Here is a 57,671-nt window from a genome sequence, read left to right on the forward strand (position 1 = left end):
AGCCGCGCTCTGCGTAATAAAAAAGGCTCTCTGTCACCAGAGAGCCTTTTTTGCAATCAGCAGCGATTATTCGCTTTTGGCTTCAGCGTTTTTGATTTCGCCCATCACTTTCAGCTTTTTGGAGATGTCACGACGCTCTTTAGACAGCTCAGCGTTTTTGATGATGTAGTCATCAACGCGGTCTTCGTAGTCGCTCTTCATGCTGGCGATGATGCCCTGAATAGCTTCAACGCTCATACCTGGCTTAATGTAGTCGCTCAGGTTATCCAGCAGCAGAACACGTTTCTGGTTGTCACGGATCTTCTTCTCAACGTCCTGGATTTCACGCTGCAGTTTGTTTTTGCGGCGGAACAGGCGGACGAATTCCAGAACATCCTGGAACGAAGGCTTGGTAGTTTCCATTTTTACACCCCTGATAATGTGAGATTCGGATTCGTTAAAGCAACCGTTGTAACAATAACCTTACTGACAGCGGCTGCGAATGACAATGAGTATATCGTTTAAAACTATCATAACCCCAATTGATGCTGAATCGAAGCAGCAGCCGTCACATATGGCGATAGCTGCTCTTTATTTGCGCAGTGCGCGGCAAATGAGATGCGACAGCAACTCAAGCTGACGCGCCAGTTCCATGCTCAGCCAGACGTAACCATGGATTGGGGTTTCCGCTACGTTATCGCCCTGTCGCTCGTTGATCAGCTGTTTCAGTTCGGCAACGATCTCATTCAGACGCTCGCTGTTTGCGAGGATGGGCTGCGGGTTACCTTCATAAAGGGCATGAGCGATGGTCAGAAGGGTTTGCTGCGTCATCTGCTGCGTCTCCTTCAGCGTCTGCGCGTTCAGCATTAACAGATGGCTGGGGCGCGAGGCCCAGTGCGCGTTGATTTGCAATTCAAGCATGCAGACCAGATTACGGCTCACGGTCTGGATAGCTTCGAAAATCGATTTCTGAATATGGGTCTCTTTACTGGCAGGAGTAATCAGACCGCGCATTTTGACCACGTCATTAAGGATCTGCTGGAGGTGCTTCTCCAGCCGGGGACGTTCGACAAGATTAGGTGAAAAACCGGCCTGGTAGACGCGGTTAAAAGCGGTGACGTAATTTGCCATCTGAATGCGCCAGTGCAGGAAAGCGCGCTGCGGCCAGATACCGGTGAAAAGCATCGCCAGCAGTGAACCAAGGATAACATCCCCGCTTCGCCACAGTGCCGTGGTCATATCACCCGCTGGCGCGCCGACCACCACCGCGAGGGTGATACCAATCAGCAGTGCCTGATAGGGCTTTTTACCCAGCGCCAGCCAGCCGCAGAGGAACATGGCGACACCGCACCAGGCCAGCATCACCGGAAATGAAATAAGCTCCAGCTTCAGGGCAATCAGCCCAAGAGCAGAGCCTAAAACCGTACCGCCAATGCGCTCGAAGGCACGCGGGACAACATTCCCCCAGAACGAGATAGGCCCCATGACAACCACCAGCGTGATCAGCGGCCACGTTCCTTCAGGAACATCCAGCAAACGGACCAGCACAAACGTCAGAACGAATGCCAGCGCGATACGGCACCCATGAACCACGCGGTAGTGTTTATACAGCCGAATTTCAAAAGACGTTAATGATTTGTCGGGACGCACACCCGCTCTCCAGCTACACGGCAAATCACAATTGTACTGCGTTTTCAGCCGGGCGGATCACACCCGGCTGAAAAACCCTGCATTTAACAGGACTACCCCGCTTTATGCTCTACGGCGATAAACATTTCGATGTCCCAGTACCCGTCGGCGTTGCCATCATTGAGATAGCGCTCGAAGCACGGTTTCAGAGCCATCTGGAATTTGTTGTCCTGCAAAAGGGAGTTAAAGAACTGGTACCACGGCGTGGCGAAGTCATAGTTTTCAACACGTGCTTTCGCGACGGCGTAATCTCCGGCCGCAATTTCCGTCATCATCACCCCTTCGCTGTTTTCCGGGATAACGAAATCATCCGGTACCGTAACGGCCGTATCGCAGCGCAATTTTTCTGCCGGCACTTCGTCCGGGTTATCGTAATAAACCGCAACCCACTCCAGCGGCTGAATGTGTCGGCCATCGACCCACATGACCAGCTGTTCAAAGCCCTGTTTTACCGTGTGTTCCCATGGCCCGACCAGGTGAAAACCGGCAATCTTACGTTTCTTTTCCTGCCTGATGCTGTAGTCCATACTGCCTCCGTTTATCACTGTATATTTATACACTATAAAGCAGAATTTCTATAATCGGCAATCAAGGAGTGTTTATTATGTGAGCAGACTCGCAACCCTGCCAGTCTGCTCAGAAAAGTTAGATTTTGTGGTGCAGATAATCACTCAGACGGGAGAAAAGGCCACCTTTATCAACACGCTCCAGCGTCACCAGCGGCCAGTGAGCGACCACTTTATCGCGGTCGTATAACTGGATCTCGCCTACCCGCTGATGGGCGGCTATCGGCGCTTCCAGCTCTTTTGTATCCAGCACGTATTTTGCCTTGATGTTCGGTACTTCTGCTTTCGGTAATGCCAGCCAGAAATCCTGGTCGGTGCCCAGGTTCACCTGTTCCTTATCGCCGTACCAGATCCGCTCGGTGCCCACTTTTTTACCGTTGTGCAGGATCTGCACGGTATCAAAATTCTGTTGTCCCCAGTGCAACAGTTTACGGGCCTGATCCTCACGCCCTTTCGGACTGTCTGCACCCATCACTACAGCGATCAAGCGACGCTGGCCGTCAACGGCGGAAGCAATCAGGTTAAATCCGGCCCCTGACGTGTGCCCCGTTTTCAGACCATCCACGTTCATGGTCTTATCCCAGAGAAGACCGTTACGGTTTTGCTGCGTGATCCCATTCCAGGTCAGGCTCTTTTCACTGTACATATGGTAAAACTCAGGCTCGCCGTGGATGATGGCTCTGGACAGCACGGCCAGGTCATACGCGGAGCTGTGCTGGCCTGGGGCATCCAGACCATGAACGGTTTCGAAGTGCGTATCGCGCAGATTCAGCTTTTGCACATAGTCGTTCATCATCTTCACGAACTGCGGCTGGCCACCGGCCACGTGATCCGCCAGCGCCACACAGGCGTCGTTACCAGAATCAACAATCAGACCGCGGCTGAGGTCGCGCACAGAAACGCGGTCCCCCTCTTTCAGGAACATCAGTGACGAACCGTCAAAGACAGGGTTACCTTTTGCCCACGCGTCGCGCCCGACGGTGACAATGTCATCCGGGGAAATGCGGTGGCTATCAATAGCGCGGTCAACAACGTAGCCGGTCATCAGCTTGGTGAGACTCGCCGGGTTGCGTTGTTGATGTTCGTTGCCCGCCGTTAAGATTTGACCCGTAGTGTAATCCATCAGTACCCAGGAGCCGGCCTGAATGGCCGGAGGCTGCGGCGAAAAATCCAGCGGATCGGCCGCAAAAGCAGATGAGACACTCGAAGCGAGTAGAGAAACAGCTATAAACAGACGGCGTTTCAACGGTATATCCTCAGGTCATTAAAAATCGATGACCTTTTTACGGGAGTTCTGGTGTCGTTACCTGGCTTAATTGCAAAAAAATGTGACAGAAAGCATGTTTTTCCCGGAACCACGCTCGCAAATTTGCAGCATGGCGGCGCTTTTTATTCGGTCTGTCCCTCACGATCGTTTACCATAGTGACGTCACTTTTTAACAGGATGGTATTACTGGTGTCTGACTCTGCCGCACGCCCGACTTTTTTATTCCACGACTACGAAACCTTTGGCACCCACCCGGCGCTGGACCGACCGGCGCAGTTTGCCGCCATCCGTACTGACGACGAATTCAATATTATTGGTGAGCCAGAGGTCTTTTACTGCAAACCTGCCGATGACTACCTGCCGCAGCCCGGCGCGGTCATGGTCACGGGGATAACGCCCCAGGAAGCGCGGGAAAAAGGCGTTAACGAGGCAGAGTTCGCCCGCCGTATCCACGATCTGTTCACCGTTCCCCATACCTGCGTGGTCGGGTATAACAATATCCGTTTCGATGATGAAGTGACGCGCAACATCTTCTACCGCAACTTCTACGATCCCTACGCCTGGAGCTGGCAGAACCGCAATTCGCGCTGGGATTTGCTGGATATCATGCGCGCCTGTTATGCGCTGCGCCCGGAGGGGATTAACTGGCCGGAAAACGAAGACGGATTGCCAAGCTTCCGGCTGGAGCACCTGACACGCGCCAACGGCATTGAGCACAGTAATGCCCACGACGCGATGGCCGACGTCTATGCCACCATTGCCATGGCGAAGCTGGTCAAAACCGCACAACCACGCCTGTTTGAGTATCTGTTGAGTCATCGCAGCAAGCAGAAACTGATGACGCTGATTGATGTGCCGCAGATGAAACCGCTGGTGCATATCTCCGGCATGTTTGGTGCCTGGCGCGGCAACACCAGCTGGGTGGCACCGCTGGCCTGGCATCCGGATAACCGTAACGCGGTCATCATGGTGGATTTAGCCGGGGATATCTCCCCGCTGCTGGGGCTCGACAGCAATACCTTGCGTGAGCGCCTCTATACCCCGAAAGATGCGCTGGGAGACCTGCCCGCGGTGCCGGTCAAACTGGTGCATATCAATAAATGTCCGGTACTGGCGCAGGCCAATACGCTGCGCCCGGAAGATGCCGACAGGCTCGGGATCAACCGCCAGCACTGCCTGGATAACCTTAAAATACTGCGCGAAAATCCGCAGGTGCGCGAGAAAGTCGTCGCCATATTTGCCGAAGCCGAGCCATTCGTGCCGTCCGAAAACGTGGATGCGCAGCTGTATAACGGCTTCTTCAGCGATGCCGACCGTGCTGCGATGAACATCGTCCTGCAAACTGAACCGCGTAACCTGCCCGCGCTGGACATCACCTTTGCGGATAAACGCATTGAGAAGCTGATGTTTAACTACCGCGCGCGTAACTATCCCGGCACGCTGGATGAAGCTGAGCAGGAACGCTGGCTGCAGCATCGCCGTAATGTGTTTACGCCTGAATATCTGCACAGCTATGCGCAGGAGCTGGAGATGCTTTACGGCCAATACGAAGGGAATGAAGAGAAGCAGGCGCTGCTGAAAGCACTGTTCAAGTACGTACAAGAGATAGTCTGAAATTCAGTGATAAAAAAACCGGAGGCGATGGTCTCCGGTTTTTTTTGCCCGATGGCGCAGCACTTACGCGGACCTACGGGTTTTGTCGGTCGGGTAAGCGTAGCCGCCACCCGACACGGTATTACGCAACGTCTTCGTACTGAGGAACCGGGTTACGGAAGCTCTTCGTCACGCAGGCCAGGTAAACCAGACCAATACCACCCCAGATCAGCCCCAGAATCATAGAGCTCTCTTCCAGGTTAATCCACAATGCACCGACCGTCAGCGCACCGCACATTGGCAGAACCAGGTAATTGAAGTGGTCTTTCAGCGTTTTGTTGCGCTTCTCACGGATCCAGAACTGCGAGATCACGGAGAGGTTAACAAAGGTAAAGGCCACCAGCGCACCAAAGTTAATCAGTGCCGTTGCCGTCACCAGGTCAAATTTAATGGCCATCAGGGCGATTGCGCCCACCAACAGCACGTTCCACGCCGGAGTACGCCATTTCGGATGAACGTAGCCAAAGAAACGGGTTGGGAACACACCGTCACGACCCATTACATACATCAGGCGAGAAACCCCTGCATGCGCAGCCATACCAGAAGCCAGAACGGTAACGCTGGAGAAGATCAGTACGCCCCACTGGAAGGTTTTCCCTGCTACGTACAGCATGATTTCAGGCTGTGAAGCATCCGGCTCTTTGAAACGAGAGATATCCGGGAAGTAGAGCTGCAGGAAGTAGGAGGCACCAATGAAGATCATGCCACCAATCAACGCAGTCAGGAAAATGGCTCGTGGGATCACGCGTTCTGCATCTTTGGTCTCTTCAGACAGAGAAGAGATACCGTCGAAGCCCAGGAACGAGAAGCACAGAATAGTCGCACCGGTGATCATCGGCACCACATGTGCCCCTTCAGACCAGAACGGACGAGAGCTGACCAGCGTGCCCGCGCCTTCACCGTGAGAAACACCGTAAATGATCAAACCCACAATAACCGCAACAATACCCATTTGCAGAATAACAATCAGGGTGTTGAAGTTCGCCACGGTCTTAATGCTGCGCAGGTTAGAGATGGTCATAAAGGCCACTAACGCAACAACAAAGAGCCACGACGGTACGGAAGGTACCAGCGCTTCGAAGTAAATTTTTGCCAGCAGAATGTTGATCATCGGCATGAACAGGTAGTCCAGCAGCGATGACCAGCCCACCATAAAGCCAACCGCCGGGCTAATGGATTTCTGGGCATAGGTGTAGGCAGAGCCTGCAGACGGGAAACGGCGAACCAGTTTACCGTAGCTCAGCGCTGTAAAGAGAATAGCGACCAGTGCAAAGGCATACGCCGTTGCCACATGACCGTCAGTAAGGCCTGATACGATACCGAATGTATCGAACAGCGTCATTGGTTGCATATAGGCAAGGCCCATCATAACAACCGGAATCAACGTAAGTGTTTTACGTAATTCCACGCGAGAGGTGTTTGGAGTTGCGTTATGCGACATAGTTATTCTCCTTTACGGTGATAACCGCCACGTAAGCGAAAAATTGCCCCATTTCTTTCTTCCTCAGCGACAACAACTGTCGGATTTTAGTAAATATCTATCCGGTACGAAGCCCGGCCTCTTGGTTTTTAGTTTCGTTTCATACATGCAAAAAAAAATAACCGACGCCTTTTATATCGTCGATTATTCCTTTGGTTGCTGCGGCGCATTTTGCCCCACATCAGATACAAAACGCAATACTTTACAAAGGCATTGTAAATATTCCTGCGCTAACTGGCTGATTTGTGGACGCTGCTCTGCGTATAGACAGCGGCGATAGCACTATTTGCTAAAATTTCGTCCCGCCACCAGGCGCTGGCTAACCCCGCCGTTTGTTCATTCCAGCCAACCCAGACCGATTCATTACTGCTTTGAGCCAGGACCTGTTTTTCAATCAGCGCGCCGCTATCAAGAAATCGCTGCGCCAGATAGCGAGGTAAATAGCCGCAACCCAGCCCACTGATTTGCAATTCCAGCTTGGTTTTAAAATCAAAAACGGTAATGGCCTCCTGCTCATCAAGCAGCTGCGACGATACGGCACATTCCGGCCGTGAACTGTCGCCCACCACAATGGCACGGTAACCTTTAATAACGCGCCGGTTAATGGGCTCAGGCTCCCGGGCCAGCGGATGATGCGGAGCAACCGCGAAAACTTGCTCAAGTATCCCGAGGCGGGCAAACCCAAAATCGCTCAGTTGAGGAGGTTCATGTAATGCGCCGACGATGATATCCGCCCTCCCCTGAACCAAGGCCTCCCAGGAGCCGCCCAGTACACCATTAATAAAAATCAGCCGGGTCACGCTGTGGCGCTGATAAAACGCTTCAATTAGCGGCGTCAGCAGGGAAAATGGAAAAGTATCGTCAACGCCAATCACCAGTTCATTTTCCCAGCCCTGATGAAGTTTGATGGCCTGTTTTTCCAGTTCGCGGACGGTGTGCAGCACTTCACGCCCTTTTTCCAGCAGCATTTGTCCGGTGCGGGTAAAGCGGGCCCGGTGGCCAGAGCGATCGAGGATCTGGATATTCAGATCGCTTTCCAGTTTATGAACCGTGTAGCTCAGCGCTGAAGGGGTTTTGTAGAGCTTCGCTGAGGCAGCCGCAAAGCTGCCTTCTTTTTCCAGTGCATCCAGAATAATGAGAACATCCAGCAGCGGTTTCATGTTCGCCCCCTTCCGGTGTGCGATAGATTCCGCCGGAGGACTTATGCCATGGGCATCACCAGCGGATCGGGATACTGATACTCAAAACCCAGTTCATGACAAATGCGGTTGCCATCGACAATTTTGCCTTTGCTTTCGTCCTTTGTCTCACCAAAAACGGGTGGCGCCAGACCCAACTGACGCGCCATCAGCGGGTAAAATGTGCTTCGCGCAGGATGAGAGGGTGCACATATATTATAGATGTGCCCGCCCTTTGGAGCCTGTAAGAGGAGCTCAATTGCCCCGACAACATCGTCTAAATGCACAAGATTCACCACGTGTTGCCCATCGGGGGCAGACTTGCCGGCAAAAAAGCGTCCCGGGTGTCGTCCTGGGCCAACCAGCCCCGCCAGACGCAGGATATCTACCTGCGTTCCCGGCAGGTTGTGCAGCCAGTCTTCCAGCTCTTTCAACACTTTTCCGCTCGCGGTAACAGGACGGCGCTCGGTAGTCTCCTTCACCACACCTTCAACATCACCGTAGACCGAGGTTGAGCTGGTAAAAATAATACGCGGCACATCGTGTGCCAGCGCACTGTCGACAATCTCCTGCATCGCCTGCAGATAGAATGATTCGCCCGGGCCGCTGCGACGCGCGGGAAGCGTAATGACCAGCGCATCCACATTCATCAGCGTGTCCAGATCGTCAGTATCACATACCAGCTCTGGTTCAAGACGCAGCTCGACGCCATCAATACCGCACATGCGCGCCGCCTCCACGCCATCCGCCGTGGTTTTGCTCCCGGTCACATGCCAGCCTTTCGCGGCTAATGACATCGCCAGCGGCATTCCCAGCCATCCTAAACCGACAATCGCGACCTTTTTCATGTGAATTCTCCTGACTCTCACTCGTCTCTCATAAGGCTACGCCAGCACAGCAGAACACACAATTCATAGCATCAATATGAAATGAATTAATGATCAAAAAAAGCCCTTGCAATGTGTCATACAACTGGTTTAGGTTAAAAGACATCAAATGAATAAGCATTCATCGAGAATTTATATGACACGCGTTCAATTTAAACACCACCATCATCACCATCATCCTGACTAGTCTTTCAGGCGATGTGTGCTGGAAGACGTTTGGATCTTCCAGTGGTGCATGAACGCATGAAAAAGCCCCCGGAAGATCTTCTTCCGGGGGCTTTTTTTTGGACCAAATTCAGACAGATTAAAACAGGTTAACGAGGAATACAGAATGTTAGATAACTCACGTTTACGCATAGCTATTCAAAAATCAGGCCGTTTAAGTGATGATTCACGCGAACTGCTGGCCCGCTGCGGGATTAAAATCAACCTGCACACCCAGCGCCTGATTGCCCTGGCTGAAAACATGCCCATCGACATTCTGCGCGTGCGTGATGACGATATCCCGGGCCTGGTGATGGACGGTGTCGTTGACCTTGGCATCATCGGTGAAAACGTACTGGAAGAAGAGCTTCTGACGCGTCGCGCTCAGGGTGAAGATCCGCGTTACTTCACCCTGCGTCGCCTGGACTTCGGCGGCTGCCGCCTGTCGCTGGCAACACCGGTTGATGAAGCCTGGGATGGCCCGGCCGCGCTGAACGGCAAACGCATCGCTACCTCCTACCCTCACCTGTTAAAACGCTATCTGGATCAGAAAGGCGTGCAGTTTAAATCCTGTCTGCTGAATGGTTCTGTTGAAGTCGCGCCGCGTGCGGGCCTGGCGGATGCCATTTGCGACCTCGTCTCCACCGGTGCCACCCTGGAAGCGAACGGCCTGCGCGAAGTGGAAGTGATCTACCGCTCCAAAGCGTGCCTGATCCAGCGTGACGGCGAAATGGCCGATGCCAAGCAGCAGCTGATCGACAAACTGCTGACCCGTATTCAGGGCGTGATTCAGGCGCGTGAATCCAAATACATCATGATGCATGCACCAACCGAACGTCTGGACGAAGTGATCGCCCTGCTGCCAGGTGCTGAGCGCCCTACCATTCTGCCACTGGCGGGCGATCAGCAGCGTGTGGCGATGCACATGGTCAGTAGCGAAACGCTGTTCTGGGAAACCATGGAAAAACTGAAGGCACTGGGCGCAAGCTCCATTCTGGTGCTGCCAATTGAGAAGATGATGGAGTAATTGCCATGAGCTTTAACACTATCATTACCTGGAATGAGTGTACTGACGAACAGCAGCGCGAGCTGTTAATGCGCCCGGCCATCAGCGCCTCCGAAAGCATCACCCGTACCGTGACGGAGATCCTCAATAACGTCAAAACCCGTGGCGATGACGCGCTGCGGGAATACAGCGCAAAGTTTGATAAAACGGAAGTTGATGCATTAAAGGTTACCGAACAGGAAATCATTGATGCCAGTAATCGTCTGGGTGATGACATCAAACAGGCAATGGCCGTCGCGGTGAAAAACATCGAGACCTTCCACGTCGCGCAGAAACTGCAGACCGTTGATGTGGAAACGCTGCCGGGCGTGCGTTGCCAGCAGGTGACCCGTCCGGTCGCCTCGGTGGGTCTTTACATCCCTGGCGGCTCCGCCCCGCTGTTCTCAACCGTATTAATGTTGGCCACCCCGGCGCGTATTGCTGGTTGCCAGAAAGTGGTGCTCTGCTCCCCACCACCGATTGCCGATGAAATTCTCTATGCTGCAAAACTCTGCGGCGTGCAGGAAGTGTTTAAAGTCGGCGGCGCGCAGGCGATTTCTGCCCTCGCGTTTGGCACAGAATCTATCCCGAAGGTCGACAAAATTTTCGGCCCGGGTAACGCCTTTGTCACCGAAGCCAAGCGCCAGGTCAGCCAGCGTCTTGATGGCGCGGCCATTGATATGCCTGCGGGTCCGTCGGAAGTGCTGGTGATTGCCGACAGCGGCGCCACGCCGGATTTTGTGGCGTCTGACCTGTTATCCCAGGCGGAACACGGCCCGGACTCTCAGGTGATTTTACTGACGCCAGATGCCGATATGGCCAAACGCGTGGGTGAAGCCGTAGAGCGTCAGCTTGCCGACTTACCCCGCGCCGATACGGCACGCCAGGCGTTATCCGCCAGCCGCCTGATTGTGGCGCGCGATCTTGACCAGTGCATCGCTATCTCCAACCAGTACGGCCCGGAGCACCTGATTATTCAGACCCGCAACGCGCGCGACCTGGTCGACAGCATCACCAGTGCAGGTTCGGTTTTCCTCGGCGACTGGTCCCCGGAGTCTGCGGGCGATTACGCCTCCGGCACCAACCACGTTCTGCCGACGTATGGTTACACCTCGACCTGTTCCAGCCTGGGTCTGGCCGATTTCCAGAAACGCATGACCGTGCAGGAACTCTCCCGTGAAGGGTTTGCCTCGCTGGCGTCCACCATTGAGACGCTGGCTGCCGCCGAGCGCCTGACCGCCCACAAAAACGCCGTTACGCTGCGCGTTGCAGCCCTGAAGGAGCAAGCATGAACATTGAAGAATTAGCGCGGGAAAATGTCCGTCGACTGACGCCTTATCAGTCTGCTCGTCGCCTGGGCGGCAACGGTGATGTCTGGCTGAACGCCAACGAATTCCCGACAGCGGTACAGTTTGAGCTGTCACAGCAGACGCTGAACCGTTATCCGGAGTGTCAGCCAAAAGCAGTGATTGAAAACTATGCGCAATATGCGGGCGTGAAGCCGGAGCAGGTGCTGGTCAGCCGCGGTGCGGATGAAGGCATTGAGCTGTTGATCCGCGCGTTCTGCGAGCCGGGTAAAGATGCGGTGATGTATTGCCAGCCTACCTACGGCATGTACAGCGTCAGCGCGGAAACCTTTGGCGTGGCGTGCCGTAACGTGCTCTCCCTGGAGAACTGGCAGCTGGACCTGCAGGGAATTGCCGACAATCTGGACGGCGTGAAGGTGGTCTTTGTCTGTAGCCCCAACAACCCGACCGGGCAAATTATCAACCCTCAGGATATCCGTACCCTGCTGGAGATGACCCGCGGCAAAGCACTGGTGGTCGCCGACGAAGCCTATATTGAGTTCTGCCCTCAGGCGACGCTGGCCGGCTGGCTGGAAGAGTACCCACACCTGGTGGTGCTGCGTACGCTGTCGAAAGCCTTTGCGCTCGCAGGTCTGCGCTGCGGGTTTACGCTGGCCAATAAAACGGTGATCGACCTGCTGCTGAAAGTGATCGCCCCCTATCCGCTTTCTACTCCCGTGGCTGACATTGCCGCTCAGGCCCTGACCCCGCAAGGGATTAATGCGATGCGTGAACGTGTGGCGCAAATCCTGGAAGAGCGACAGTACCTGGTGACCGCCCTGAAAGCGATCCCTTGCGTAGAGCAGGTGTTCGACTCTGAAACCAACTACCTCCTGGTTCGCTTTACCGCCTCCAGTGCCGTATTTAAATCTTTATGGGATCAGGGCATTATCTTACGTGATCAAAATAAACAACCTTCTCTGAGCGGCTGCCTGCGTATTACCGTAGGTACCCGTGCAGAGAGCCAGCGCGTGATTGACGCACTGAAAGCGGAGAAAGTATGAGCCAGAAGATCCTCTTTATCGACCGAGACGGCACCCTGATTTCGGAGCCACCAACCGATTTTCAGGTCGATCGTTTCGACAAACTGGCTTTTGAACCAGACGTGATCCCGGTGCTGCTGAAACTGCAGAAAGCCGGATATAAGCTGGTGATGATCACCAACCAGGACGGTCTGGGTACCGACAGCTTCCCGCAGGCCGACTTTGACGGCCCGCATAACCTGATGATGCAGGTACTCACCTCTCAGGGGGTGGTATTTGATGAGGTGCTGATTTGCCCACACCTGCCTGCCGATGCGTGCGACTGCCGCAAGCCGAAGGTGAAACTGGTAGAACGCTATCTGCTGGAAGATGTCCTGGATAAAGCCAACAGCTATGTCATTGGCGATCGCGCCACCGACATTACGCTTGCCGAAAATATGGGCATCGCCGGGCTGCGCTACAACCGCGACGATCTCAACTGGGCGAAGATTGGTGAGCAGCTCACCAAACGTGACCGCTACTCGCACGTAGAACGCAACACCAAAGAGACACAGATTGACGTGAAGGTGTGGCTGGATCGCGAAGGCGGCAGCAAGATCCACACCGGGGTGGGTTTCTTCGACCACATGCTGGATCAGATTGCCACCCACGGCGGCTTCCGCATGGAGATTACGGTTAAAGGCGATCTCTACATTGACGATCACCACACCGTTGAAGACACCGGTCTGGCGCTGGGCGAAGCGCTGAAGCTGGCCCTGGGCGACAAACGTGGCATCAACCGTTTTGGGTTTGTTCTGCCAATGGATGAGTGCCTGGCGCGCTGTGCGATGGATATCTCCGGTCGTCCTCACCTGGAATATAAAGCCGATTTCACCTACCAGCGCGTGGGCGATCTCAGCACCGAAATGGTGGAGCACTTCTTCCGTTCATTGTCCTACACCATGGGCCTGACGCTACACCTGAAGACCAAAGGCAAGAACGACCACCACCGAGTGGAGAGCCTGTTCAAGGCCTTTGGCCGTACCCTGCGCCAGGCAATTCGTGTGGAAGGTGACGCCCTGCCCTCATCAAAAGGAGTGCTGTAATGAATGTGGTGATTCTGGATACCGGATGCGCCAACCTGAACTCCGTGAAATCGGCCATTGCGCGCCACGGCTACGAGCCGGTGGTGAGCCGCGACCCGGACGTCGTGCTGCGCGCAGACAAACTCTTCCTGCCTGGTGTAGGCACCGCGCAGGCGGCGATGGATCAGATCCACGAGCGTGAACTGGTCGATCTCATCAAAGCCTGTACCCAGCCAGTGCTCGGGATTTGCCTGGGTATGCAACTGCTCGGCCGTCGTAGTGAAGAGAGCAACGGCGTCGAACTGCTGGGTATTATTGAAGAAGACGTGCCAAAAATGGCCGATCACGGTTTACCACTGCCACATATGGGCTGGAACCGCGTTTATGCGAAAGCGGGTGACAGACTGTTTCGCGGCATTGAGGATGGCGCTTACTTCTACTTCGTGCACAGCTACGCCATGCCGGTGAATCCTTACACCATCGCCCAGTGCAATTATGGCGAGGCGTTTACCGCGGCAGTGCAGAAAGATAACTTCTTCGGCGTGCAGTTTCACCCGGAACGTTCGGGTGCCGCAGGCGCTCAGCTGCTGAAAAACTTCCTGGAGATGTGATGATTATTCCCGCTTTAGACTTAATTGACGGCACGGTTGTTCGTCTTCATCAGGGTGATTACGGCCAGCAGCGCGACTACGGTAACGATCCGCTGCCCCGCCTGCAGGATTATGCCGCTCAGGGTGCGCAGGTGTTGCACCTGGTGGATTTAACGGGCGCGAAAGAGCCGGCAAAACGCCAGATCCCACTGTTAAAAAAACTGGTGGCGGGCGTGGATGTCCCCGTACAGGTTGGTGGCGGTGTGCGCACGGAAGATGACGTTGCGGCACTGCTGGACGCCGGCGTGGCGCGCGTGGTGGTCGGCTCGACGGCGGTCAAAGACCCCGACACGGTGAAAGGCTGGTTCCGCCGCTTTGGTGCCGACGCGCTGGTGCTGGCCCTGGATGTCCGTATCGATGAACAGGGCAATAAGCAGGTAGCGGTCAGCGGCTGGCAGGAGAACTCTGGCGTCTCCCTGGAGGAGCTGGTGGATATTTATTTGCCCGTTGGCCTGAAGCACGTGCTGTGCACCGATATCTCCCGCGACGGCACGCTGGCAGGCTCTAACGTTTCTTTATATCAAGAAGTTTGCGCCCGCTATCCGCAGGTGGCGTTTCAGTCCTCTGGCGGCATAGGTGATATTAATGACATCGCCGCACTGCGCGGGACCGGCGTCAAGGGTGTGATTGTGGGCCGGGCCCTGCTGGAAGGAAAATTTACTGTGACGGAGGCGATTCAATGCTGGCAAAACGGATAATCCCTTGCCTGGACGTACGTGACGGCCAGGTCGTAAAAGGCGTGCAGTTCCGCAACCACGAGATCATCGGCGACATCGTCCCACTGGCAAAACGCTATGCCGATGAAGGTGCAGACGAGCTGGTATTTTATGATATCACCGCCTCCAGCGATGGCCGCGTGGTGGATAAAAGCTGGGTCGCGCGCGTCGCAGAAGTCATTGATATTCCGTTCTGCGTGGCGGGCGGGATTAAGTCTGCAGAAGATGCGGCGAAAATCCTCTCCTTTGGTGCCGACAAAATTTCAATCAACTCCCCTGCGCTGGCCGATCCGGAGCTGATTACCCGTCTGGCCGATCGCTTTGGCGTGCAGTGTATTGTTGTCGGGATCGACACCTGGTATGACGCGGCCACCGGCAAGTATCACGTCAACCAGTATACCGGCGACGAAAGCCGTACCCGCGTGACCCAATGGGAGACGCTGGACTGGGTCCAGGAAGTGCAGAAACGTGGCGCGGGCGAAATCGTGCTGAACATGATGAACCAGGACGGCGTGCGTAACGGGTATGACCTCGAGCAGCTGAAAAAAGTGCGTGAGGTTTGTCATGTCCCGCTGATCGCCTCCGGCGGTGCGGGCACTATGGAGCATTTTCTGGAAGCCTTCCGCGATGCAAACGTTGACGGCGCGCTGGCGGCTTCCGTGTTCCACAAACAGATTATCAATATTGGTGAGTTAAAAACGTACCTGGCCGACCAGGGCGTGGAGATCAGGGTATGTTAACAGAGCAACAACAGGCGCAGCTGGACTGGGAAAAAACGGACGGATTATTGCCCGTGGTTGTCCAGCATGCCGTTTCCGGTGAAGTGCTGATGCTGGGATACATGAACCAGGAGGCGCTGGCGAAAACGGTCGACAGCGGCAAAGTGACCTTCTTCTCGCGCACGAAACAGCGCCTGTGGACCAAAGGGGAAACCTCTGGCCACTTCCTGAATGTGGTTAGCATTACGCCGGATTGTGACAACGATACTCTGCTGGTTCTGGCTAACCCCATCGGTCCGACCTGCCATAAAGGTACCAGCAGCTGCTTCGGAGAGGCAAGCCACCAGTGGTTGTTCCTGTATCAACTGGAGCAGTTACTGGCTGAGCGTAAAACGGCAGATCCTTCCAGCTCGTATACGGCGAAGCTGTATGCAAGCGGCACCAAGCGTATTGCGCAGAAAGTGGGTGAAGAAGGCGTTGAGACCGCGCTGGCCGCGACGGTGCATGACCGCGAAGAGCTGACCAACGAAGCGTCTGATTTGATGTATCACCTGCTGGTGCTGCTGCAGGATCAAGAGCTGGATTTGACGGCGGTGATTGAGAATCTTCGTAAGCGGCATAAATAAAAAAACCGGGGAATTTCCCCGGTTTTTTTTATCTGCAAGTCAGGCTTTTGGTTTGTAGTTACGCAACGCGTTGCGGCCGAGAACTACACCAGAACCGATAATCCCACCGAGCAAGACTGCCAGAATTAACGCGATGGCCTTTTTCGGGCTGTCACGTCGGATAGGAAGATCCGGCTTCATGACGTAACGATAAACATGAATGGTGTCCGGCTTCACGTTCAGCTTTTCAATATCCAGTAAGTTTTGTTTGGTCTGATAATACGCACCAGAGAAGACCAGCGGACGAGACGCTTCGTTATCAATCATCGATTTCAGCGCTTCGCTTCCCAGCAGGAACATGGTTTCCTGAGTCACGTCCTGAGTTTGCTGGATCTGCGGGGTGGTAATTTTCGCCGCTTCCGCATTCTTAAGCGCCTCAGTGATCTGTTGGATACGCAGATCTTTTTGCTCCTGAGCAACTTTCTCCTGGTTTTCAAGAGAGTCATTTAGCGTGGTAATCTGCTGCTTAATGTTATCTTTAAGATCGAGCGCAAGTTCCTTCGCCGTTTGCTCGTCTACTTGCTGAATGTATTGCGCCAGCTGCTTCTGCGCAGCTTCAGCAGATTCACCTTGATACGTGACGCTCAACGGCAACGCTTGCCCTTTAACGGTAGAATCGATGGTTAGTTTTTCTGGCATTTCCTGATTTTCAAGCGCCTGAGCTAAAGCAGAAAATGAGGAATTGAAACGACCAATGGCACGGTTTTGGATATCCTGCATTGAAGGAGCAGCATTACCATAAAGGATATTCAGTGCATTCGCGTATGTGGCAATCTGCGCCGCATCCGGCTGGGAAATGATGGCGGACGAGGTCCATTTTTCTTTTGCAACGGTGATGTAAATACCCGCAATGATGATAAAAACAGCAACAAAAGCGCCAATTACCCACTTTCCACGCCACAGCTGTAGCACTAAATCAAGTAAATCAATTTGCTCCGGACCATTACTGCTATTAACCGGAGTATTGTTGTTCTGCGTCATACAATCCCTAACAGATGAAAAAGGGCAAAAAAAGTGATGTCTACATAGTGTATCTGTTGCCAGCGATTTTTCTATCAGAATCCGATGAGTTATATCGGAAAGATGGGTTATATAACTCGCGGCCAACGCGCTATCATATAGCAATTCTGATGTCTCAGGCATCGACAAGAACGAAGAGTTAACGAGGAAGATATGAAATTTTTGGTTACGGGCGCGGCAGGTTTTATCGGATCGCATGTCAGCAAACGCTTGCTGGATGCCGGACACCAGGTCGTCGGTATTGATAATCTGAACGACTACTACGACGTCAATCTCAAGCTGGCACGTCTGGATTTACTGAAATCCGGGAATTTCACCTTCCACAAGATGGAGTTAGCCGATCGTGAAGCCATGGCAGCGCTGTTTGCCTCTGAGAAGTTTGATCGCGTGATACATCTGGCCGCACAAGCAGGTGTGCGTTACTCGCTGGAAAATCCGCACGCGTATGCGGATGCTAACCTGGTCGGTCACCTTAACGTGCTGGAAGGCTGTCGCCATAACAACGTTCAGCATCTGCTGTATGCGTCATCAAGTTCAGTTTATGGCCTCAACCGTAAGATGCCCTTCTCTACTGACGACTCGGTAGACCACCCGGTGTCACTGTACGCGGCGACCAAAAAAGCCAATGAGCTGATGTCGCATACTTATTCCCATCTGTATAACCTGCCGACCACTGGTCTGCGTTTCTTTACCGTGTATGGCCCGTGGGGACGTCCGGACATGGCGCTGTTTAAGTTTACAAAGGCGATGATCGAAGGCAAAAGCATCGATGTCTACAACTACGGCAAGATGAAGCGCGACTTTACCTATATTGATGACATCGCCGAAGCTATTCTGCGCCTACAGGATGTCATCCCTCAGGCTGATGAAAACTGGACTGTCGAAACCGGTTCGCCGGCGACCAGTTCCGCGCCTTATCGCGTTTATAACATTGGTAACAGCTCTCCGGTTGAGCTTATGGATTACATTACGGCGCTGGAAGAAGCACTCGGCAAAGAAGCAGAGAAAAACATGATGCCGATTCAACCAGGTGACGTGCTGGAAACCAGCGCGGATACGAAAGCGTTGTATGACGTTATTGGCTTTAAACCGCAGACCTCAGTCAAAGACGGGGTGAAAAACTTCGTGGACTGGTATCGCGCTTTCTACAACGTCTAAAACAAAAAACCCGGCACACTGGCCGGGTTTTTTACGTGCTTAACGCAAATATCAGTCGCTACCAAACAGATCTCGGGTATACACTTTATCCGCCACGTCTGCCAGTTCTGCTGCCATGCGGTTAGAGATGATCACGTCCGCTTCCTGCTTGAATGCATCCAGATCGCGAATCACGCGTGAATGGAAGAACTCATCTTCCTGCATTGCAGGTTCATAAATAATGACCTGAACACCCTTCGCTTTAATACGCTTCATGATCCCCTGAATGGACGAGGCGCGGAAGTTATCGGAACCGCTCTTCATGATCAGACGATACACACCCACCACTTTCGGCTGACGCGCCAGGATGGAATCAGAAATGAAATCCTTACGCGTGCGGTTGGCATCCACAATCGCTGAAATCAGGTTGTTTGGCACAGCCTGATAGTTGGCCAGCAGCTGCTTGGTATCTTTTGGCAGGCAGTAACCACCGTAGCCAAATGACGGGTTGTTATAGTGGTTACCAATGCGCGGATCGAGACAAACACCTTCGATAATCTGGCGGGTATTTAACCCCAGGCTCTCTGCGTAGCTGTCCAGTTCGTTGAAGTAAGCGACACGCATTGCCAGGTAGGTATTGGCGAAAAGCTTAATCGCCTCCGCTTCAGTGGAGTCGGTAAACAGTACCGGAATATCTTTCTTGATGGCGCCTTCCTGCAGTAGGGCAGCAAAGCGCTCAGCACGTTCAGAACGCTCACCAATCACGATACGGGAAGGATGCAGGTTATCGTATAACGCCCTGCCCTCGCGCAGGAACTCTGGCGAGAAGAAGACGTTATCGATGCCCAACTCTTCTTTGATGGATTTAGTGAAACCTACCGGAATGGTTGACTTAATCACCATTACCGCGTTCGGGTTGATTGCGATAACGTCTTTAATGACCGCTTCTACAGTGGATGTGTTGAAGTAATTCGTTTTCGGATCGTAGTCGGTAGGAGTGGCAATGATGACGTAATCCGCATCGCGGTAGGCATCTTCTTTATCCGTAGTGGCGCGGAAATTCAGTTCTTTATGAGTAAGATAATCCTGGATTTCTTTGTCAACAATTGGCGATTTCTTCTGGTTGAGCATATCCACTTTGGACTGCACGATATCCAGCGCAACCACTTCATGGTTCTGGGCAATCAGAATACCGTTCGAGAGTCCAACATAGCCTGTTCCGGAGATTGTTATTTTCATTCGCTAATGACTTCTGTGAGTTAACTGTAGTGATGGCCGCCAGACCATCGCGATAAACATGACTGTTGGGCTTTGTACCTCCAGGCCAACGGAACTGTCAAGGCAAACCAGGAGTAATCCCTGTACTCAGGATGACATTCAGACTACTTCGAATATCAGGAGCCAGATTTCGCGTAAAAAAAAACCGGAGACAAGCTCCGGGTTGTGATTACAAAGCGTTACTTCATTCCATCCATTCGGTATGGAACACACCTTCTTTATCTGTACGTTTATACGTATGCGCACCGAAGTAGTCACGCTGCGCCTGGATCAGGTTGGCAGGCAGTACGGCAGCGCGATAGCTGTCGTAGTACGCCACTGCAGCGGAGAAGGTCGGCACAGGAATACCATTCTGTACAGCGTATGCAACCACATCACGCAACGCCTGCTGGTATTCGTCAGCAATCTTCTTAAAGTAAGGTGCCAGAAGCAAGTTCGCGATACCTGCATTTTCAGCATAGGCATCGGTGATTTTCTGCAGGAACTGGGCGCGGATGATGCAACCTGCACGGAAGATCTTCGCGATTTCACCGTAGTTCAGATCCCAGTTGTTTTCGTCAGAAGCCGCGCGCAACTGAGAGAAACCTTGCGCGTAAGAGACGATTTTGCCCAAGTACAGAGCACGACGCACCTTCTCAACGAATTCCGCTTTGTCACCAGCTGGTTTAGCCTGCGGACCAGACAGCACTTTGGAAGCAGCAACGCGCTGATCTTTCAAAGAAGAGATGTAGCGAGCGAATACGGATTCGGTGATCAGAGACAGCGGTTCGCCCAGGTCCAGAGAGCTCTGGCTGGTCCATTTGCCGGTACCTTTGTTCGCCGCTTCGTCAAGAATCACATCGACCAGGTATTTACCCTCTTCATCTTTCTTCGTGAAGATATCTTTGGTGATGTCGATCAGATAGCTGTTCAGCTCGCCTTTGTTCCACTCGGTGAAGGTCTCTGCGAGTTCTTCGTTGGAGAGGTTCAGGCCACCCTTCAGCAGAGAGTAGGCTTCAGCAATCAGCTGCATATCGCCGTATTCGATGCCGTTGTGAACCATCTTAACATAGTGGCCTGCACCGTCCGGACCGATATAGGTCACACACGGCTCACCATCTTCCGCAACCGCAGCGATTTTGGTCAGGATTGGCGCAACCAGTTCATACGCTTCTTTCTGGCCGCCAGGCATGATAGATGGGCCTTTCAGCGCGCCCTCTTCACCACCGGATACACCGGTACCGATGAAGTTGAAACCTTCAGCAGAGAGTTCACGGTTACGACGAATAGTGTCCAGGAAGAAGGTGTTGCCGCCATCAATAATGATGTCGCCTTTTTCCAGATAAGGTTTCAGGGAATCGATGGCTGCATCGGTACCTGCGCCCGCTTTCACCATTAACAGGATACGACGAGGCGTTTCCAGAGATTCAACAAACTCTTTAACCGTATAGAAAGGAACCAGTTTCTTACCCGGATTCTCAGCGATGACTTCTTCGGTCTTATCACGGGAGCGGTTGAAAACGGAGACGGTATAACCACGGCTTTCGATGTTGAGCGCCAGGTTGCGCCCCATCACTGCCATACCGACTACGCCGATCTGTTGCTTGGACATTACTTACTCCTGTCAGGTGTGGTTGCTTATTAATCTGTTACATACAATCTTTAAATTGTAGCTCAAGAATAAAGCAAAGAAAATCCGTGCTTAAACATAAGGCATGCAAGGATAAAATAGTTAACTTTTGGAAACAAGATCCAATAAATACTGACCATATTGGGTTTTACCCATTGAATGTGCAGATTTGAGTACTTCTTCAGCGGTTAACCAATTTTTTCTATAAGCAATTTCTTCCAAACAAGCAATTTTAAATCCTTGTCTTTTTTCAATGGTGTTAACAAATTGCGATGCCTCAATCAGACTATCATGTGTACCGGTATCTAACCAGGCAAATCCACGTCCAAGAATTTCTACTGATAGTTTATTTTCATTAAGATAGATTTCGTTTAATGATGTGATTTCTAACTCGCCCCTCGCTGAAGGTCTTACTGTTTTAGCATAATCGACAACATTTTCATCATAGAAGTACAAGCCAGTTATTGCCCAATCGGATTTGGGTTTTTTAGGTTTTTCTTCAATACTAATAGCTTTAAAATCAGCATCGAACTCAACCACACCGAACCGCTGAGGATCCAGTACTTGATACGCAAATACGGTAGCACCATCATTATTTTCAGCGACATTTTCGAGTTTACGACCAAAACTTTGCCCAAAGAAAATATTATCCCCGAGAACTAATGCGCATTTTTCATTTAAAATATGCTGTTCAGACAATATAAAAGATTGAGCTAAACCATCTGGTGATTTTTGTATTACGTAAGTAAAGCTAACACCAAATTGAGATCCATCGCCTAGCAGGCGGTGAAATAAATCACAATCTTCAGGAGTAGTAATAATAATAATTTCACGTATACCTGCCAGCATCAAAACTGATATCGGATAATAAACCATGGGTTTATCATAAATTGGTAATAATTGTTTTGATACCGCTTTGGTAAGAGGATATAACCTAGTGCCGGAACCTCCGGCTAGTACAATTCCTTTCATCTAATTCTACCTTTTATAATATATGTTAAATTATAATACGCGGATGATTTTAGCAGGAACGCCCGCAAGAACTACATTATCGGGATGATTACCTCTAACAACAGCATTAGCGGCAACGATGGTATTATCTCCAAGTTTAGTACCAGCCAGAATCACCACATTTTTACCTAAGAAGACATTGTTACCAATGTGTACATCCTTAGTCACACAAGGTTGATTAATAAAAGGCACACTACTTAATTGAAATGAATGGTCGGTATCAGAAATAAACACATTGGATGAACATAAAAAATCGTTGCCGATTAGAATTTTTGACTGGCATATTAAATGAAAGTTATCACCAATTGCCGTGTTATCACCGAACTCACAACTTGCGGCATTAGATAGCTCAACTCTGGCGTGCGGATAAATTCTAAATCTCTTTCCAAATATTATATTCTTAATGTTATAGAAAAAGGTTGGCTTACCTAAATATAATACATTCCTCATATTCCAAAAAAAGAGCTTATATATTGCAGCTCTGACGACCCACGTTAACTTTCCCACTTTTAACCTCGCCATTGATGATGTCATCCATAATTTCAGCTGTAAAACTCAGATCCTCATCTCTGAAATGTCCAGCATAGAGAAAATCAGTAAATAGTATAGATAATTCTTTTAAAGAAATTTCATGCTCACTTTCAGATAAAACGTAATCGCCTTCTTTAAGCTTATAAACATCATCTGGATTGTTAACGCTCCAGACTCCACAAAATGTATCATAATACGCTGCTCCAGTGACGAAAACTCTTTTACCAAGAGCGAGCGACTCAATTCCAACAGTTGAGTTATTAACGGCAACAAGTGAAGCACTGTTGATAATACTATGTAAAGGCGTAGTGTTATCAAGAATTATGCGTTCTTGTTCATAAATATAATTATAAAACTCTTTTTCATAACGCCCCTTATATAAGGGGTGTCTCGTACAACAATTTGATATATATCTGGTACGTTTTCATTAAGAAATTTTATAATATTATAATGATTAACAAAGACAGGGCTATGAATGATCATATTGACATCATGCGATCCGTGCTGCAAACAAAACTAATGGCTTATCTTCAGGTTTCTTCGCCATGTATTTTTTTGTACCGATTGGTTTGGTTTGGGAAATCTCTCTGTGATTTCACTACGGGAGAAGAAATAAATAAGAAATATATTAATTATTTTGTCAATACCACGAAAAAACCGTAAACGTTTAAATTTCTTGTTTTTATTTTTATTTATTGTCAAAGTTAGCACATCTTTATGATCAACATATTTATCAACCGGGGAAATATGCAATTTGGCGCACAATTGAATTAGCATTAACACCTACAGTATCAACAAATGTTGTATCAAATGCTCCTTGCTCGAAGTAATAAATTTTAATAATCGCGTTTCGGCGACTTCAATAAATGCAACACATTGCATTCGTGAGTCACCACTTACGATTAGAACATCGGCCTCTTCCTAATCAAATAAGAATAAGCAAAATCAATATAGGCGCAAGACACCATTCTATAGTAATTTTCACTATAGGATCACTTGTAACATGATATTTGGCTACTTTTGCATATTTTATATTTTATAAAAATTAGCTCTTGCTGATTGAAGGTATTTTTTTTATTAACAATATATTTGCACCATACGCTTGGTGTTAACCAAGTAAAAACAGACAATTTCGCAAGGCCATACAGAAAGCCGCTACTAAAGATTGTAACATAATAAAAAGTTGCTTTCCTTTTACATGCTTCTTTCTTTAGTGCATTAAAAAAACGAGCAAAATCATCTAATCCTATGCCTACTATATTCATTTTTGCTCCAACAATGCTCTTAGCCAGCTTGAAATGCTATATCTATTAATCGTAGATGGAGAGTAAGCAAACGATTCTTTTTTGTGATGTATTAAACGAAATGAATAATATTTTTTTTCATTAATATCATTCAAAATAAAATGTTTATTAGGATCAAAAAAGTCGTAATGCCTAATATTATCATTCGTTGTGATGATTTTCTTATTATATGCTAAAGCTTCCATAGTACGCATCGTTAATCCTCATTGCTTAGGATGGGAAACATCCAACACAAACTCAGCTGATTGCATCTCCTTTAGAATAATTCATAGGGTAAAGGTTTTAAAATCACCTTATCTAAAAGATCATTCCTAAGACTTTTTTTTGAACAAAAAAAGAAAACCAGAATATGAGCCGACTTGGGAAATAAAGATTAAATTTAAAATTAATATTATTGCTAACGGCTATATTATGGATTTTCGAAATAATATCAAGTCGCGTGCTATGTACCGAACCGATAAAAATGATTTTCTTCTTCTCTATCTTATCAATCTCTTGTGGCTTCACTGAAAAAGACGGCAAAAAAGTAAAACCAAACTTTTTCGCGTCATTGTAATCAAATGTATAAATACGATTACAGAACCCGAAAAGGCTCGATACAGATCTTTTGTTTTTAAGTGAATCCCATAAATAAAGAACAACTTGAGCTTCTGGATATTCCTCTGAAGCAACATCAGGGTGTCTTTTCCTAATGCTTCGGGATTTATGATAAGAATAGTATTTATATATTTTACATGAGAAATACTCTCAAGAATATTTCTATAATATCTTTTAGTAATTACAGAAAAGAACTTCCCTCCTAGTAATCGCAATGTGATTTTGAAAAAAGTTGCATTTTGAGGGGCGTTCATCAAATGAATGAACAATATAGCCTTGCTTTACAAGCTCATTCTTTATTATTTCCCGATAATTATAAAAATTTGGGCATAATAATAATACATTATCCATATTATTTATCTTATAGCTTAGAAATTGTTTGCAATGCGGACAGAATTACTTGATGCATATCATAATATTTAATATTCTGCCAATCTACCACCGAAAATAACATTTTTTTCTTTACTTGCTAATTTCCTGTATTCTTTATAAAGTTGATTGTTTTTTTCGTCATTTACAGGATAATAAGCTTCCATACCTTTACGCCACTCCATCGGGTATTCCTTAGTGATAACTGTATGTCCAGTTTCTACAGGGTCAAAGTGTTTATGCTCAATGATTCGAGTAAATGGTACTTCTCTTTCAGTATAGTTAACCACAGCATTCCCTTGGAAATTTTCTTCAGCAACTTTCAATTCGTGCATCAAACTTTAATGATTTATATTCTAACTCACCCAATGAATAATCGAAATATTCATCAATAGAGCCCGTATAAATGATAGTAGCCCCCATTGAATTATACTCATCACGCTTGGATAAATAATCAACATTCAACTTGACAGTAATACCTTCAAGCATTTTTTCGATCAACCAGTATAGCCTCCAATAGGGATTCCTTGGTATTTATCAGAAAAATAATTATTATCAAATGTAAAACGTACTGGTAAACGCTTAATTATAAAAGGAGGCAACTCTGTCGCTTGACGACCCCATTGTTTTTCAGTATAACCTTTGATAAGCGTTTGCATACATCCTTACCAACCAAACTAATTGCTTGCTCTTCTAAATTTTCCGGTGTTTTATTATTTAATTCGGCTTTTTGAGATTCTATTTTAGCCTTAGCTTCAAATGGAGTTACTGTTCCCCAAAGTTGATAAAAAGTATTCATATTAAATGGCAAGTTATAGAGTTTATCTTTATATTTAGCCATTGGAGAATTAGTGAAGCGATTAAATTCAACGAATTTATTTACATAATCCCATACTTCTTTATTATTAGTATGGAATATATGTGCACCATACTTATGAATATGAATGCCTTTGTTATTTTCAGTATAAATATTTCCACCAATGTGTTCTCGTTTTTCCAACACAAGGACTTTATAATTCATTTTATGCAATCGGCGCAAACACTACCGAAAAGTCCAGATCCCACAATAATATAATCGTACATATAGCTCACCACTTAAATAAAGGAATATTTAAACGAAAAATTGCACCGATCATGCATAATGTAATAACTGCCTCGGTGATTAATATAGCTACTGCTGCACCTTCTGCCTGAAAATTAAATGCCAGAAGAGTAACTAGCATAATATTAAATACCCCACCAATTATAATAACCTTGCTAAAAACACGTTTATGGCCAATAGTAAGTAACGTTTGTATACCAAGAACATTGCTTATCGATACTATGAAAGGTACCCAAGAAAGAATTTGAAAAACTATTATGACCTCTTCGCTTCCCTTGCCATAAATCATGGGGATAAAAATCCCTGCGCTTATACTACAAATAATACTGACCATAAAGCCTAATGTTGACTGAATAGCCAGTAATTTACGTAAAAAACGGAAAACAATATCCTTGGGCTGATCGCGCATCATTCGGGTAATTTTAGGATATAGAGCCTGAGAAACTGGATTTAAAAGGCCTTGAAGTGCTTGTCTTAATTTATCAGCAGCGGAAAATACTCCAAGTACATATGGCCCACATATTGCCCCCAGTAGAACCGGTGTAGAAACGGTATATAAACTCATGGCAGCAGAAGATAGGAAAAAGTGCCAAGACATTTTGATCTCAATCCAAACATGAATTATTTTAGGTATGCAGAATGAAACCCGTTTCGAACTAAATATTTTTATCAGAGCTAGAATTCCAGCAATCAGATTTGCTGAACCCATAATCAAAGCTGCAATAGCTATATCAGAACTATCTTTTACGAAGATAAATATGATGTATGTCTGACAATTTAGCGGATATATTCGCAATAGCTATATTGCTCATTTTCTCTTCGCCCTGGAAGAACCAAATAGGGAATAGAACATCACCAAATACAGCAATAAATGACAACCAAATAATGTATTTTACTTCTGCGAAATAACTAAATTGATTTGTTATAATAATTAACATGCTAAAGCTAACAATAGAGAAAAGTAGTTTCGCAGTAAGCACTGAAAAAAATATTCTGCTACGCTCTTTTTTATCGTCTCGAGCTTCAGCTATTCTTTGTGTTGCGGAATAATTAAACCCGAATTGTGTAAATATCAGAAGTATTGCATAAATGCAACGCTAAAAGTTAGCAAACCATATCCATGAACAGTTAGCACCCTAACTAAATAGGGTAAGGTAATTAATGGAAGAATATAGTTCATACCCTGTACAAGACTGAGTGAAATTATATTATTTACAGTCTTATTTTTAAATACTTGCAGAGGTCTCATGATTTGAGAGCCTTATTTATTATAAAAGAAAACACTCGTGAAGGCAGTAACAGGAAAGAATATGCGCTGACTTTTTCTTTTATTGTTAGCAATTCATTAGTAATTATATCGCTTAATTTATATCGTGCGTAATATTCTTTTTTTAGCCGTGTAGCATACTTATGAATGCAATTATAGCGATTAAGCCTGATGATATTATCTATCAAACACTTTTTGACAAAGTAATAATTATATACATTTGGAAATATTTTTTTAGTGGCAGCGTCTGCAGTACAACCTGCTCATAGACATTATATACGTCAAATATTTTGGTATTAAACAAGGCTTGTTTAGTTATCGAAACGGTCTTTGTCGATAATATACTAGAGGTTCTTTGATTACAGAAACTTTAGATGCCTTTAACGAGCAAAGGGACAGACACAGCTGTATCCTCATACCATAAGCCAGATGGATATACCGCATTCGACTTGATGAAAAATGTCCGCCGATAAATTTTATCCCATGCAGCTACTTTGACATCTTTGAAAATTTTTGTCTTTTCCCGAGGAGCAACACTGATATATTCTTTGCTCGAACTGAACTTTTTTAGTTCATCAGAATCATCATATGCCAAAGAAAAGCCACAGCAAACGATATCGTCGTTATTTTTTATAGCTTTTTCGTAAAGTATTTTATAAGCATCATTTACGACCCAATCATCCGAGTCCAAAAATGCAATATAATCACCGGTTGCATATCTCACACCAGTATTTCTTGCTTCGCTAAGACCCATGTTATTTTGGGTTATGTGGATGATATTTGTATAGCTAGATGCAAACTCCTTAATTATTTGTTCTGACCCATCAGTTGAACCATCATTAACAATAATAATTTCGATTGATGACAGAGATTGATTTACCAGGCTATCAAGACATTTTCTTAAATATCTTTCCACATTATAAACAGGTACAATAATAGAGATACTTTAGGCATTTTGTTTTACTCTAACAACAAGTTTCAATAAAAACAGCACGAACAACAATCTGATTATGGTTGGAAGCAGACCCAGCATACTTTCAGTAAATACTGTCAACAAAACTGTTGGAGCAATAATATAATACAATACCGGATAAAGAACACCTTCATACTTGCGATAGTATAGGAAATTCAACAAAGCACCGTATGCAAAAAAATACACTATAGAGCCGATTTCACCGTAATATTTATACATAACGCCAAAAGCAGTAAAAGTATTTGTCTTGATAGTATCATTAAGCCAAATGCTATCTGCCACAATGTTGATTGCATTATCCGATGCTATACCTAATAGTTGCTCTGCATAAATAGCCGTATTAGGTAGGTAAAGTGCATCTGGATTTTTCAGTAATTCACTAAAGGCAGGAAAATCCGCCAAAAACATACATGACCAAATATTCAAGACCAAACCCATTAGTGCTTCGTATAGTTCTGCCAGCATAAAAAAAAATAAAGAACAGGATAGAGTATTTCATTATTGGTTTGATTAGATACTTATGCCTATCAAGGTAAATAAATGTTAAACTAAGTATATCCATAACACCTTGCCAACGACTCCCCATCATTCCTGCATACATGAGGCGAGCCACTAGGCAAATTACAACCCATTTTTTTATACCCTGCGTCTTCAAGGGGCTAGAATTAATAGTAAAAAATAATTCACCAAGTAATTATTTTTTATTATTCTCATTATCATTTGATTTCCCAACAAACCAGGATATGTTGCTTCATCAGGAAACATCTGCACAGAGCGAAGATAACCAACGTATTTTACAATTCCGCCAGAAAATCTTTGAGCTTCGAACAGTAAAATCAGTACTGCAAGGATTTGAATACAGAGGGAAAAAACAAGAGAAACTTAAATCCTCTTTCATTTAAATATCCTTGTTGCGATACGCAGTTTTTTTTTCTAAAAAAGAGTGTGCCTAAGGAAAATGAAAAAAGCATAGTAACAATATATATATATGACTCGCTACTAATTTCAATGTAATTTTATAAACCCAGCATTTATAGCACAGACACAAAACCAAACTGAAAGAAATATAAACCCAGGATGTCTAACATCCTTATAAAGAAATAGAACAAAACACCATCAGAAGCGATATGATAGCAATCGACATTGCTATGATCATTTTAAATATTCCCGGTGATGAGAAAAGTCGTTTGCAATGCATGAGATGCAGCTTTGATATACAGTACCAGACCTTTAATATCCAGTGTTAAGATAAATAAGCAGAAATACTTAATGAACCATTTAAGTAAACTTATACCTGATCCATATTTTTTAAGAATATAAGTATAATTTCTAAAATAACAATATTGTCTTAACTCTCCCTCTCTGGCAGATTGACTTAATTTGCCAAAAAACAGAATTTTATATTTCACTCTATTTTCTGGATGAAAATGGAATGCATCTTTAACTGTTAAATTTCATCCTGCCTGTAGGGCTCGTTGTTGATATTCATTTTCATCTCCCCAGAAAATATATCTGATTTCGGCAAACTGATCTTGCTGAACATTTTTTTACTAAAAATGACACCATTAAAAGGATTGGCTTTACCTTCAATCAATTGTGTGTTTTTGTATTTTTCTTCGATATCGGAACGTGAGGTATTGCCATCGATTCCAAAACTGAGTTTACTATGATCTAATTCATTTAAAACGAGTGGACTAAAAATCATAACTATTAGTATACTTTAACATTTGATGGAGGCAGTTTTCATCTGGATAGCCATCATCATCCATCACCCAGCAATAATCATATTGCTGATCAAATGCAATTGACAACCCTTTATTAAAGCCACCAGCACCGCCAAGGTTAGACTGTAATCTGACATATTCAACTTCAATATTATTATTATTCCCGAACATGCCCTTTTCGTGTAAGATAATTTTCTGTTCCATCTGTTGATGCGTTATCAATAATAATTATCTTGTTTAAAACCGCATCACGTTGAGAAATAATTGAATTTAGACTGCGAACTAACAACTGTTTTCTATTAAAGGTTACCACTACCGCACAAATTCTCACACAATCCCCTTATTAATACTTTCTTTAAATTGGAAAATCATTTCCTTCATATCTTCGATCACATCATCAATTTTCAATTCAGGGATAGATTGTCTGAAAGTTTTATTATCTGTTATAGGAAAGCTCTCTTGGGCTGTAGTTTTAGTGTGCCAGTTTATCATACATCCTGTTTCTTTTTCTAAAATACTCGCAATTTCATTTGCAGAAACATTTTTGCCTGATGCTATATTAATTATTTTATTATCAGAATGATGAAGTTCACTGAAGAATATCGCAGCCTCAGCAACATTACCAACCGAAACGTAATCTTTAGCGTAAAGTTTATCAACATACATATTAACCTCCCTCTTTATAAGAGCATCTTTGATGATTGATGGGAGAAAAAGTGGGCTCTTGAGTGCAGTTCCATAAATATTACTTGGCCTGAGTATAACAATATCTTTATTACTTCGCAAAAGCATTTCTTCAGCGGCCAGTTTTGTTAAATTGAAAAGTCTTCGATTATCATTAAAACCAACAATCAAATCACTCTTCTCAGTTGAACAATCATTATTCATATATAAACGTGTAGATGATAAATACACCATCCTATTGAAGTTTGTAGATTTTAGAATTTTAACCAACAAATTGGTGTTTGCTTCAAATACATCATAAGGGCTATTATTGCAATCACCATTACCAGCACAATAAATAATTTTATCCAGCTGAGAGTTTTCTTTGAGACAATCATTTCTACCTATGACATCATAGGTTAGCCCCCTTTTATCGAGTTCCTGACAAATAGCCCGCCCCACAAAACCATTCCCGCCAATAATAGTGTACTTTGCCATATTACTTATTCTCCAGCATATTTTTATAATCCTGGAAGCTACCTAATATTTTATCCTTTGCAGATAGGATAGGTTTTTTGATAGGCCAGTCTATAGCAATTGTTTCATCATTCCAGGAGATCCCGGATTCACTTTCTGGATCATAGTATGTAGTGCATTTATAGTAGAACTCGGCATAATCACTGAGTACAGCAAATCCATGTGCAAAGCCAGGTGGGATATACATCTGGAGTTTATTATCTTCACTCAATATCACACTATAGTGTTGTCCAAACGTGGAAGAATTAGGACGTATATCTACTGCGACGTCAAAAACCTCACCTCGCAACGCTGTAACCAATTTACCCTGAGGATTTTTTTTCTGAAAATGAAGTCCTCGCAAAACTCCTTGTTGGGATGCTGAACGATTATCTTGCACAAATTCGACATCAATTCCGGCATTTTGATAGGCTCTTCTGTGGTACATTTCGTAAAAATAACCACGTGCATCACCAAAAACGGTGGGTTCGATCAAAACCAAGCCATCCAAAGGAGTTTCTACAATTTTCATAATAACACTCAAGATATTAATAAATTTCAATTTTGCTTTTCAGCTACGCTAATTTACTGTGACGATATAGAGTTATAAAAGACCTATACGTTCTCGCTTATAGCTACCGTCCTGAACACGAGAACACCATTCAGTATTTAGCAAATACCACTCTATAGTTTTACGGATTCCACTATTAAAAGTTTCCTGGGGCTTCCAGTTTAGATCGCGTGCAATTTTCTTGGCATCTATGGCATAACGCCTGTCATGACCTGGTCTATCTGCTACAAAGATAATCTGCTCACGATAGGAAGAAGCCTTTGGCACAATCTCGTCTAGTATGTCGCAAATCGTATATACTACATCGAGATTTTGTTTCTCGTTATTTCCGCCAATATTATAAGTCTCACCCGGCTTACCCTGGGTTACGACGGTGTAGAGCGCACGCGCATGATCTTCAACATACAACCAGTCGCGGATCTGGTCACCTTTGCCATAAATTGGCAGTGGTTTGCCATCGAGCGCATTCAGGATGACCAGCGGGATCAGTTTCTCAGGGAAATGATACGGGCCGTAGTTATTGGAGCAATTAGTGACGATGGTCGGGAACCCATAGGTACGCAGCCAGGCACGAACCAGATGGTCGCTGGAGGCTTTTGAAGCAGAATACGGGCTGCTTGGCGCATAAGCTGTGGTTTCGGTAAAGAGCGGCAGATCGGTAGAAGCCGGATGCTCGTCCGGGTGCGGCAGATCGCCATAAACTTCATCGGTGGAGATATGATGGAAACGAAACGCCTTCTTCGCTACATCATCTAAAGTGGACCAGTAAGCACGAGCTGCTTCGAGCAATACATAGGTACCGACGATATTGGTTTCAATAAACGCGGCCGGGCCGGTGATGGAACGATCGACATGACTCTCAGCCGCCAGGTGCATAACGGCATCCGGCTTATGCTCAGCAAAGATACGATCCATAGCATTCTTGTCGCAAATGTCCGCATGCTCAAAGACATATCTGGCGCTATCACTCACTTCGGTAAGCGACTCAAGGTTACCGGCATACGTCAGTTTATCCACATTGACGACTTCATCCTGGGTATTTTTAATAATATGTCGTACCACTGCTGAGCCGATAAAGCCGGCCCCGCCCGTCACAAGAATTTTCACGTGATCTGTTCCGTCTATTGAATTTGTCGAGATATTGGCGTTCTGATACCGGGTAATTAATATCGGCTTCAGAAATTTTGCACGCTACCGCCCCTGGCTTAACAGCTACCAGTGCACTGAGCGAAGTTTGAATAAATGATTTTTCTGGTCTGGATTCAGACAAAAACTGCCGTTAATTGTCGTCCTAAATGACCTCAGAAACAAGCACAAATCGTTACAAATCTGACCAGATTTAAATCAGATAAATCCATGTTATCATTAGAATTAATAACAAAAAACGGCAGCTACCATTTTGGTTATGTTTCAACATACCCAAATGATGACTGCCGCTTGTGCAAATCAAGTAAGATAAAATCAGTCGTTAGCTAGCAACTTCTCAATCCGGCTTCTGAACTTCGCCCCTTCCTTCAGGTTACGCAGTCCATAATTCACAAACGCCTGCATGTAGCCCAGCTTCTTACCGCAGTCGTAGCTCTCACCGGTCATCAGCATCGCGTCAACAGACTGCTTTTTCGCCAGCTCGGCAATGGCATCGGTCAACTGGATACGGTCCCAGGCGCCTGGTTCGGTTTTTTCCAGCTCGGCCCAGATATCCGCGTTCAGGACATAACGACCAACCGCCATCAGGTCAGAATCCAGCGTCTGCGGTTGATCCGGTTTTTCGATGAACTCAACGATGCGGCTCACCTGCCCTTCTGTTTCCAGCGCTTCTTTAGTCTGGATAACAGAGTACTCGGACAGATCGCCTTTCATACGTTTCGCCAGCACCTGGCTGCGGCCTGTTTCGTTGAAACGCGCCACCATCGCCGCCAGGTTATAACGCAGCGGATCCGCAGAAGCGGTATCAATGATGATATCAGGCAGGACCACGATAAACGGGTTGTCGCCCACGACAGGACGAGCACACAGGATGGAGTGGCCCAGGCCCAGCGGCTGCGCCTGACGCACGTTCATGATGGTCACGCCAGGAGGACAAATGGACTGCACTTCCGCCAGTAGTTGACGTTTAACACGCTGCTCCAGCAACGCTTCGAGTTCGTAAGAGGTGTCGAAGTGGTTTTCAACCGCATTCTTGGACGAGTGCGTAACCAGAACGATTTCTTTGATCCCTGCAGCAACAATCTCGTCGACGATGTATTGAATCATCGGCTTGTCGACGATCGGTAGCATCTCTTTAGGAATGGCTTTTGTGGCTGGCAGCATATGCATGCCCAGTCCGGCTACCGGAATGACTGCTTTCAAATTAATCATTATTTCTTCCACCTTAAAATGGTTGACGAATTATAGCTCTTAAACCTGTTTTCGCCAGTATGATTTGCCGTAATCCTGTAATGATATTACGCCTTAGCACCACAAATTACAGTAGTTGTAATCTGAATAGAATGCGATTCCGTGCCAGGAATAGTCGCAAAAAGCCCACTGACGATTATCTGTGCGGCAGCGCAAAATTCAGCCGTTCCGTATTCACCACATGCTGATCTACCCGGTCAATATCCACCGAGCTCTGCCCTTTCTCATTCACTGCTTTGATGTTTGCCAGTGACAGCAACGTCTCGTCTTTCGCCATAAACTTACCCCGCACATCCTTACGCAGGTCGAAGTTCAGCTTCAGCGCGGGTCCGATTGCTGTTTCCTGCATCACATTGATATTGCGTAAGAAAAGGTGCTGAGGTTTGTTATGCAGTTCAAGCGTCGCGCGCTGCATCTCGACGTTGGTGATGGCCACAAACGAGGTCGCATTACCGGATGAAATTTGTATGCCGCGCAGCTTATAGGCAAGCTGGCTATTATCCAGACGAATATCGTTAAGCTTGAAGTTCTGCGGAATCGACAGGTAGTCACCTTTAATCACGCCGTAACCGATTAACATTCCGGCACTATTGACCATATCGACATTATCAATAACGAAATTATCACAGCCATAAATTGCTACCGTGGCATTGTCTATTCCCGCCTTTTTACTGAAATCAGGCGTAATATTTTTGGCTTTAATATTGCGGATAATAAAGTGTTTACCGTTCTCAACGTGCACCAGCTGGCGGCAGTTGCTGCCGGTGATATTGGCAACCACAAAGTTCTTCACGGTCTGTTTTTCCGGGTAGTCGTTGTCGTAGGTACTGCCCGCAAGGCCAATACCAATCCCCCAGTTAATCTTCCCGTTGGTGCAGTTGATGTTGTCGATCACATGGTCGGAGATCAGAATATTGCGGTCATTGATGGCCACATTCCACTCGATCGCATCGCCCTGCAGGTGGCTGAATTTGCTGTTGGTGATGCGGGCGCCATCCACCTGGTTGTGAAACCCCTGGCGCAGGATGGCGTAATTGGCCTGGCTCACGCGGATGTTATCAATGACCAGATTACGCATCACGCTGGGCTTTTTGCCGCCAATGTAGATTTGCGTTACCGGGCCAAATCCGCTCATCGCCAGCCCTTTGATGACACAGTCAGAGCCACGAACGTCAAGGGTAATATTTTCGGTACGGCCTTCGCCCTCACCGATGACTTTGCTGCCCTCCTGCAGGACAAAGCGCCCCCGGCCATTGCCGGTTAACGCCCCGCGAATCAGCAGCGTTTTGCCGTCAGGAATGAAAATGCCCGTGTTGATGTTTTTGCAGGTGAGCCCTGCAGGCACTACGACGGTGTCGCCTTCGTTAAACGCCTGCTTAAAGGCGGCGATCCAGTCGTTGTTATTGTACTGATTTACAGAGACCGTCTTGCCGGTTGCCGCCCGCGCAACGCGGGGCGACAGTAGCGGCATTGCCGCCAGGACGGACAGAGAAGAGACAAAGCTGCGTCGGGTAATCTTTTTCAGCATACAACCTCGGCGTTACAACGTTTGCAGCAGGCTCGCTAACTGGCGATTGATCACCTGCTGGTTAAAATCTGCCTCGACTTTTTGTCGGGCATTGTGCAGCACGGGCTCCAGCGCCTGCTGGTCGATATCGCTAAACGCGGCCAGCCGATCGGCCAGGGCCATGGCGTTATTTTCGGGGACCAGCCAGCCGGAATGGTCTGACTTGATCAGCTCCGGGATCCCGCTGTGCAGCGTCGATACCACCGGGATCCCCACCGCCATCGCTTCCATCAGCGCCACCGGTATGCCTTCCATGTCGCCATCGGCGCCGGTAACGGACGGCAGCAGAAACACGTCGGCTTCATCGAGCATGGCCTTCACCTCGTGGCTCGGCTTAAAGCCGGGCATCTCCACGTGCGTTTCCAGCTCATACTGTTCAATAAGCGTGCGCAGACGACGCTCCCACGGGCCGATACCGAGTATGCGATAACGGAAATCCACCCCGCGCGCCTTGAGCTGGCGGCAGGCTTCAATCGCCACATGCAGCCCTTTTTTCTCGGTCAGTCGGGCAACGGAGATAATCTGCAGCGGTTTACCCGGCACCTTGACCGGACGTCGGGTAAAACGCGCCAAATCCACCCCCATCCGCGAGACGGTGATTTTCTCGCCCGGGCAGCCCATCTTTTTGAGGCGTCCGGCCCACAGGTCGCTGATGGGCAGCATCATGTCGCCGCGCTGGAACAGCTGCTGATACTCCGGCGTGTAGTGGTTCAGCACTTCACGGCTGGAGATATCAATGCCGTGGAAGATCGTGGCGATCTTCCCGTCAATCACCCCCAGCTCGCGCAGTTTGGCTGCGGTCACCCCTGCCGGGCCAAAGTGGGCGATAAAGACATCAGCGCGGTACGGCTGCGCCGTCTGCCCGCAGATGGCCGACAGGATCAGATTGCGCGACTCCGCGCCATAGCGGGAGATGTTCAGCGCTCGCCAGGTCGACGCACGATGGAGCCCGCGTAAAGTCTGGCTGGCACGGTAGCGCAGCTTGTTCACTTTTCCGGATGGCTCATCCTGCAGCCAGCGGGTTTTCGCCTCCAGCCCATACTGGGTATACGCCGCATGGGTGTTTTGCGTATCGCCCTTTTGCAGGGCGATAATTTCCACGTCATATCCCATATCGATAAACGCGGTGATTTGATTGAGTACAAAGGTTTCAGACGACAGTGGAAATTTCAGTAAGAAGAAACCAACCTTCATTTCCCCTCCCGCACGCGGTCAAGCACCGACTTCACCATCCCCATTCCCTTTTCGCGCTCGGCTTTCACCGCCACGGCCAGGCGCTCATTCACGGCGGGCAGTTGCCCAAGGGTGTCGCCCACCATTGCGCCGAGCGAGCCATCCAGCAGATGACGGATATCCACGGCCATTTCCGGCATCCCCAGCTGCTGCATAATCCCGGCAGACTTGTGCTCATAGTTGATGGCAATGGCTGGCGTGCCAAAGTTCATCGAGATGATGGCAGAGTGCAGACGGGTACCCACGGTCAGGTCACAGGCTGAGAGCAGTTTGCCCATCTCCAGATCGTTCAGTTCGTCCATCACCACATGATACCGGGACGGATCGTTCACCAGATGGCGCAGGTTAAGCGCCACCATGCGATCATCCTTGTTGTAACTATCGATACCGGTACAGGTGGAGAGCGCCAGCACCTGATAACCGCTGTCCAGCACGCGGTTAACGACCTCGGCAAAGGCCTTCTCATAGGCGGCCTGAGTGGTGCCTAAACGCTTATCAAAAGGTGCCAGCTCGCGCAGGGTAATGGCGACGGTTTTCTGTTTCGCCGCCACGTCCAGCCAGTGCTGCACCGCGTAGCTCGGCTGGAAGCTGTCGTCCTGGTGATCCACCAGCCACGCGGTATCCACGCCGTGCTCGACTTTCGAGGTGTCGATCTCGCTGCGCTTCATCATGTCGAGGCTGACTGATTCACGTAAAATCAGGGCATCGCAGTGGCCAAACACATAGTTTGCCAGCTGGTTGAACTGAGGTTCCTGGAATGGCCCGACGCTGTGACCAATCATAAACAGCGGCTTCTTCGCCATAAAGGTACAGAGGGCATGCTCAAACTGCGGCACGCCGTAGAGATCGACGAAGAACGAACCGCCCACCTGAATGATGGCGTCATAGCCGGAAAGCAGACGCACAAAATCGGTAAAGCCCTGCGCGATGGCGATGTTGCGCAGCTTGCCGGTGTCGGTTACGCGAGAAAGCAGCACCTGATGCTGGTAGCGGCGACGCAACACTTTCTTCACGCGTCCCATCACGCCCGCAGCGTTATTGTGCTGTTTCATCTGGCTGTAGAGCGGGTCGCCCATCACCGGGCGGTTCAGTAACCAGGATGAGCTGACCGGGTAACGGCTCATCACGTCCACTTCTGTCTCAGGCTTAAGGGTGTTAATTGCATCCAATAAACCGCGCAGGATGGCGCTGTCGCCACGGTTGCCGCAGGTATGGTTGCCAAGAATTAATAATTTCATAATGGCCTCTTAAATAACTAGCCTGCGCGAAGCAGCGTTTTCATTTTTTCGTTACGGCAAAACTGGCGCTTCATCTCCACCACCAGCGCATTGCGTGACAGCACAATCATCACCCCAAACGCCAGTGCGCCCGCAGCAACCTGCACTGCCAGCAGCGCGGCCAGTGGCAGATGCCCCTTCAGGAGCACGCCCAGACCGTAGCTCACCACCAGGGTCGGCAAGGAGAGATAAAACGGCAGCCACAGGCTCAGGATGTACTGACGGTAGCTGGAGCCCAGCACCGGCTTGATCATGATGAAGTAGCTCAGCACGGTGTTGATGATTTGCACCAGCAGAAAGCCCAGCGTGACGCCAATGGCGCCCGCCATGTGTCCGCCGACGATAATTGCCGGAATAAACAGGAAGGTTTTAAATACGTTGAATTTAAAGCTGATATCCACGCGCGCTTTCGCCATCAGCAGGGAGCCAATCGGGTTACCCACGGAGCGCAGCAGCCCCACCACACAGAGCAACTGCAGGATCGGGATGATGCTGTTCCACTTCTCGCCAAATACCAGCGGCACAAAGTTGCTCGACACCACCATCAGACCCAATAGTACCGGGAAGTTAATAATGCCGACCACGGAGAGCAGCTTGTAGAAGTTGACGCGCAGCTTTTCAGTGTCGTCCTGAATTTTGGCGAACGCCGGGAACAACACGCGGGTGATAATCGGGTTCAGCTTCATTGGCGGGACGACCGCAACGTTGTAGGCCAGGTTATAGCCCCCAGCGACGCTCGCCCCCAGAATGCGCGCCAGCACCAGCGTGGAAAGGTTGGTGTTGACATAGTTGATGATGCTGTCGGCCGTCAGCCAGGCGCCAAAGCGCAGGTTCGAGGAGACGGACGCCAGGGAAAAATGCAGCCCCGGGCGGTAGATCTTGCGGCCAAAGTAGCCGAACAGCAGCGTACGCACGGTAGAGTTCACCAGATACCCCAGAATGGCGGTCATGGCCAGCGGCCAGAAATGGGCGCTCACCACCGTGAAGGTAAAGCCCGCCAGAACGGCGCTGGTTTCAATCATGCCGATCTTGTTGAACTCAAGCTCTTTTTGCATCAGCGCGCGGAACTGCTGCCCGTGCGGGATCACCACAAAGGCAAACGACAGCGTGCGCATCAGCGGGGCCAGATCCGGGTTGTGCAGCACGCTGGCGATCACATCGCTCAGCAGGAACACCAGCACAAAAACAAACATCCCCAGCCCCACGTTCAGCCAGTAGAGCGTGGTCAGCTCCAGCTGGCTAATCTCTTTGCGCTGGATAATCGAGTTGGCGATACCGAAGTCAGACAGCGTGTCGGCCAGCGCGATAATCACCAGCGAGACGGTCAGCAGACCGAACTGATGATTATCGATAATGCGCGCCAGCACGGTCATCTGCACCAGCCCCAGGCCAATGATGACGATAGTCGCCATCGCTGACCACTTGGCGCCGCTGATGGTTTTTTCACGTAAGCTCATCTTAGTACGCCGCTTTGTTCACGAAACCTTTGAAGATGGTCAGAAAAACAATTTTGATATCGAACCAGAGGCTCCACTCACGGATGTACTCAAGGTCGAATTCAATGCGTTTTTCCATTTTTTCCAGCGTGTCGGTTTCACCGCGCCAGCCGTTGATTTGCGCCCAGCCGGTAATGCCTGGTTTCACTTTATGGCGCAGCATGTAGCCTTCAATCAGAGAACGGTACTGCTCGTTATGGGCAACCGCATGCGGACGTGGCCCGACAATCGACATACCGCCGGTAAAGACGTTGATAAACTGCGGCAGCTCGTCCAGCGAGGTGCGGCGCAGGAAATTCCCCACGCGGGTCACGCGCGGATCGTTCTGCGTAGCCTGCGTCACCACTTTGTCGTTCTCCATCACCTTCATGGAGCGGAATTTCCACACCATGATCGGCTTGCCGTCCATGCCGTAGCGCGTCTGACGGAAGATGACCGGGCCGGGAGAGCTCAGTTTCACCGCCAGGGCAATGCAGCACAGCACCGGAGAGATCAGCAGAAGGATCAGCGAAGAGAGCACAATGTCTTCCAGGCGTTTGAGAACACGGTTGATACCTGACAGCGGCGTGTCGTACAGCGGCACTACCGGTACACCGTTCACCTCTTCGATACGGGAATGGAGAATGTTGAAGGTAAAGACGTCCGGAATGAGGATCACGGAACAGGTGGTGTCCGCCAGGTCGCGCATCAGTTTCTTAATGCGGGACTCCTCTTTCATCTGCATGGCAATGTAGACGTTGTGAATTTTGCCCGCTTTCGCATCGTCAATAAGCTGGTCGTAGTTGCCCGCCCAGTCCGACGGCACGCCACCCGGTTTCGCGTCGTGGTAGATCCCAACCACTTCAAAACCTAACCACGGCTCTTTGCGGAAGCTATCAAGCAGCACCTGGCCCACCGGCAGATCGCCGGCAACGGCGACATAGCGGCGGTTGTAACCACGGTTACGCAACCAGCCCGCGCCAAAGCGGATCAGGGAGCGGCAAACCACCATGCCGACGCTGGTTAACAGATACCAGCAAAGATACGTCACCAGACGATTATCAAAATCATGGCTGAACGCCACCAGGCCCGCGCTGAAGATCAGGCTTAAGGTCCAGTTCTGCAGCAACAGCATCAGTTCGGTGGTCATCTTGACGCCACGCCACGAACGATAGAAATCCGTCATCCCGCCGATCATCTGAAACACGACCAGCGCAATCAGTGCCATCAGCAGGTGCATGTATAAGAACGATTGCCCGCTGATCCAACACACCGCCCACAATCCGCCGACCATGATGGTGATATCAGAAAAACGCTGCACCATAGAGATTAACGATGCATTCGTTCTCGCTCGTTCGCGCTTTTTTAGATTCGTCATCGTTGTTCCTTTAGTTCAAAACCTTACCCCTCACCCTAACCCTCTCCCCACCGGGGAGAGGGAACTTGAACACCCTCTCCCCTGTGGGGAGAGGGCTGGGGTGAGGGGCAATGATTACTGATTCAACAGCGCCAGAATGTCCTTCGTTCGGGCTTCCATCAGCGCGGTGTCGGCGCGGGATTCCACGTTCAGGCGCACCACCGGCTCGGTATTGGACGAGCGCAGGTTAAAGCGCCACTGCGGGAACGCCATGCTGATACCGTCGGTACGGTCAATTTCCAGCGCGTGAATAGCAAAGTGCTGTTCCACGCGGGCAATGGCCTCAGCCGGCTGCGCCAGTTTGCTGTTGATCTCTCCACTTGCCGGGAAGGCCGCCATACGGTCGCGCACCAGCTCGCCCAGGGTCTGACCTTTCAGGCACAGCAGTTCGGTCACCAGCAGCCACGGGATCATCCCGCTGTCGCAGTAGGCAAAATCGCGGAAGTAGTGATGGGCGCTCATCTCGCCGCCGTAGATGGCGTCTTCTTCGCGCATACGCTCTTTAATAAACGCGTGACCGGTTTTGGACATCACCGGCGTACCGCCTGCCGCTGACACCACGTCAACGGTGTTCCAGGAGAGGCGCGGGTCATGAATGATCTTCGCCCCCGGATTTTTCTCGAGGAACGCTTCCGCCAGCAGGCCGACAATGTAATAGCCCTCGATGAACTGCCCTTTTTCGTCGAACAGGAAGCAGCGGTCGAAATCGCCGTCAAAGGCGATGCCCATATCCGCACCGTGTTCAATCACCGCATTGCGGGTGTCGTCGCGGCACTCTGGCAGCAGCGGGTTCGGGATACCGTTCGGGAAGTTGCCATCCGGGGTGTTGTGTACCTTGACGAAGGTCACCGGCACGTTCAGCGCCTTAAAGCGGGCTTCCAGGGCATCCACCACCGGGCCCGCCGCGCCGTTGCCGGAGTTGATGACCAGCTTCAGCGGCTTAAGGTTTGCTACGTTGATGTAACCCAGCAGGTGGTCAATGTACTCTTTACGCAGATCGATCTGCTTGTAGCTGCCGCGTGCAGACTCGTTCACCGGCGGGAAGTCGTTGGCTTCCGCCAGACGCTGCACGTCGCGCAGGCCGGTATCACCGCTGATAGGGCGCGCACCCTTGCGCACCAGCTTCATACCGTTGTAATCCATCGGATTATGGCTGGCCGTGACTTCAATCCCGCCGTCCACGCCCAGGTGGAAGGTGGCAAAATAGATCTCTTCGGTACCGGAAAGGCCGATATCCAGCACGTCCACGCCCGCGTCCTGCAGCCCTTTCGCCAGCGCCAGCTTCAGGGATTCGCTGGTCAGACGCACGTCGCCACCCAGTACAATAGTTTTCGGTTTCAGGTATTCGCCGTACGCGCGGCCGATGCGCCACGCAATGTCTTCATTCAGCTCTTCACCCAGCTTGCCGCGAATATCGTAGGCTTTAAAACAGGTTAACTTTTCCATCATGACCCCTTTTTCAGGCAACAGTTGGCCCGCCCAATTAACAGGCAAAATATTTTTTATTCATTCGTAGGCCCGGTAAGCACAGCGCCACCGGGCATGATGCGAAGCGGTTACACCCGACCGTAGCGGTCCTGGAAACGGACAATATCGTCCTCTTCCAGATACGCGCCGGAGCGCACTTCAATTAAATCGAGAGGTATCTTCCCTGGGTTTTCCAGACAGTGTGTCGCCCCCAGCGGAATATAAATTGACTCGTTTTCACCGAGCAGTTTCACTTCACCGTCGATGGTCACTTTGGCGGTACCCGCTACCACCACCCAGTGCTCGGCACGATGGTGATGCATCTGTACCGACAGGCCTTCGCCCGGCTTCACGGTAATGCGCTTCACCTGGTAACGTTCGCCCGCATCGATGGAGTCGTATTTGCCCCACGGCCGGTACACTTCGCGGTGAATATGGTGCTCGTGGCGACCGTCGGCTTTGATCTTCTCCACCACCTTTTTAACGTCCTGCACGGCGTTACGGTCGGCAATCAGCACGGCGTCTTTGGTCTGGACGACCACCAGATCCTTCACCCCCACCGTGGTCACGAGGCCGGATTCGGCGTAGACGTAGCTGTTCTCGGTTTTGTGGCTAATCACATCACCGTGATGGACGTTACCCTCCGGGGTATGGGCGCTGATCTCCCACAGGGAGGACCAGGAGCCAACATCGCTCCAGCCTGCATCCATCGGCACCACCACCGCATCCGCCGTGCGCTCCATCACCGCATAGTCAATGGACTCTTCAGGGCAGGCGAGGAAAGCGGCTTCGTCGACGCGAATAAAGTCGAGGTCCGGATCCACCACGTTCATGGCTTTTTCGCAGGCGCTCAGGATATCCGGACGATACTTTTGCAGTTCTTCCAGATAGCGACCGGCGCGGAACAGGAACATACCGCTGTTCCAGTAGTATTCACCGCTGGCAACGTAGGCCTGCGCGGTTTCCAGATTCGGTTTCTCAACGAACTGCGCCACGTCAAACGCCACGCTGTCGCCTTCGCCCGGCGTCACGCTGCCGCGGCGGATATAGCCATAGCCGGTTTCTGGCAGATCCGGCACGATGCCGAAGGTCACCAGCTTGCCGCTTTCTGCGTAAGGAATGGCCGCCCGCACCGCGTCGCGGAACGCCTCTTCCTGCTGAATGACGTGGTCTGCCGCCAGGACCAGCATCAGCGGATCGCAATCCGGGCTGCTGCGTTTTGCCGCCAGCGCCGCCAGGGCAATGGCTGGGGCGGTATTTCGTCCGGCAGGCTCCAGAATGATATTTTCTGTGAGTTTGTTCAGCTGGCGCAGCTGCTCGGCAACAATAAAGCGGTGCTGTTCGTTACAAATCACCACCGGGCTTTCACACTCCACACCCTGCAGACGGTTAACCGTCGTTTGCAGCATGGTGAGATCCCCTTTCAGGCAGAGGAACTGTTTTGGATAGAGCACGCGGGACAGCGGCCACAACCGGCTACCAGAGCCACCTGCCATCACAACCGGATACAACGTGGTTTGACTCATGATTTATCCCCGTATATCTGCAATAAATTGGCTCAGCACGTTCTCTTTCTCGAGCGTGCGTTCGGCATATTCACGTGCCACCGTGTTCACTTTTGGCATGGCGAGTGCCTGTTCAATTCCGGTCACCAGCGCCGGAACCGATTCCGGCTCCACGCAAACGGCGATCCCCGGGTAGCTGTCACACAGCTGGCCTAATTCGGTTTCGGCTTCTGCCGTGATCACAGCGTTCCCGCCCACGGCCAGAATGTTGGTCAGCTTGGACGGCAGCACCGCATCCGCCGCGCCGCGCTTTTGCACCACCAGATGGCAGTCACCCATCTTCAGCAGCGCAGGCAGCGCCTCGTAAGACTGAAGCGGGAAGAATTTCACGTTAGTCAGGCCGCGTTCACTGGCCATCTTCTCCAGACGCGCTTTTCCGCCGCCCTGACCGACAATCACAAACATCCACGGATGTTCGCTAAGCTGTTGAGCCGCCTCGATAACGTTCTCCAGCCCCTGCTTTTCGCCGATATTGCCTGAATAAAGAATGATTTTTTGGTCATCAGGCAAACCGAGCTCTGCGCGAAGCGCCTGCGCGTCGTATTCTGTTACGTCACGGAAACGGGCCACTTCGGACCAGTTCGGGAAAAAGATCACCTTTTCCGGCGCGACGCCCTTCTCCTGCGCTTTGTTCATCATCGAGCGCGAGATGGTGGAGACATAATCCACGTTATGCAGACCGCTGCGCTCAAAAGCGCTGGCGAGTTTCGCCACTTTGCCGCCCTTGCCTTTACCTGCCATCCCCAGGCCCAGCATGGCGTCGACTTCATAATCCTGAATGTGCAGCAACGTGCGCGCACCGGAGAGCTTGCCCAGCAGCCGCATGCCCGGCGTGCAGAACAGCGTCGGCACCACGCCGATGATGCGGTCCGGCTTCCAGCGACGCTGCGCCATCAGCGGGAAGAAACTGCTCAGGGCAAAGCTGCCCAGATGAATTAAACGTTTCAGCGTCGAGGGCTGTTTCGGCACGTACAGCGGGCAACGCCAGACGGTCGCAGCGCCCTCTTCGCGGCGATAGCGCCAGCTGGAGTAGCGCTCGCCCACTTTCCATTCCGGGTAGTACGGCGGCGCGGTAATGACCCGCACGTCATGTCCCTGGCTCGCCATCCACTCGACCATCTCGCCGGTGTATTTCCCGATACCGGTCAATTCCGGCGAGTAGTTGATTCCATATACGAGGATCTTCATAGTCCCGGCACCTCAGACTGACGATCGGCCAGGAAATAGGCACGACTGTTGTCATGCACATTGTCGCTGGCCAGCAGCGCCTCTGGCGTCTGCCAGCGGTAGTCGTCGTGCTGAGAATCAGGCAGACGCAGGTCTGCCTCACTCACCTTCAGGCGGAACCCCAGCACGATGTAGTGCGTGGTGAAGCCGGTACCTGAAAAGTTATCGTCATAGAAGTGCTGCCAGACCCCGTAAAACTGGCCTGCTGCCATCGGCAGTTGCAGGCCCAGTTCCGCCAGAGTGAGACGCTCAAACGCGTTGGCCAGCGTCTCATCCTTCTGCACGCGCCCGCCGGGCACGAACCAGAAGCCCTGAGCAGGACGATTGGTTCGTTTCCCCAGCAAGAACTCGCCGCGTTCGTTCTCCACGATCAAATCAATTGAGATGAGCGGAGTGGAGCGCACTACCGTGGCAAAATCTTCCTGACTTAAAAACATTGTTACCCCCGGAAGCGGTGCTGGTTTTCCAGGAACCACTGGTAGGTACTTGCCAGCCCTTGTTCCAGCGACACCTCGTGATACCAGCCCAGCTGATGCAGACGGGTGACGTCCAGCAGTTTGCGCGGCGTGCCGTCCGGTTTGGTGGCGTCAAACACCACGCGGCCCTTGTAGCCCACCACCTGGGCGATGGTCTGCGCCAGCTCGCGAATGGTGCAATCCACGCCAGTGCCAACGTTGATGTGCGACAGCATCGGCTCGGTGTTCTCCTGCCACACCTCTCGATCCAGCTCCATCACGTGAATGCTGGCCGCGGCCATGTCATCCACGTGCAGGAATTCGCGCATCGGCGTGCCGCTGCCCCACACCACCACATCCGGTGCGTTCTCGGCGGTCGCCTCGTGGAAACGACGCAGCAGCGCCGGGATCACGTGCGAGTTGCTCGGGTGGAAGTTATCGTGCGGCCCGTACAGGTTGGTCGGCATCACCGAGCGATAGTCACGGTTGTACTGACGGTTGTAGGACTCGCACAGCTTGATCCCGGCAATTTTGGCAATGGCGTACGGCTCGTTGGTTGCTTCCAGCGTCCCCTGCAACAGTTCGCTCTCGGCGATCGGCTGTTTCGCCATTTTCGGGTAGATACAGGATGAGCCGAGGAACAACAGCTTGTTCACGTTGTGCAGATGTGCCGCGTGAATGATGTTGCTCTCAATCATCATGTTCTCGTAGATGAAATCTGCCGGGTAAGTGTTGTTAGCGACAATGCCGCCCACTTTTGCCGCCGCCAGATACACCTGATCGATACGTTCATTGGCAAAGAAGTCCTGTACCGCACGGCTATCGAGCAGATTCAGCTCGTCGCGGGTACGGACAACCACTTCCACGTCACCGCGCTGCTCCAGCTGGCGAACAATCGCGGAACCCACCATTCCGCGATGACCGGCGACAAAAATACGTTGTTTTGTCATTCTCAGGACTCCAGCGCGATGGCAACCTCGTAGCCATGAGATTTGAGCAGGGAGTGTTTTTTCGCTGCTTCAAGATCTTTGGCTACCATCTCAGAGACCATCTCCTGCAGAGTGGTTTCTGGTTTCCAGCCCAGTTTCTCGTGCGCTTTGGTTGGGTCGCCCAGCAGGGTTTCCACTTCCGCAGGACGGAAGTAACGCGGGTCAACCTGCACAATCACATCACCTGGTTTCACGCCCGGTGCGTCATGGCCGGTCACAGAGACAACGATCCCCTTCTCTTCCACGCCAGTGCCTTCGAAGCGCAGTTTGATACCCAGCTGTGCGGCAGCCATTTCCACGAATTGACGGACGGAGTACTGCACGCCGGTCGCAATCACGAAGTCTTCTGGCTGCTCCTGCTGCAGCATCATCCACTGCATCTTCACGTAGTCTTTGGCATGGCCCCAGTCACGCAGGGAGTCCATGTTGCCGAGGTGCAGGCAGGATTCCAGACCCTGAGCGATGTTGGCGATAGCGCGGGTAATTTTACGGGTCACGAAGGTTTCGCCACGACGTGGGGATTCGTGGTTAAACAGAATGCCGTTACAGGCGTACATGCCGTAAGATTCACGGTAGTTTACGGTGATCCAGTAGGCATACAGTTTGGCTACCGCGTAAGGAGAACGTGGGTAGAACGGGGTGGTCTCTTTCTGCGGGATTTCCTGCACCAGACCGTACAGTTCAGAGGTGGATGCCTGGTAGAAACGGGTTTTCTTCTCAAGGCCGAGGAAACGAATCGCTTCCAGCAGACGCAGCGTACCCATGGCGTCAACGTCAGCGGTGTATTCCGGGGATTCGAAAGAAACCGCTACGTGGCTCATCGCGCCCAGGTTGTAAACTTCATCCGGCTGTACTTCCTGCAGGATGCGGGTCAGGTTGGAGGTATCGGTCAGGTCGCCGTAGTGCAGATGGAATTTCGGGTTCGCCGCATGCGGATCCTGGTAAATATGATCCACACGTTCCGTGTTGAAAGAAGAAGCACGACGCTTAATACCGTGAACTTCATAACCTTTTTCCAGCAGTAACTCTGCCAGGTAAGAACCATCCTGCCCGGTAACGCCGGTGATGAGAGCGACTTTAGACATGTTTATATTCCTCTACTTATGAATTTAATCAGTTTCAACGCGTTCGCGTATCACCACTGCGGGGTTGCCACGGCAAATTTTATTTGCCGGTAGCGATTTAAAAACGCTGCTGCGGGCACCGACTACCGTGCCATCGCCAACAGAAACACCAGGTGCAACAAATACATCTGTTGCCAGCCAGCATTTTTCGCCAATCACAATTGGCGAAGCGGTAATATCAAAATGCTGACTCATAAAATCGTGGCTGCCGGTACACAAATAACACTTCTGTGACACCACTGCGTTTGCACCAATCGTGATATCGCCAAGGGTATATAACACGGCGTCATCCCCTACCCAGGCGTAATCGCCAAGCGTTAATTTCCAGGGGTAAGTAATTTTTACCGATGGACGAATAACTACGTTTTTTCCGATTTTTGCGCCAAACAGACGCAATAAAAAGGCACGCCAGCGATACAGTATTTGCGGTGACCAGGCAAATAAGGTGGCCTGAACGGCCCACCATAACTGCACTTTAATTCCGTTCCCGCCCCGAAAACCTTTCGGCACGGTGAACCCGTTAAGATCCTGCATTACATTTCCTTATATTCAGGCTTTGTTATATAAGGTTTTCGTTTTACCCGTGGTGCGCAGGCGGAATAAATAAGACAATTCCGCCCAGAATGCAGGCACGCGTAATATCTTACGCTGTACGTTTTTTGCATCCTGGCACAATTCCAGATTATTCGAGGTGGATACACCGCCCATTGAAAATTCAGACACCAGCCCTTTAATTCGACGGAACGGGTAGCCTGATTTATACAGACTGGCGGCCAGGGCATAATCTGATGACACTTTATACTGCAGATCGTAAGGCTGTTTTTTCAGACCTTTTACCGGGAAGAAAATGGCCTGATGGCTTGCCGGTAAACTGTGATAGATATACCAGCCGGGTTTCGCGCTGCGGCAAATTTTATGCCCGTCGCCAAAATCGAGCAGCGCATCGCCAATATACATCGCGTCATCTTTCTGGCGCGCCAGCTGACGGGCAAACTGGGCCACATCGTCATGGAACACATCGCCCGAGTTAAGGAAGATGGCATAACGGCCTTGCGCCATGTTAATGCCTTTGTTCATCGCATCGTAGATGCCTTTATCTTTCTCACTTACGAAGCGTAAGTTGAACTCACCGTTGAGTTTTTCCAGAAACTCCGCCGTGCCATCGTTCGAGCCGCCATCGACCACGATCCACTCAAAGCTGAGACTCGGATCGCGCGCCAGGTTGCGCAGCGAGCGCCAGGTTTTTACCACCCCTTCGTAATTACGAAAGGCAACAGTAATGACGCTAAGAAACATAAATCACCTCATTTCGTCATACGTTCGTAATATTAAGCGCTTTGCGCAGAATAAACGGACAGACAATCAAGAAAGCATATTCCGGGCTAAATATTGACCCCGTAAAAAACAGCGACACTGGCGTAAACAGATAAAGCTGCACGCGAAAGTTCTGGTTATCCCCAAACGCGTTAATCATCATTTTGAAAACTTTAAACAGATACCAGAGCGTCAACAGTACGGCGAACCACGAAAAATAAATAATTAACAGATACAGGCCATTGTCTATGGTTTTACCGACATCCGCACCGTTAAAGATTCCGAATGATGCAACATATTCGTAAAGTGAGCCGAATCTTACTACGCCGTCGATATGGGTTAAGGAATAACCCACCATCACCAGCGGCCCGATAATGCGATAATAGGACGATGAACCTTCCGTTCCCAAATCTCCCAGACGCTCTGAGATATACGGGAATGCAAATACCACGCCTACTAAAAATACCGTCAGGGAGATGATCGCCAGCGGCAGTTTTTTCTTAATCGCATCTTTGTTCAGGTACTGGAATGCCCACTCCAGGAGGTAAAACAGGATAAATGTCATGACCCCTGAGAACGAACCAGACAGAACGATTCCTGCAAGAATCATAGCATCGGTCTTAGGGGTTTTGATACCAAACTGTTTGATGCTGAGCCAAATTGAGATTAACGCCAGAGCGAAAAACGCCGGTTCAAAATAGAGGGCTGTCGTACGCTTACCGCCAAACTTAATGAAGTTCAGTACATAGCTGTTACTGTAAATGAGATATTTCGAAATCATCTCCATCAGGCTGCTACCACCGGTGAGAATAATTTGTGCCATTTCCAGTGCAGCAAGCATAACAATTAACGCAACGGCAATATAAAAGAGCCTGAGGATTTTCCGATAATTGTGCGGAGAAATAGTTTTAAAACGAATACTCCAGACCATGCCAATAATAATGACAATATAAACAAACAGCATGGTAGAGGTGACGTACTTGCTGGGATCCAGCGACTGGCCAAAGATGTAGTTAAACAGCGTCAGGCCAAAGCCCATCCCTAAGGCAATCATCAGCTTCTTGAGGTTGATTTTATCGACGTACAACAGAAGCAGAGCGGGCAAGAAAGTCACAATGGTTATCGGGAAGCTTTCGCCAAGCTGGGCAATTTTGACGTTGACCAGCAGATAGATCAGCGGCAGCAGCAGATAACTACAGACTCTGATAGAACGAGACATATTCCTCCAGCATCTGTTGTCCACTGTAGGCCTTGCGGCTGCGGTTGCGGAACGATTCCAGGTCAGTGCCAAAAACGGCCTGCGCAATCTGCGGCTTCGGCAGTTGCACCAGCGGCAGCACCTCCTGTTCCGCGAACGTTTTCCCGCCCGATTTTTCCAGCACTTCACGCGCCGCATCGCTGTGGGTGGCGATCACCGGCACGCCAATCGAGAGCGCTTCGCAGAGGATCAGCGGGTAGTTATCGACGCGCGAGCTGAACACCAGCGCATCCATCCCGTTGAGGGCGCTCATCAGCTTGCGCTTATCCGTTTCAAACCCGTGATTCACCACGTTAGCGCCGTCGAACGGCGAGAATTTGCCGAAGGTATGCAGTTCGATTTTGTCACCCAGCGCCATCATGTCGCGTACCAGCTGCTGGTTGGTTTTGCCGTCGTAACGCAGGTCATGCGCGACGATTGCGATTTTCGGTTTGCCTGCGGTTTCCGCAACCGGGGTCAACTCGGCCAGAATCGCTTCCGTCGCCACGTCGATCCCGTTGTTGATGATCTGACACCGCCCTGCCCCATACAGACTGTTGAAGGCATCGGCCACATGCTGGCTTGGGGAGATAAACGTGCAGCCGAGCGACAGCATATCGCGGAACAGCTGACGTTTTCCGTCCACCAACTGGTGAGCGCGATCCACTTTCACCGGCGGGTAATTGGTTAATGTCGGGCACTTCTGGCAGGCGTTTTTCCAGCCTTCACAGCCGTCGGTGAACGCGCAGCGCCCGGTCACGCTCCAGTGGTCGTGCAGCGTCCAGATGAAGCGGGTATCCGGCTTGTGAGCCTGTACCTTCTGGCAAAACGTCACCACCTCTTGCAGATTCAGCCAGTAGCTGTGCAGCACGTGAAAATGGAGCACAACCGGGCCGGAGGTTCGCGTGACCGTACGATAGAGGTTGTTCAGGTTGCCAAACAGATCGCGGTTAAACAGACGAAACAGCGCAATGTTGGCGACAGACGTCAGACGTGGCGTCTGCTTGTGCACCTGCGGATAGATATCATGGCTGACGCTTTTCTTACCGCCTTTGCCATAGCCGTAGATAAAACGAGACTGAAGCCCTTTTTGCAGCGCACGCTGGTGCAGATCCAGCGCCACGCCAGCCGCCCCGCCCTCGGCGAGACGGACGTTAAATTGCAGAATGTTCATTTGATCACCTTCACGCGGGCTTTTTCGCCCACTACCAGCGCGTTATCCGGAATGCTGTCCAGCACCACGCTGCCTGCACCAATCGTGACGTTGTTACCAATGGTAATGTCGCCAATGATCACCACGTTCGCCCCCAGCTCGACGTTGTTGCCGATGACCGGGCAGGCCAGGCTCTCCGGCCCCCGGTTGCCGATGGTGACCGCATGACGAATAGTGAAATCATCCCCGGCGACCACGAACTTATTGATAACCACCGCATAACCGTGGTGAATGGTAAAGCGGCGGCCGATGGTGGCCGCAGCCTGAATTTCATAGCCAAAAATGCATTCGGTGATAATCCGGTACAGCACCAGAACCGGTGCCGCCCAGAGGTTGTTCAGAACATTTTTCTTACGCCACACCGAGCAGAAATGCGCGATGCGGTACGCCAGAACCATGCAGCACGGGCGCAGGCTCCAGCTGTTAGCGCGGCAATCTTCCAGAAACATTATTTCCCCCGCAGTCCATCAGCCAGTCGCTTGCCGTTGCGCACGGAAAACAGCGTCAGCAAGGTACGCCAGGTCATCCGCTTATTACGGATCTGATAGAGGGTAAAGAGCTGGTACTTCCGGCTGGCACGGTCAAACTTATCCTTGTGCTTGCGGTAGAAATGGAAGTAACCCGAGAATTTTTTTGGTGAGGAGGTGATTTGCATCTCCCCGTGGTTGATGTGCAGGATCTGCGTGGCCTCTTCCACCTTCCACGGCTCGCCATACTCCACCACCATTCGCAGGAAGATGTCGTAATCCTGCGCGGCCTTCAGTTCGGTATCGAACAGGCACTCTTTAAAGCGCCACGCCCAGGTGAACACCTGATTGCCGATGATGTTGCGCTTGTAGAACAGGCGGCGAGAGTATGGTGATTTCGGATACAGCGGCAGGCTGGCTGGCTGCGAGTAAACCTCGCCCTGACAGACATAGTCGTTGGCATACAGGAAAGCGTGGGTGACCAGTTGTTCCTTGTGCGACAGGAAAATGGACAGACGGTTTGGTGTCCACTCGTCATCGTCGTCGATGCCGGTCAGATACTGCCCTTTGGCCTGCATAATTGCCTGATTACGCACCGCACACGCCCCGGAGTTGATCGCGTTATGGGTATAGCTGACGCGCGGGTCATTGAGGTCAGTGACAAACTTTTGCAGCTGCTCATACGAAGAGGAACAGTCATCAACAATGATCAGCTCCCAGTTATCGTAATCCTGGCGCAGCACCGATTTGATTGCACGGATCGCCAGCTGCTGACGATTCCATGTCGGCATATAAATAGAAACTAAAGGGCGTTGTGTGGTCATAGTCTTCCCCTGATCCCTCACCCCGCCTCTCTCCCAAAGGGAGAGGGAGAATAGCTGCACCGGGCAGTTCCCTCTCCCCTCGGGAGAGGGTTAGGGTGAGGGGGATTGTTATTTGCTGTCAGACTTATATTCGTACTCGTAATACCCGTAATCCTGGTACCCGGTCGCACGGCGGAAGATGGAGTTCAGGATCACCCCTTTCACCTCAATGCCATTCTGCTCGAAGCGGCTCAGGCTGGTTTCCACTTCCTTCAGGGTGTTCACCGCATAGCGCGCCACCATCAGCGTGGTTCCCGCCAGGCGACCGACCACGGCCGCATCGGTCACGGCCAGAATTGGTGGTGTATCGATCAGCACCAGGTCATAGTTTTTGCTCGCCCACTCCACCAGCTCGGCAAAGCGGTCGCTCATCAACAGTTCGGATGGGTTTGGCGGCACCTGACCACGTGGAATGAGGTCAAATTTCGGGATGCTGGTCGGTTTTGCGCTCTGGCTAATCTCACCCTTGCCAAGCAGGATTTCCGACAGACCGTTGACGTTATTGGTCCCGAGCAGCTCGTGGGTATAGCCCTTACGCATATCGCAGTCGATCAGCAGCACCCGTTTATTGGTCTGGCTGACCACCGCCGCCAGGTTGGCACAGACAAAGGTCTTACCTATCGACGGGCTGACACCGGTTAACATCAGTACGTTGTTTTTGGCCTGCATCATGGCGAAGTGGAGACTGGTACGCAGGCTGCGCACCGCTTCAATTGCCAGGTCCGTCGGGTTACCCACTGCCAGCAGCTGGCTCTGCTTGTAACGCTTGACGCCTTTGACGCTTTTGACCCGGTCATGCGACTTCTGCCATTCGGAGAGCGGGATACTGGCGTAAACGTTGATACCATTCTCTTCCAGCACCTGCGGGCTTTCGATACCGCGGTTGAACAGCGAACGCAGCAGCACACCAACAATGGAGAGCATCAGGCCGAGGATAATGCTGCCGAGGATAATCAGCGCTTTCTTCGGCTTCAGTACGCCAGGCTGGGTAATGGCCGGGTCAACAATACGCACGTCGCCGACGGTACTGGCTTCGGTAATCTTCAGCTCCTGCTGTTTGTTCAGCAGCTGCATATAGACCTGCTGGCCGGATTCCACGTCGCGGGTCAGACGCACAATTTCCTGCTGCGTTTTTGGCATCGCGGTGACGCGGTCATTAAGCTTCGCTTTCTCCTCTTCGAGGGTGCGACGTTTTTCCAGCAGCGTGCGATAGGCCGGGTGACGTTTGGTGTAGAGCTTAGAAATTTCCGCCTCTTTGAAGGTCAACTCGTTGAGCTGCGCATCAATGTTGACCATCGAATCGAGCACCGATTTCGCTTCCAGCGGCAGATCGACGGAGTCTTTATCCTGACGAAACGCGTTCAGTTTGTTCTCTGCGTCATCCAGACGTGCGCGTACTTCCGGGAGCTGTTTGGCGAGGAAGGCCAGGCTTTTCGCCGCTTCAGCCGACTTGCGTTCGACGTTCTGCTCAAGGTAGTTGCGGGTAATGCTGTTGAGAATTTCGCGGATTTGATCCTTATCTTCACCGGTAAAGGTCATGCTCAGGACACCCGTGTCCTTGCCATTTTCGGTGACCGTCAGGTTGTTTTGCAGATTGTTGATCATCCCCAGGGTGGAGAATTTGGTGACGGTAAACTCGCTGCCTTCCTGCGCCTGAATAGCGCTCACCTTCATGCTGACGCCATCTTTTGTCAGCATCTGCCCCACTTCACCGCGCGCGCTTAAGCCCGCGTCGCTGGTCAGCTGATACTGCTTCGGCCCTAGTACGGTCAGGGTAAAGGTTTGATCCGCGCTCCCTTTCGGTAGCACAAAGTCGGTAACTTTAACCGTGTCGTTGCTGTGCCCGGTCAGGCGATCCCAGCCGGCACCAAATATCGGGAAGGTATTTTTGGTGACGGAGATATCAAGCCCCAGATCGTGAACCGTTTTGCCCAGCACCAGACGCGACTGGATCAGCTGAATTTCGGCCTCGGAGGCAGGCGGTTTGTTCGCCAGGGCAGAGCCAATATCCTGCACCAGCGAGTTGCCGGTGTTCTGCTCAATCTGCACCAGCGCATCGGCGCTGTAGATGGGTGTCGCAAACAGCGTATAGACGATCGCCGCGGCGGCAAACACGGCGGTGATCCCAAGTATCCACCACTTCGCCTCTATGACGGTGCCGACCAGGCGACCAATATCGATTTCATCACTGCCCGAAATCGGGGCGGCAGAAGGTTTTGTTTTTTCTGTCATTGTTATCCCTGCTGAGCTTTCAGTGCCTGCGCCCACTGACGGGCAGACTGGTCAAGTAAGGTATACACCGCCTCAAAGGCCTCACGGCTTTTGCGATAGGGATCGGGGATTTCGCGTTCGTTTTCCCAGTGACCAAACAGCATCACTTTGCCGCGCATCTCCGGTGCGATTTCGCATAGCGAGTGAATATGGCGTTTTTCCATCGTCAGGATCAGGTCATACTCCCGGCACATGCGGCCGGTGACCTGGCGGGCGCAGTGCCCGTCAAGAGAAAGGTTGTGATCGCGGGCCACGCTCGCGGCGCTTTCATCGGCACCTTTACCGACCAGCGCGCCCAGCCCTGCAGATTCGACGGTGAGCTCGGGCTGGTAGTGTTTCAGCAACCGCTCAGCCGTTGGGGAACGGCAAATGTTCCCCACGCATACCACCAGAATTTTATTAAACATCGCGGATTACCAGGTATGAATGTCGCGCGCCGTATCCGTCATGTAGCGAACGCCACTGATGGTTGGCAGCAACTGGTTGATCAGACGGTTCCAGCGGGCAACCGGTGCGGTGGTGACATACACCACGTCATAAGGCTGGAGGCGGAACTCCGTTGCCATTACCAGAGAAGTCGCATCGGACATATCCAGCTGGTAAATATTGGCAATCTTGCCTTTCGCACTGCCCTCGCCTTTCAGCGGACGGATCACGAAGATACCGGTGGCATTAGAGGTGGTGAGATCGATACCCTCTGCATTACCCAGGGCTTCGGTAAGGGTCATGCCGCTGAAGTCCATTTTGAGGGTGCTCTGTTTCTTCACTTCACCCATCACGAAGACTTTCAGATCGTCATTACGCGGTACATACAGAATGTCGCCCGGATAGAGCAGACGGTTCTGCGTCAGGTCGCCGTTTTGCATCAGCGCCTGCAGAGAAATGCGTTGTTCTTTGCCGTTGTGGGTCAGAACGACGTTGCGCCAGTCGGCACCGTCGGTTAAGCCGCCCGCGGCGTTAATGGCGTCCAGCACGGTCAGCGGCACGTTGGTGATGGCCTGCTGGCCAGATTTGTTCACCTGTCCGGAGATATAGGCTTTTTGCGAACGGAATGCGGCGATATTAACGTCCACCTGCGGATCGGCGATGTACTGCGCTAAGCGGCCGGTAATATCACTACGGATTTCGGCAAGGGTTTTCCCGGCAACGTGTACTTTGCCGATATAGGGATAGAACATGGTGCCATCAGACTGCACCCAGTTACCGGTGTCGCTTGAGCTGCGGTATTGGCCCGCTGGCGTGGTCAATTCCGGATGGTCCCACACGGTAACGTTAATGACGTCACCCGGACCTACGCGGTACTGATAGGAGGCAATTTCCTGGTCCAGAGACATATTCGGCTGCGCAACATTTGGACGTGGACGTAATTGTTCGACCAGACGTGGTGTCAGTGGATAAACATTCACCATTTTGTCGAGATCAAAATCAGCATCCTGTTGTTTGATCACATCCTTACCCATTGTTGACATATTGCTGCCGGGAAAGACTGTACAACCACTCATCAAGGTCACAGACACCAATAATGGCATCAATTTCATTTTGGATTTCATCATTGATTATTTATCACTTTGGCAGAGTAATTATCCTGTGCAATTAAATAAGCCGGGTCGATTTGGCTTTCAGCATGCAGTTGTTCAAATAGAAATATAACTGGCATCAGTCCTAAAAAAAGCTTATTCATCCATTGGCTATTGACAGAATAATCGAGGCTGATTCACACGCTTTCAGGCACGCTACCGCCCTTGGCTTTCAGTTACCAATCCACTGACTAAACAATGCGTTATGGATAGACACCCTCTTTGATAAGGCCTTCTGGAAATATATCAGCCGCTTGCGATACACGGCAGATAATGAATAACCATCACTGAAGGCCGGAACAATAATAGCAACAAGGAGATTTAACATTTGATGCTGGGAGAATTGTTGCAGCTAACCTAATAGCAGGCAAGGAGACAACTGTCCTAATAACGGTTTTTAAGATTAATATTAAGAGCAAAGTTTTGACGTTTTAGGATTTTCTTTATATTGACAAAATTAAAATAAAAACCATTTATTGCGATATATCCTAAAATGCGTTCGCCGTAATTAAATCTACGTATTTAGCTTATTTACAGATTCCGCATTGTTCTTCCTTTTTGCCGGATCGTATTAAGAGAAATCTCAGCCCGGCATTGCAATTTCCCCTGGCTTTATCCATGATCGAAGTGTGACATTGCTCATATAACAGAAGGTATTGCGATTACTATGGAATGGATTGCCGATCCATCAATCTGGGCCGGGCTGGTTACGCTGGTCGTCATCGAATTAGTGCTCGGTATTGATAACCTGGTCTTTATCGCCATCCTCGCCG

General features: G+C 50.1%; 58 protein-coding genes, 2 pseudogenes and 1 other annotated feature (2 of these 61 only partly in view). Of the genes and pseudogenes, 13 read left to right on the top strand and 47 right to left on the bottom strand.

All coding sequences use genetic code 11. From position 1 onward, the window contains the following. Positions 1-17: the 3' portion of a gamma-glutamylcyclotransferase family protein gene (locus ACQG22_RS14955; protein ID WP_029881834.1), read on the top strand. It extends 316 nt beyond the left edge of the window; the window shows 17 of its 333 coding nt (coding positions 317-333); its start codon lies off the left edge, out of view; its stop codon occupies positions 15-17. Positions 18-66: 49 nt separating this feature from the next. On the opposite strand, the gene ACQG22_RS14960 is transcribed toward ACQG22_RS14955, so the two are convergent. The 4 genes from ACQG22_RS14960 to dacD all read right to left on the bottom strand — a co-directional run bounded on the left by ACQG22_RS14960 (position 67) and on the right by dacD (position 3,480). After that, the gene (locus ACQG22_RS14960) at positions 67-402 is read right to left on the bottom strand and encodes a DUF496 family protein (protein WP_010432067.1); all 336 of its coding nucleotides are present in this window, start codon (positions 400-402) and stop codon (positions 67-69) included. Positions 403-570: 168 nt separating this feature from the next. Beyond that, a complete protein-coding gene (locus ACQG22_RS14965; RefSeq protein WP_045292640.1) occupies positions 571-1,629 on the bottom strand; it encodes an FUSC family protein in 1,059 nt (352 codons plus the stop codon). 92 nt (positions 1,630-1,721) lie between these two features. Continuing rightward, complete coding sequence (gene sbmC, locus ACQG22_RS14970) at positions 1,722-2,195, bottom strand: DNA gyrase inhibitor SbmC (protein ID WP_013097837.1); 474 nt, start codon at positions 2,193-2,195, stop codon at positions 1,722-1,724. Positions 2,196-2,313: 118 nt separating this feature from the next. Further along, positions 2,314-3,480, bottom strand: a complete 1,167-nt coding sequence (dacD, locus tag ACQG22_RS14975; protein WP_029881831.1) for a serine-type D-Ala-D-Ala carboxypeptidase DacD — start codon at positions 3,478-3,480, stop codon at positions 2,314-2,316. A gap of 198 nt (positions 3,481-3,678) precedes the next feature. On the opposite strand from dacD, the gene sbcB reads away from it, so the two are divergent. Further along, positions 3,679-5,115, top strand: coding sequence for an exodeoxyribonuclease I (gene sbcB, locus ACQG22_RS14980; protein ID WP_369706911.1), 1,437 nt, complete (start codon positions 3,679-3,681; stop codon positions 5,113-5,115). 121 nt (positions 5,116-5,236) lie between these two features. Here sbcB and ACQG22_RS14985 read toward each other — a convergent pair whose 3' ends face one another. The 4 genes from ACQG22_RS14985 to ACQG22_RS15000 form a co-directional block, all read right to left on the bottom strand. Next, entirely contained in the window at positions 5,237-6,595 is a 1,359-nt protein-coding gene (locus ACQG22_RS14985) for an APC family permease (RefSeq protein WP_013097840.1), read from the bottom strand. Further along, a complete protein-coding gene (yoeI, locus tag ACQG22_RS14990; RefSeq protein ID WP_099458931.1) occupies positions 6,585-6,647 on the bottom strand; it encodes a membrane protein YoeI in 63 nt (20 codons plus the stop codon). Before yoeI ends, ACQG22_RS14985 begins: the two co-directional genes overlap by 11 nt. A 217-nt stretch (positions 6,648-6,864) precedes the next feature. Further along, positions 6,865-7,794, bottom strand: a complete 930-nt coding sequence (locus tag ACQG22_RS14995; RefSeq protein WP_013097841.1) for a LysR substrate-binding domain-containing protein — start codon at positions 7,792-7,794, stop codon at positions 6,865-6,867. A gap of 41 nt (positions 7,795-7,835) precedes the next feature. Beyond that, the gene (locus ACQG22_RS15000; protein WP_013097842.1) at positions 7,836-8,660 is read right to left on the bottom strand and encodes an SDR family oxidoreductase; all 825 of its coding nucleotides are present in this window, start codon (positions 8,658-8,660) and stop codon (positions 7,836-7,838) included. A gap of 175 nt (positions 8,661-8,835) precedes the next feature. Here ACQG22_RS15000 and hisL point away from each other — a divergent pair, with 175 nt between their 5' ends. From hisL to hisIE, 9 genes are all read left to right on the top strand, one after another. After that, a complete protein-coding gene (gene hisL, locus ACQG22_RS15005; protein WP_001364200.1) occupies positions 8,836-8,886 on the top strand; it encodes a his operon leader peptide in 51 nt (16 codons plus the stop codon). Continuing rightward, positions 8,862-8,985: a sequence feature (His leader region), on the top strand. It overlaps the preceding gene by 25 nt. Before the next feature lie 45 nt (positions 8,986-9,030). Further along, positions 9,031-9,930: an ATP phosphoribosyltransferase gene (gene hisG / locus ACQG22_RS15010; protein WP_000886595.1), complete on the top strand. Its 900-nt coding sequence runs from the start codon at positions 9,031-9,033 to the stop codon at positions 9,928-9,930. A gap of 5 nt (positions 9,931-9,935) precedes the next feature. After that, positions 9,936-11,240, top strand: coding sequence for a histidinol dehydrogenase (gene hisD, locus ACQG22_RS15015; protein ID WP_095427564.1), 1,305 nt, complete (start codon positions 9,936-9,938; stop codon positions 11,238-11,240). Next, positions 11,237-12,298: a histidinol-phosphate transaminase gene (gene hisC, locus ACQG22_RS15020; RefSeq protein WP_369706900.1), complete on the top strand. Its 1,062-nt coding sequence runs from the start codon at positions 11,237-11,239 to the stop codon at positions 12,296-12,298. Before hisD ends, hisC begins: the two co-directional genes overlap by 4 nt. Next, positions 12,295-13,362, top strand: coding sequence for a bifunctional histidinol-phosphatase/imidazoleglycerol-phosphate dehydratase HisB (gene hisB, locus ACQG22_RS15025; protein WP_040022544.1), 1,068 nt, complete (start codon positions 12,295-12,297; stop codon positions 13,360-13,362). The genes hisC and hisB overlap by 4 nt, the downstream gene beginning before the upstream one ends. Next, positions 13,362-13,952, top strand: coding sequence for an imidazole glycerol phosphate synthase subunit HisH (gene hisH / locus ACQG22_RS15030; RefSeq protein WP_001103580.1), 591 nt, complete (start codon positions 13,362-13,364; stop codon positions 13,950-13,952). The genes hisB and hisH overlap by 1 nt, the downstream gene beginning before the upstream one ends. Further along, positions 13,952-14,689, top strand: a complete 738-nt coding sequence (gene hisA / locus ACQG22_RS15035; protein WP_095439617.1) for a 1-(5-phosphoribosyl)-5-[(5-phosphoribosylamino)methylideneamino]imidazole-4-carboxamide isomerase — start codon at positions 13,952-13,954, stop codon at positions 14,687-14,689. The genes hisH and hisA overlap by 1 nt, the downstream gene beginning before the upstream one ends. Next, positions 14,671-15,447, top strand: a complete 777-nt coding sequence (gene hisF, locus ACQG22_RS15040; protein WP_023620900.1) for an imidazole glycerol phosphate synthase subunit HisF — start codon at positions 14,671-14,673, stop codon at positions 15,445-15,447. The genes hisA and hisF overlap by 19 nt, the downstream gene beginning before the upstream one ends. Next, the gene (gene hisIE, locus ACQG22_RS15045; protein WP_000954830.1) at positions 15,441-16,052 is read left to right on the top strand and encodes a bifunctional phosphoribosyl-AMP cyclohydrolase/phosphoribosyl-ATP diphosphatase HisIE; all 612 of its coding nucleotides are present in this window, start codon (positions 15,441-15,443) and stop codon (positions 16,050-16,052) included. Before hisF ends, hisIE begins: the two co-directional genes overlap by 7 nt. Positions 16,053-16,091: 39 nt before the next feature. On the opposite strand, the gene wzzB is transcribed toward hisIE, so the two are convergent. After that, positions 16,092-17,072 (bottom strand): LPS O-antigen chain length determinant protein WzzB, encoded by a 981-nt coding sequence (gene wzzB, locus ACQG22_RS15050; protein WP_102752687.1) that lies wholly within the window; start codon positions 17,070-17,072, stop codon positions 16,092-16,094. Positions 17,073-17,264: 192 nt separating this feature from the next. On the opposite strand from wzzB, the gene ACQG22_RS15055 reads away from it, so the two are divergent. Beyond that, positions 17,265-18,269, top strand: a complete 1,005-nt coding sequence (locus ACQG22_RS15055) for an NAD-dependent epimerase (RefSeq protein ID WP_013097849.1) — start codon at positions 17,265-17,267, stop codon at positions 18,267-18,269. 51 nt (positions 18,270-18,320) lie between these two features. Here ACQG22_RS15055 and ugd read toward each other — a convergent pair whose 3' ends face one another. The 38 genes and pseudogenes from ugd to ACQG22_RS15245 all read right to left on the bottom strand — a co-directional run bounded on the left by ugd (position 18,321) and on the right by ACQG22_RS15245 (position 56,874). Then, the gene (gene ugd, locus ACQG22_RS15060) at positions 18,321-19,487 is read right to left on the bottom strand and encodes a UDP-glucose 6-dehydrogenase (RefSeq protein WP_023620898.1); all 1,167 of its coding nucleotides are present in this window, start codon (positions 19,485-19,487) and stop codon (positions 18,321-18,323) included. A 223-nt stretch (positions 19,488-19,710) separates the two neighbouring features. After that, complete coding sequence (gndA, locus tag ACQG22_RS15065; RefSeq protein ID WP_102752688.1) at positions 19,711-21,117, bottom strand: NADP-dependent phosphogluconate dehydrogenase; 1,407 nt, start codon at positions 21,115-21,117, stop codon at positions 19,711-19,713. 120 nt (positions 21,118-21,237) lie between these two features. Continuing rightward, positions 21,238-22,107 (bottom strand): glucose-1-phosphate thymidylyltransferase RfbA, encoded by an 870-nt coding sequence (gene rfbA / locus ACQG22_RS15070; protein WP_161646165.1) that lies wholly within the window; start codon positions 22,105-22,107, stop codon positions 21,238-21,240. 30 nt (positions 22,108-22,137) lie between these two features. After that, positions 22,138-22,680: an acyltransferase gene (locus tag ACQG22_RS15075; RefSeq protein ID WP_102752949.1), complete on the bottom strand. Its 543-nt coding sequence runs from the start codon at positions 22,678-22,680 to the stop codon at positions 22,138-22,140. Beyond that, on the bottom strand, positions 22,613-23,086 hold the full coding sequence (locus ACQG22_RS15080) for a hypothetical protein (protein WP_426711604.1): 474 nt from the start codon (positions 23,084-23,086) through the stop codon (positions 22,613-22,615). Before ACQG22_RS15080 ends, ACQG22_RS15075 begins: the two co-directional genes overlap by 68 nt. A gap of 852 nt (positions 23,087-23,938) precedes the next feature. Continuing rightward, positions 23,939-24,175, bottom strand: coding sequence for a hypothetical protein (locus ACQG22_RS15085; RefSeq protein ID WP_426711566.1), 237 nt, complete (start codon positions 24,173-24,175; stop codon positions 23,939-23,941). Between the two features lie 764 nt (positions 24,176-24,939). Continuing rightward, a pseudogene (gene glf / locus ACQG22_RS15090) lies at positions 24,940-26,030 on the bottom strand (UDP-galactopyranose mutase). A gap of 5 nt (positions 26,031-26,035) precedes the next feature. Then, the gene (locus tag ACQG22_RS15095) at positions 26,036-26,845 is read right to left on the bottom strand and encodes an oligosaccharide flippase family protein (protein ID WP_426711567.1); all 810 of its coding nucleotides are present in this window, start codon (positions 26,843-26,845) and stop codon (positions 26,036-26,038) included. Next, positions 26,787-27,298, bottom strand: a pseudogene (locus ACQG22_RS15100) (oligosaccharide flippase family protein). The gene ACQG22_RS15095 and the pseudogene ACQG22_RS15100 overlap by 59 nt, the downstream one beginning before the upstream one ends. Before the next feature lie 388 nt (positions 27,299-27,686). Then, the gene (locus ACQG22_RS15105) at positions 27,687-28,259 is read right to left on the bottom strand and encodes a glycosyltransferase (RefSeq protein WP_426711605.1); all 573 of its coding nucleotides are present in this window, start codon (positions 28,257-28,259) and stop codon (positions 27,687-27,689) included. Positions 28,260-28,262: 3 nt separating this feature from the next. Beyond that, positions 28,263-28,727, bottom strand: coding sequence for a hypothetical protein (locus ACQG22_RS15110; RefSeq protein ID WP_426711568.1), 465 nt, complete (start codon positions 28,725-28,727; stop codon positions 28,263-28,265). 1,009 nt (positions 28,728-29,736) lie between these two features. Next, positions 29,737-29,994, bottom strand: coding sequence for a hypothetical protein (locus tag ACQG22_RS15115; RefSeq protein WP_426711569.1), 258 nt, complete (start codon positions 29,992-29,994; stop codon positions 29,737-29,739). Next, positions 29,984-30,217: a glycosyltransferase gene (locus tag ACQG22_RS15120; RefSeq protein ID WP_426711570.1), complete on the bottom strand. Its 234-nt coding sequence runs from the start codon at positions 30,215-30,217 to the stop codon at positions 29,984-29,986. Before ACQG22_RS15120 ends, ACQG22_RS15115 begins: the two co-directional genes overlap by 11 nt. Further along, positions 30,171-30,344 (bottom strand): glycosyltransferase, encoded by a 174-nt coding sequence (locus tag ACQG22_RS15125; protein ID WP_426711571.1) that lies wholly within the window; start codon positions 30,342-30,344, stop codon positions 30,171-30,173. The genes ACQG22_RS15120 and ACQG22_RS15125 overlap by 47 nt, the downstream gene beginning before the upstream one ends. Further along, positions 30,341-31,174, bottom strand: coding sequence for an NAD-dependent epimerase/dehydratase family protein (locus tag ACQG22_RS15130; RefSeq protein ID WP_072656536.1), 834 nt, complete (start codon positions 31,172-31,174; stop codon positions 30,341-30,343). The genes ACQG22_RS15125 and ACQG22_RS15130 overlap by 4 nt, the downstream gene beginning before the upstream one ends. A gap of 1 nt (position 31,175) precedes the next feature. Continuing rightward, positions 31,176-31,724, bottom strand: coding sequence for a dTDP-4-dehydrorhamnose 3,5-epimerase (gene rfbC / locus ACQG22_RS15135; RefSeq protein WP_205918418.1), 549 nt, complete (start codon positions 31,722-31,724; stop codon positions 31,176-31,178). A gap of 72 nt (positions 31,725-31,796) precedes the next feature. Then, positions 31,797-32,870: a dTDP-glucose 4,6-dehydratase gene (rfbB, locus tag ACQG22_RS15140; RefSeq protein WP_102752699.1), complete on the bottom strand. Its 1,074-nt coding sequence runs from the start codon at positions 32,868-32,870 to the stop codon at positions 31,797-31,799. 354 nt (positions 32,871-33,224) lie between these two features. Further along, positions 33,225-34,121, bottom strand: coding sequence for a GalU regulator GalF (gene galF / locus ACQG22_RS15145; RefSeq protein ID WP_013097865.1), 897 nt, complete (start codon positions 34,119-34,121; stop codon positions 33,225-33,227). A gap of 175 nt (positions 34,122-34,296) precedes the next feature. Continuing rightward, the gene (wcaM, locus tag ACQG22_RS15150; protein WP_369706977.1) at positions 34,297-35,688 is read right to left on the bottom strand and encodes a colanic acid biosynthesis protein WcaM; all 1,392 of its coding nucleotides are present in this window, start codon (positions 35,686-35,688) and stop codon (positions 34,297-34,299) included. 12 nt (positions 35,689-35,700) lie between these two features. After that, positions 35,701-36,921 carry a colanic acid biosynthesis glycosyltransferase WcaL gene (gene wcaL, locus ACQG22_RS15155; RefSeq protein ID WP_020690194.1) on the bottom strand — a complete coding sequence of 407 codons (1,221 nt, stop codon included), beginning with the start codon at positions 36,919-36,921 and terminating at the stop codon, positions 35,701-35,703. Beyond that, complete coding sequence (gene wcaK, locus ACQG22_RS15160) at positions 36,918-38,198, bottom strand: colanic acid biosynthesis pyruvyl transferase WcaK (RefSeq protein WP_021558691.1); 1,281 nt, start codon at positions 38,196-38,198, stop codon at positions 36,918-36,920. The genes wcaL and wcaK overlap by 4 nt, the downstream gene beginning before the upstream one ends. 17 nt (positions 38,199-38,215) lie before the next feature. Next, the gene (wzxC, locus tag ACQG22_RS15165) at positions 38,216-39,694 is read right to left on the bottom strand and encodes a colanic acid undecaprenyl disphosphate flippase WzxC (protein WP_045294482.1); all 1,479 of its coding nucleotides are present in this window, start codon (positions 39,692-39,694) and stop codon (positions 38,216-38,218) included. 1 nt (position 39,695) lies between these two features. Further along, positions 39,696-41,090: an undecaprenyl-phosphate glucose phosphotransferase gene (wcaJ, locus tag ACQG22_RS15170; protein ID WP_014832616.1), complete on the bottom strand. Its 1,395-nt coding sequence runs from the start codon at positions 41,088-41,090 to the stop codon at positions 39,696-39,698. Between the two features lie 114 nt (positions 41,091-41,204). After that, a complete protein-coding gene (gene cpsG / locus ACQG22_RS15175) occupies positions 41,205-42,575 on the bottom strand; it encodes a colanic acid biosynthesis phosphomannomutase CpsG (RefSeq protein ID WP_013097871.1) in 1,371 nt (456 codons plus the stop codon). Between the two features lie 110 nt (positions 42,576-42,685). Then, positions 42,686-44,122 carry a mannose-1-phosphate guanyltransferase gene (gene cpsB / locus ACQG22_RS15180; RefSeq protein WP_000084309.1) on the bottom strand — a complete coding sequence of 479 codons (1,437 nt, stop codon included), beginning with the start codon at positions 44,120-44,122 and terminating at the stop codon, positions 42,686-42,688. Positions 44,123-44,125: 3 nt separating this feature from the next. After that, positions 44,126-45,349, bottom strand: a complete 1,224-nt coding sequence (gene wcaI / locus ACQG22_RS15185; protein WP_095908024.1) for a colanic acid biosynthesis fucosyltransferase WcaI — start codon at positions 45,347-45,349, stop codon at positions 44,126-44,128. Beyond that, entirely contained in the window at positions 45,346-45,825 is a 480-nt protein-coding gene (locus tag ACQG22_RS15190; RefSeq protein ID WP_013097873.1) for a GDP-mannose mannosyl hydrolase, read from the bottom strand. Before ACQG22_RS15190 ends, wcaI begins: the two co-directional genes overlap by 4 nt. 2 nt (positions 45,826-45,827) lie before the next feature. Beyond that, positions 45,828-46,793, bottom strand: a complete 966-nt coding sequence (gene fcl, locus ACQG22_RS15195) for a GDP-L-fucose synthase (protein ID WP_013097874.1) — start codon at positions 46,791-46,793, stop codon at positions 45,828-45,830. Positions 46,794-46,795: 2 nt separating this feature from the next. Beyond that, entirely contained in the window at positions 46,796-47,917 is a 1,122-nt protein-coding gene (gmd, locus tag ACQG22_RS15200; RefSeq protein ID WP_003863514.1) for a GDP-mannose 4,6-dehydratase, read from the bottom strand. Between the two features lie 24 nt (positions 47,918-47,941). Continuing rightward, positions 47,942-48,490, bottom strand: a complete 549-nt coding sequence (gene wcaF, locus ACQG22_RS15205) for a colanic acid biosynthesis acetyltransferase WcaF (protein ID WP_013097875.1) — start codon at positions 48,488-48,490, stop codon at positions 47,942-47,944. A gap of 15 nt (positions 48,491-48,505) precedes the next feature. After that, positions 48,506-49,252 (bottom strand): colanic acid biosynthesis glycosyltransferase WcaE, encoded by a 747-nt coding sequence (gene wcaE, locus ACQG22_RS15210; RefSeq protein WP_013097876.1) that lies wholly within the window; start codon positions 49,250-49,252, stop codon positions 48,506-48,508. Positions 49,253-49,268: 16 nt separating this feature from the next. Beyond that, the gene (gene wcaD, locus ACQG22_RS15215; protein WP_045903315.1) at positions 49,269-50,489 is read right to left on the bottom strand and encodes a colanic acid polymerase WcaD; all 1,221 of its coding nucleotides are present in this window, start codon (positions 50,487-50,489) and stop codon (positions 49,269-49,271) included. Then, positions 50,464-51,681, bottom strand: coding sequence for a colanic acid biosynthesis glycosyltransferase WcaC (gene wcaC / locus ACQG22_RS15220; RefSeq protein ID WP_047023870.1), 1,218 nt, complete (start codon positions 51,679-51,681; stop codon positions 50,464-50,466). The genes wcaD and wcaC overlap by 26 nt, the downstream gene beginning before the upstream one ends. Beyond that, positions 51,678-52,169: a colanic acid biosynthesis acetyltransferase WcaB gene (gene wcaB / locus ACQG22_RS15225; RefSeq protein WP_013097879.1), complete on the bottom strand. Its 492-nt coding sequence runs from the start codon at positions 52,167-52,169 to the stop codon at positions 51,678-51,680. Before wcaB ends, wcaC begins: the two co-directional genes overlap by 4 nt. Next, positions 52,169-53,011 carry a colanic acid biosynthesis glycosyltransferase WcaA gene (gene wcaA, locus ACQG22_RS15230; RefSeq protein WP_013097880.1) on the bottom strand — a complete coding sequence of 281 codons (843 nt, stop codon included), beginning with the start codon at positions 53,009-53,011 and terminating at the stop codon, positions 52,169-52,171. Before wcaA ends, wcaB begins: the two co-directional genes overlap by 1 nt. Before the next feature lie 108 nt (positions 53,012-53,119). Continuing rightward, positions 53,120-55,282 carry a tyrosine-protein kinase Wzc gene (gene wzc / locus ACQG22_RS15235; protein ID WP_369706978.1) on the bottom strand — a complete coding sequence of 721 codons (2,163 nt, stop codon included), beginning with the start codon at positions 55,280-55,282 and terminating at the stop codon, positions 53,120-53,122. Positions 55,283-55,284: 2 nt separating this feature from the next. Next, positions 55,285-55,728, bottom strand: coding sequence for a low molecular weight protein-tyrosine-phosphatase Wzb (gene wzb / locus ACQG22_RS15240; protein WP_013097882.1), 444 nt, complete (start codon positions 55,726-55,728; stop codon positions 55,285-55,287). 6 nt (positions 55,729-55,734) lie between these two features. After that, complete coding sequence (locus ACQG22_RS15245; RefSeq protein ID WP_014170829.1) at positions 55,735-56,874, bottom strand: polysaccharide export protein; 1,140 nt, start codon at positions 56,872-56,874, stop codon at positions 55,735-55,737. A gap of 691 nt (positions 56,875-57,565) precedes the next feature. Between ACQG22_RS15245 and ACQG22_RS15250 the strand changes: the two genes are divergently transcribed. Then, a protein-coding gene (locus ACQG22_RS15250) for a TerC family protein (protein ID WP_045294488.1) crosses the window boundary here: on the top strand, positions 57,566-57,671 show its 5' end (the start). 1,478 nt of this gene lie beyond the right edge of the window; only the first 106 of its 1,584 coding nucleotides appear in the window; the start codon lies at positions 57,566-57,568; the stop codon falls past the right edge of the window.

The sequence above is a fragment of the Enterobacter cloacae complex sp. 309I3 genome (assembly GCF_050031595.1).
In the GTDB taxonomy this organism is placed as follows: domain Bacteria; phylum Pseudomonadota; class Gammaproteobacteria; order Enterobacterales; family Enterobacteriaceae; genus Enterobacter; species Enterobacter cloacae.

Coding starts and splice junctions, on each gene's coding strand:
- ACQG22_RS14960 (WP_010432067.1), bottom strand. CDS start 402: ATGGAAACTACCAAGCCTTCGTTCCAGGATGTTCTGGAATTCGTCCGC.
- sbmC (WP_013097837.1), bottom strand. CDS start 2,195: ATGGACTACAGCATCAGGCAGGAAAAGAAACGTAAGATTGCCGGTTTT.
- sbcB (WP_369706911.1), top strand. CDS start 3,679: ATGGTATTACTGGTGTCTGACTCTGCCGCACGCCCGACTTTTTTATTC.
- ACQG22_RS14985 (WP_013097840.1), bottom strand. CDS start 6,595: ATGTCGCATAACGCAACTCCAAACACCTCTCGCGTGGAATTACGTAAA.
- ACQG22_RS14995 (WP_013097841.1), bottom strand. CDS start 7,794: ATGAAACCGCTGCTGGATGTTCTCATTATTCTGGATGCACTGGAAAAA.
- ACQG22_RS15000 (WP_013097842.1), bottom strand. CDS start 8,660: ATGAAAAAGGTCGCGATTGTCGGTTTAGGATGGCTGGGAATGCCGCTG.
- hisG (WP_000886595.1), top strand. CDS start 9,031: ATGTTAGATAACTCACGTTTACGCATAGCTATTCAAAAATCAGGCCGT.
- hisD (WP_095427564.1), top strand. CDS start 9,936: ATGAGCTTTAACACTATCATTACCTGGAATGAGTGTACTGACGAACAG.
- hisC (WP_369706900.1), top strand. CDS start 11,237: ATGAACATTGAAGAATTAGCGCGGGAAAATGTCCGTCGACTGACGCCT.
- hisB (WP_040022544.1), top strand. CDS start 12,295: ATGAGCCAGAAGATCCTCTTTATCGACCGAGACGGCACCCTGATTTCG.
- hisH (WP_001103580.1), top strand. CDS start 13,362: ATGAATGTGGTGATTCTGGATACCGGATGCGCCAACCTGAACTCCGTG.
- hisA (WP_095439617.1), top strand. CDS start 13,952: ATGATTATTCCCGCTTTAGACTTAATTGACGGCACGGTTGTTCGTCTT.
- hisF (WP_023620900.1), top strand. CDS start 14,671: ATGCTGGCAAAACGGATAATCCCTTGCCTGGACGTACGTGACGGCCAG.
- hisIE (WP_000954830.1), top strand. CDS start 15,441: ATGTTAACAGAGCAACAACAGGCGCAGCTGGACTGGGAAAAAACGGAC.
- wzzB (WP_102752687.1), bottom strand. CDS start 17,072: ATGACGCAGAACAACAATACTCCGGTTAATAGCAGTAATGGTCCGGAG.
- ACQG22_RS15055 (WP_013097849.1), top strand. CDS start 17,265: ATGAAATTTTTGGTTACGGGCGCGGCAGGTTTTATCGGATCGCATGTC.
- ugd (WP_023620898.1), bottom strand. CDS start 19,487: ATGAAAATAACAATCTCCGGAACAGGCTATGTTGGACTCTCGAACGGT.
- gndA (WP_102752688.1), bottom strand. CDS start 21,117: ATGTCCAAGCAACAGATCGGCGTAGTCGGTATGGCAGTGATGGGGCGC.
- rfbA (WP_161646165.1), bottom strand. CDS start 22,107: ATGAAAGGAATTGTACTAGCCGGAGGTTCCGGCACTAGGTTATATCCT.
- ACQG22_RS15075 (WP_102752949.1), bottom strand. CDS start 22,680: ATGACATCATCAATGGCGAGGTTAAAAGTGGGAAAGTTAACGTGGGTC.
- ACQG22_RS15085 (WP_426711566.1), bottom strand. CDS start 24,175: ATGCGTACTATGGAAGCTTTAGCATATAATAAGAAAATCATCACAACG.
- ACQG22_RS15110 (WP_426711568.1), bottom strand. CDS start 28,727: ATGGGTTTGGTCTTGAATATTTGGTCATGTATGTTTTTGGCGGATTTT.
- ACQG22_RS15115 (WP_426711569.1), bottom strand. CDS start 29,994: ATGATTTTTAGTCCACTCGTTTTAAATGAATTAGATCATAGTAAACTC.
- ACQG22_RS15120 (WP_426711570.1), bottom strand. CDS start 30,217: ATGGAACAGAAAATTATCTTACACGAAAAGGGCATGTTCGGGAATAAT.
- ACQG22_RS15130 (WP_072656536.1), bottom strand. CDS start 31,174: ATGGCAAAGTACACTATTATTGGCGGGAATGGTTTTGTGGGGCGGGCT.
- rfbC (WP_205918418.1), bottom strand. CDS start 31,724: ATGAAAATTGTAGAAACTCCTTTGGATGGCTTGGTTTTGATCGAACCC.
- galF (WP_013097865.1), bottom strand. CDS start 34,121: ATGATTAATTTGAAAGCAGTCATTCCGGTAGCCGGACTGGGCATGCAT.
- wcaM (WP_369706977.1), bottom strand. CDS start 35,688: ATGCTGAAAAAGATTACCCGACGCAGCTTTGTCTCTTCTCTGTCCGTC.
- wcaL (WP_020690194.1), bottom strand. CDS start 36,921: ATGAAGGTTGGTTTCTTCTTACTGAAATTTCCACTGTCGTCTGAAACC.
- wcaK (WP_021558691.1), bottom strand. CDS start 38,198: ATGAAATTATTAATTCTTGGCAACCATACCTGCGGCAACCGTGGCGAC.
- wzxC (WP_045294482.1), bottom strand. CDS start 39,694: ATGAGCTTACGTGAAAAAACCATCAGCGGCGCCAAGTGGTCAGCGATG.
- wcaJ (WP_014832616.1), bottom strand. CDS start 41,090: ATGACGAATCTAAAAAAGCGCGAACGAGCGAGAACGAATGCATCGTTA.
- cpsG (WP_013097871.1), bottom strand. CDS start 42,575: ATGGAAAAGTTAACCTGTTTTAAAGCCTACGATATTCGCGGCAAGCTG.
- cpsB (WP_000084309.1), bottom strand. CDS start 44,122: ATGAGTCAAACCACGTTGTATCCGGTTGTGATGGCAGGTGGCTCTGGT.
- wcaI (WP_095908024.1), bottom strand. CDS start 45,349: ATGAAGATCCTCGTATATGGAATCAACTACTCGCCGGAATTGACCGGT.
- ACQG22_RS15190 (WP_013097873.1), bottom strand. CDS start 45,825: ATGTTTTTAAGTCAGGAAGATTTTGCCACGGTAGTGCGCTCCACTCCG.
- fcl (WP_013097874.1), bottom strand. CDS start 46,793: ATGACAAAACAACGTATTTTTGTCGCCGGTCATCGCGGAATGGTGGGT.
- gmd (WP_003863514.1), bottom strand. CDS start 47,917: ATGTCTAAAGTCGCTCTCATCACCGGCGTTACCGGGCAGGATGGTTCT.
- wcaF (WP_013097875.1), bottom strand. CDS start 48,490: ATGCAGGATCTTAACGGGTTCACCGTGCCGAAAGGTTTTCGGGGCGGG.
- wcaE (WP_013097876.1), bottom strand. CDS start 49,252: ATGTTTCTTAGCGTCATTACTGTTGCCTTTCGTAATTACGAAGGGGTG.
- wcaD (WP_045903315.1), bottom strand. CDS start 50,489: ATGTCTCGTTCTATCAGAGTCTGTAGTTATCTGCTGCTGCCGCTGATC.
- wcaC (WP_047023870.1), bottom strand. CDS start 51,681: ATGAACATTCTGCAATTTAACGTCCGTCTCGCCGAGGGCGGGGCGGCT.
- wcaB (WP_013097879.1), bottom strand. CDS start 52,169: ATGTTTCTGGAAGATTGCCGCGCTAACAGCTGGAGCCTGCGCCCGTGC.
- wcaA (WP_013097880.1), bottom strand. CDS start 53,011: ATGACCACACAACGCCCTTTAGTTTCTATTTATATGCCGACATGGAAT.
- wzc (WP_369706978.1), bottom strand. CDS start 55,282: ATGACAGAAAAAACAAAACCTTCTGCCGCCCCGATTTCGGGCAGTGAT.
- wzb (WP_013097882.1), bottom strand. CDS start 55,728: ATGTTTAATAAAATTCTGGTGGTATGCGTGGGGAACATTTGCCGTTCC.
- ACQG22_RS15245 (WP_014170829.1), bottom strand. CDS start 56,874: ATGATGAAATCCAAAATGAAATTGATGCCATTATTGGTGTCTGTGACC.